General features: G+C 66.1%; 61 protein-coding genes and 1 pseudogene (1 of these 62 running past the window's edge). 31 read left to right on the forward strand and 31 right to left on the reverse strand.

What is annotated here, in order from left to right; genetic code table 11:
* Nucleotides 1-81: 81 nt before the first annotated feature.
* From pgsA to B2585_RS11830, 4 genes are read left to right on the forward strand one after another with little or no spacing between them, the layout of a single operon-like run.
* Nucleotides 82-753 carry a CDP-diacylglycerol--glycerol-3-phosphate 3-phosphatidyltransferase gene (gene pgsA, locus B2585_RS11815; RefSeq protein WP_292023285.1) on the forward strand — a complete coding sequence of 224 codons (672 nt, stop codon included), beginning with the start codon at nt 82-84 and terminating at the stop codon, nt 751-753.
* Nucleotides 746-994 carry a molybdopterin converting factor subunit 1 gene (gene moaD / locus B2585_RS11820; RefSeq protein WP_292023286.1) on the forward strand — a complete coding sequence of 83 codons (249 nt, stop codon included), beginning with the start codon at nt 746-748 and terminating at the stop codon, nt 992-994. The genes pgsA and moaD overlap by 8 nt, the downstream gene beginning before the upstream one ends.
* A gap of 1 nt (nt 995) precedes the next feature.
* A complete protein-coding gene (locus B2585_RS11825; protein ID WP_292023287.1) occupies nt 996-1,436 on the forward strand; it encodes a molybdenum cofactor biosynthesis protein MoaE in 441 nt (146 codons plus the stop codon).
* Between the two features lie 40 nt (nt 1,437-1,476).
* The gene (locus B2585_RS11830) at nt 1,477-2,337 is read left to right on the forward strand and encodes a hypothetical protein (protein ID WP_292023289.1); all 861 of its coding nucleotides are present in this window, start codon (nt 1,477-1,479) and stop codon (nt 2,335-2,337) included.
* Nucleotides 2,338-2,362: 25 nt separating this feature from the next.
* Here B2585_RS11830 and B2585_RS11835 read toward each other — a convergent pair whose 3' ends face one another.
* The 3 genes from B2585_RS11835 to ubiA form a co-directional block, all read right to left on the reverse strand.
* Nucleotides 2,363-2,689, reverse strand: coding sequence for a hypothetical protein (locus B2585_RS11835; RefSeq protein ID WP_292023291.1), 327 nt, complete (start codon nt 2,687-2,689; stop codon nt 2,363-2,365).
* Between the two features lie 6 nt (nt 2,690-2,695).
* The gene (locus tag B2585_RS11840; RefSeq protein ID WP_292023294.1) at nt 2,696-5,155 is read right to left on the reverse strand and encodes an OmpA family protein; all 2,460 of its coding nucleotides are present in this window, start codon (nt 5,153-5,155) and stop codon (nt 2,696-2,698) included.
* Between the two features lie 64 nt (nt 5,156-5,219).
* On the reverse strand, nt 5,220-6,197 hold the full coding sequence (ubiA, locus tag B2585_RS11845; protein WP_292023296.1) for a 4-hydroxybenzoate octaprenyltransferase: 978 nt from the start codon (nt 6,195-6,197) through the stop codon (nt 5,220-5,222).
* Between the two features lie 11 nt (nt 6,198-6,208).
* On the opposite strand from ubiA, the gene B2585_RS11850 reads away from it, so the two are divergent.
* The 4 genes from B2585_RS11850 to B2585_RS11865 are packed head-to-tail and all read left to right on the forward strand — an operon-like array spanning nt 6,209 to nt 9,732.
* On the forward strand, nt 6,209-6,961 hold the full coding sequence (locus B2585_RS11850) for a 16S rRNA (uracil(1498)-N(3))-methyltransferase (protein ID WP_292023298.1): 753 nt from the start codon (nt 6,209-6,211) through the stop codon (nt 6,959-6,961).
* The gene (locus B2585_RS11855) at nt 6,961-7,800 is read left to right on the forward strand and encodes a GNAT family N-acetyltransferase (RefSeq protein ID WP_292023300.1); all 840 of its coding nucleotides are present in this window, start codon (nt 6,961-6,963) and stop codon (nt 7,798-7,800) included. Before B2585_RS11850 ends, B2585_RS11855 begins: the two co-directional genes overlap by 1 nt.
* Nucleotides 7,797-8,333 carry a hypothetical protein gene (locus B2585_RS11860; RefSeq protein ID WP_292023301.1) on the forward strand — a complete coding sequence of 179 codons (537 nt, stop codon included), beginning with the start codon at nt 7,797-7,799 and terminating at the stop codon, nt 8,331-8,333. The genes B2585_RS11855 and B2585_RS11860 overlap by 4 nt, the downstream gene beginning before the upstream one ends.
* Nucleotides 8,334-8,361: 28 nt before the next feature.
* Nucleotides 8,362-9,732 (forward strand): glutamate--cysteine ligase, encoded by a 1,371-nt coding sequence (locus B2585_RS11865; RefSeq protein ID WP_292023303.1) that lies wholly within the window; start codon nt 8,362-8,364, stop codon nt 9,730-9,732.
* Here the strand turns inward: B2585_RS11865 and B2585_RS11870 are convergent.
* The 12 genes from B2585_RS11870 to B2585_RS11925 all read right to left on the reverse strand — a co-directional run bounded on the left by B2585_RS11870 (nt 9,726) and on the right by B2585_RS11925 (nt 17,774).
* A complete protein-coding gene (locus tag B2585_RS11870; RefSeq protein WP_292023305.1) occupies nt 9,726-10,181 on the reverse strand; it encodes a DUF805 domain-containing protein in 456 nt (151 codons plus the stop codon). The two genes, B2585_RS11865 and B2585_RS11870, sit on opposite strands and share 7 nt — an antisense overlap.
* A complete protein-coding gene (locus tag B2585_RS11875) occupies nt 10,178-10,567 on the reverse strand; it encodes a DUF805 domain-containing protein (RefSeq protein ID WP_292023308.1) in 390 nt (129 codons plus the stop codon). Before B2585_RS11875 ends, B2585_RS11870 begins: the two co-directional genes overlap by 4 nt.
* Before the next feature lie 88 nt (nt 10,568-10,655).
* Nucleotides 10,656-11,108, reverse strand: coding sequence for a DUF805 domain-containing protein (locus B2585_RS11880; RefSeq protein ID WP_292023310.1), 453 nt, complete (start codon nt 11,106-11,108; stop codon nt 10,656-10,658).
* A 26-nt stretch (nt 11,109-11,134) separates the two neighbouring features.
* On the reverse strand, nt 11,135-11,587 hold the full coding sequence (locus tag B2585_RS11885; RefSeq protein ID WP_292023312.1) for a DUF805 domain-containing protein: 453 nt from the start codon (nt 11,585-11,587) through the stop codon (nt 11,135-11,137).
* A gap of 121 nt (nt 11,588-11,708) precedes the next feature.
* Nucleotides 11,709-12,314 carry a glycerol-3-phosphate 1-O-acyltransferase PlsY gene (plsY, locus tag B2585_RS11890; RefSeq protein ID WP_292023314.1) on the reverse strand — a complete coding sequence of 202 codons (606 nt, stop codon included), beginning with the start codon at nt 12,312-12,314 and terminating at the stop codon, nt 11,709-11,711.
* 10 nt (nt 12,315-12,324) lie between these two features.
* Nucleotides 12,325-12,792 (reverse strand): GNAT family N-acetyltransferase, encoded by a 468-nt coding sequence (locus tag B2585_RS11895; RefSeq protein ID WP_292023316.1) that lies wholly within the window; start codon nt 12,790-12,792, stop codon nt 12,325-12,327.
* The gene (gene pyrC, locus B2585_RS11900; RefSeq protein ID WP_292023317.1) at nt 12,762-14,024 is read right to left on the reverse strand and encodes a dihydroorotase; all 1,263 of its coding nucleotides are present in this window, start codon (nt 14,022-14,024) and stop codon (nt 12,762-12,764) included. Before pyrC ends, B2585_RS11895 begins: the two co-directional genes overlap by 31 nt.
* Nucleotides 14,021-14,578 carry an aspartate carbamoyltransferase catalytic subunit gene (locus tag B2585_RS11905; RefSeq protein ID WP_292023320.1) on the reverse strand — a complete coding sequence of 186 codons (558 nt, stop codon included), beginning with the start codon at nt 14,576-14,578 and terminating at the stop codon, nt 14,021-14,023. The genes pyrC and B2585_RS11905 overlap by 4 nt, the downstream gene beginning before the upstream one ends.
* The gene (locus B2585_RS11910; RefSeq protein WP_292023323.1) at nt 14,575-14,967 is read right to left on the reverse strand and encodes a hypothetical protein; all 393 of its coding nucleotides are present in this window, start codon (nt 14,965-14,967) and stop codon (nt 14,575-14,577) included. Before B2585_RS11910 ends, B2585_RS11905 begins: the two co-directional genes overlap by 4 nt.
* Entirely contained in the window at nt 14,964-15,521 is a 558-nt protein-coding gene (locus B2585_RS11915) for a hypothetical protein (RefSeq protein ID WP_292023325.1), read from the reverse strand. Before B2585_RS11915 ends, B2585_RS11910 begins: the two co-directional genes overlap by 4 nt.
* Entirely contained in the window at nt 15,518-16,474 is a 957-nt protein-coding gene (locus tag B2585_RS11920; protein WP_292023327.1) for an aspartate carbamoyltransferase catalytic subunit, read from the reverse strand. The genes B2585_RS11915 and B2585_RS11920 overlap by 4 nt, the downstream gene beginning before the upstream one ends.
* A 67-nt stretch (nt 16,475-16,541) precedes the next feature.
* A complete protein-coding gene (locus tag B2585_RS11925; RefSeq protein ID WP_292023329.1) occupies nt 16,542-17,774 on the reverse strand; it encodes a hypothetical protein in 1,233 nt (410 codons plus the stop codon).
* Nucleotides 17,775-17,851: 77 nt separating this feature from the next.
* On the opposite strand from B2585_RS11925, the gene B2585_RS11930 reads away from it, so the two are divergent.
* From B2585_RS11930 to B2585_RS11945, 4 genes are all read left to right on the forward strand, one after another.
* Complete coding sequence (locus tag B2585_RS11930) at nt 17,852-18,652, forward strand: uracil-DNA glycosylase (protein ID WP_292023330.1); 801 nt, start codon at nt 17,852-17,854, stop codon at nt 18,650-18,652.
* Entirely contained in the window at nt 18,649-19,188 is a 540-nt protein-coding gene (gene moaB / locus B2585_RS11935; protein WP_292023332.1) for a molybdenum cofactor biosynthesis protein B, read from the forward strand. The genes B2585_RS11930 and moaB overlap by 4 nt, the downstream gene beginning before the upstream one ends.
* Before the next feature lie 104 nt (nt 19,189-19,292).
* A complete protein-coding gene (locus B2585_RS11940; protein WP_292023334.1) occupies nt 19,293-20,768 on the forward strand; it encodes an efflux RND transporter periplasmic adaptor subunit in 1,476 nt (491 codons plus the stop codon).
* A gap of 1 nt (nt 20,769) precedes the next feature.
* Nucleotides 20,770-24,126 carry an efflux RND transporter permease subunit gene (locus tag B2585_RS11945; RefSeq protein WP_292023337.1) on the forward strand — a complete coding sequence of 1,119 codons (3,357 nt, stop codon included), beginning with the start codon at nt 20,770-20,772 and terminating at the stop codon, nt 24,124-24,126.
* Here the strand turns inward: B2585_RS11945 and B2585_RS11950 are convergent.
* Nucleotides 24,118-24,909 carry a protein-disulfide reductase DsbD domain-containing protein gene (locus B2585_RS11950; RefSeq protein WP_292023338.1) on the reverse strand — a complete coding sequence of 264 codons (792 nt, stop codon included), beginning with the start codon at nt 24,907-24,909 and terminating at the stop codon, nt 24,118-24,120. The genes B2585_RS11945 and B2585_RS11950 overlap by 9 nt on opposite strands.
* A 125-nt stretch (nt 24,910-25,034) precedes the next feature.
* On the opposite strand from B2585_RS11950, the gene B2585_RS11955 reads away from it, so the two are divergent.
* The 7 genes from B2585_RS11955 (at nt 25,035) to B2585_RS11985 (ending at nt 30,804) form a co-directional block, all read left to right on the forward strand.
* Nucleotides 25,035-25,610: a YqgE/AlgH family protein gene (locus tag B2585_RS11955; RefSeq protein WP_292023339.1), complete on the forward strand. Its 576-nt coding sequence runs from the start codon at nt 25,035-25,037 to the stop codon at nt 25,608-25,610.
* Nucleotides 25,611-25,671: 61 nt separating this feature from the next.
* Nucleotides 25,672-26,502 carry an S-formylglutathione hydrolase gene (gene fghA, locus B2585_RS11960; RefSeq protein ID WP_292023342.1) on the forward strand — a complete coding sequence of 277 codons (831 nt, stop codon included), beginning with the start codon at nt 25,672-25,674 and terminating at the stop codon, nt 26,500-26,502.
* Entirely contained in the window at nt 26,499-26,957 is a 459-nt protein-coding gene (locus tag B2585_RS11965) for a YaiI/YqxD family protein (protein ID WP_292023344.1), read from the forward strand. Before fghA ends, B2585_RS11965 begins: the two co-directional genes overlap by 4 nt.
* Nucleotides 26,958-27,147: 190 nt before the next feature.
* A complete protein-coding gene (locus B2585_RS11970; RefSeq protein ID WP_292023346.1) occupies nt 27,148-27,468 on the forward strand; it encodes an ArsR/SmtB family transcription factor in 321 nt (106 codons plus the stop codon).
* A complete protein-coding gene (locus tag B2585_RS11975) occupies nt 27,465-28,499 on the forward strand; it encodes a permease (RefSeq protein ID WP_292023348.1) in 1,035 nt (344 codons plus the stop codon). The genes B2585_RS11970 and B2585_RS11975 overlap by 4 nt, the downstream gene beginning before the upstream one ends.
* 231 nt (nt 28,500-28,730) lie before the next feature.
* Nucleotides 28,731-29,588, forward strand: a complete 858-nt coding sequence (gene sseA, locus B2585_RS11980; RefSeq protein ID WP_292023349.1) for a 3-mercaptopyruvate sulfurtransferase — start codon at nt 28,731-28,733, stop codon at nt 29,586-29,588.
* A 31-nt stretch (nt 29,589-29,619) separates the two neighbouring features.
* A complete protein-coding gene (locus B2585_RS11985; RefSeq protein WP_292023351.1) occupies nt 29,620-30,804 on the forward strand; it encodes an aromatic amino acid transaminase in 1,185 nt (394 codons plus the stop codon).
* Nucleotides 30,805-31,254: 450 nt separating this feature from the next.
* On the opposite strand, the gene lpdA is transcribed toward B2585_RS11985, so the two are convergent.
* The 13 genes from lpdA to B2585_RS12050 all read right to left on the reverse strand — a co-directional run bounded on the left by lpdA (nt 31,255) and on the right by B2585_RS12050 (nt 44,040).
* The gene (gene lpdA / locus B2585_RS11990; protein WP_292023353.1) at nt 31,255-32,640 is read right to left on the reverse strand and encodes a dihydrolipoyl dehydrogenase; all 1,386 of its coding nucleotides are present in this window, start codon (nt 32,638-32,640) and stop codon (nt 31,255-31,257) included.
* Between the two features lie 86 nt (nt 32,641-32,726).
* Nucleotides 32,727-33,137: an MAPEG family protein gene (locus B2585_RS11995; protein ID WP_292023355.1), complete on the reverse strand. Its 411-nt coding sequence runs from the start codon at nt 33,135-33,137 to the stop codon at nt 32,727-32,729.
* Between the two features lie 172 nt (nt 33,138-33,309).
* Nucleotides 33,310-33,807: a hypothetical protein gene (locus B2585_RS12000; protein ID WP_292023357.1), complete on the reverse strand. Its 498-nt coding sequence runs from the start codon at nt 33,805-33,807 to the stop codon at nt 33,310-33,312.
* Nucleotides 33,808-33,871: 64 nt separating this feature from the next.
* Nucleotides 33,872-34,219, reverse strand: a complete 348-nt coding sequence (locus B2585_RS12005; protein WP_292023359.1) for a hypothetical protein — start codon at nt 34,217-34,219, stop codon at nt 33,872-33,874.
* A gap of 10 nt (nt 34,220-34,229) precedes the next feature.
* On the reverse strand, nt 34,230-34,622 hold the full coding sequence (locus tag B2585_RS12010; RefSeq protein WP_292023361.1) for an MAPEG family protein: 393 nt from the start codon (nt 34,620-34,622) through the stop codon (nt 34,230-34,232).
* Between the two features lie 50 nt (nt 34,623-34,672).
* Nucleotides 34,673-35,065 carry a hypothetical protein gene (locus tag B2585_RS12015; RefSeq protein WP_292023363.1) on the reverse strand — a complete coding sequence of 131 codons (393 nt, stop codon included), beginning with the start codon at nt 35,063-35,065 and terminating at the stop codon, nt 34,673-34,675.
* 107 nt (nt 35,066-35,172) lie between these two features.
* On the reverse strand, nt 35,173-36,711 hold the full coding sequence (gene odhB, locus B2585_RS12020) for a 2-oxoglutarate dehydrogenase complex dihydrolipoyllysine-residue succinyltransferase (protein WP_292023365.1): 1,539 nt from the start codon (nt 36,709-36,711) through the stop codon (nt 35,173-35,175).
* Between the two features lie 6 nt (nt 36,712-36,717).
* Nucleotides 36,718-39,693, reverse strand: coding sequence for a 2-oxoglutarate dehydrogenase E1 component (locus B2585_RS12025; RefSeq protein ID WP_292023367.1), 2,976 nt, complete (start codon nt 39,691-39,693; stop codon nt 36,718-36,720).
* A 54-nt stretch (nt 39,694-39,747) separates the two neighbouring features.
* Entirely contained in the window at nt 39,748-40,386 is a 639-nt protein-coding gene (locus B2585_RS12030; protein ID WP_292023369.1) for a hypothetical protein, read from the reverse strand.
* Nucleotides 40,387-40,466: 80 nt separating this feature from the next.
* A complete protein-coding gene (gene sucD / locus B2585_RS12035) occupies nt 40,467-41,351 on the reverse strand; it encodes a succinate--CoA ligase subunit alpha (RefSeq protein ID WP_292023371.1) in 885 nt (294 codons plus the stop codon).
* 2 nt (nt 41,352-41,353) lie between these two features.
* Nucleotides 41,354-42,103, reverse strand: a complete 750-nt coding sequence (locus B2585_RS12040; RefSeq protein WP_292023373.1) for a sulfotransferase family 2 domain-containing protein — start codon at nt 42,101-42,103, stop codon at nt 41,354-41,356.
* A gap of 12 nt (nt 42,104-42,115) precedes the next feature.
* Entirely contained in the window at nt 42,116-43,309 is a 1,194-nt protein-coding gene (gene sucC, locus B2585_RS12045) for an ADP-forming succinate--CoA ligase subunit beta (protein ID WP_292023375.1), read from the reverse strand.
* Between the two features lie 179 nt (nt 43,310-43,488).
* Nucleotides 43,489-44,040: a TetR/AcrR family transcriptional regulator gene (locus B2585_RS12050; RefSeq protein WP_292023377.1), complete on the reverse strand. Its 552-nt coding sequence runs from the start codon at nt 44,038-44,040 to the stop codon at nt 43,489-43,491.
* A gap of 129 nt (nt 44,041-44,169) precedes the next feature.
* On the opposite strand from B2585_RS12050, the gene B2585_RS12055 reads away from it, so the two are divergent.
* Both B2585_RS12055 and B2585_RS12060 read left to right on the forward strand, forming a co-directional pair.
* The gene (locus B2585_RS12055) at nt 44,170-45,213 is read left to right on the forward strand and encodes a glycosyltransferase family 2 protein (RefSeq protein ID WP_292023379.1); all 1,044 of its coding nucleotides are present in this window, start codon (nt 44,170-44,172) and stop codon (nt 45,211-45,213) included.
* Nucleotides 45,206-46,252, forward strand: coding sequence for a glycosyltransferase family 2 protein (locus tag B2585_RS12060; protein ID WP_292023381.1), 1,047 nt, complete (start codon nt 45,206-45,208; stop codon nt 46,250-46,252). The genes B2585_RS12055 and B2585_RS12060 overlap by 8 nt, the downstream gene beginning before the upstream one ends.
* Before the next feature lie 90 nt (nt 46,253-46,342).
* On the opposite strand, the gene mdh is transcribed toward B2585_RS12060, so the two are convergent.
* Nucleotides 46,343-47,305: a malate dehydrogenase gene (gene mdh / locus B2585_RS12065; protein ID WP_292023382.1), complete on the reverse strand. Its 963-nt coding sequence runs from the start codon at nt 47,303-47,305 to the stop codon at nt 46,343-46,345.
* Nucleotides 47,306-47,457: 152 nt separating this feature from the next.
* On the opposite strand from mdh, the gene B2585_RS12070 reads away from it, so the two are divergent.
* Complete coding sequence (locus tag B2585_RS12070; protein ID WP_292023384.1) at nt 47,458-48,210, forward strand: sulfite exporter TauE/SafE family protein; 753 nt, start codon at nt 47,458-47,460, stop codon at nt 48,208-48,210.
* A 3-nt stretch (nt 48,211-48,213) separates the two neighbouring features.
* Here B2585_RS12070 and B2585_RS12075 read toward each other — a convergent pair whose 3' ends face one another.
* The gene (locus tag B2585_RS12075; RefSeq protein ID WP_292023386.1) at nt 48,214-48,525 is read right to left on the reverse strand and encodes a hypothetical protein; all 312 of its coding nucleotides are present in this window, start codon (nt 48,523-48,525) and stop codon (nt 48,214-48,216) included.
* 278 nt (nt 48,526-48,803) lie between these two features.
* On the opposite strand from B2585_RS12075, the gene B2585_RS12080 reads away from it, so the two are divergent.
* The 9 genes and pseudogenes from B2585_RS12080 to sdhA form a co-directional block, all read left to right on the forward strand.
* On the forward strand, nt 48,804-49,658 hold the full coding sequence (locus B2585_RS12080) for an HpcH/HpaI aldolase/citrate lyase family protein (RefSeq protein ID WP_292023388.1): 855 nt from the start codon (nt 48,804-48,806) through the stop codon (nt 49,656-49,658).
* 3 nt (nt 49,659-49,661) lie between these two features.
* The gene (locus B2585_RS12085) at nt 49,662-50,210 is read left to right on the forward strand and encodes an NnrU family protein (RefSeq protein WP_292023390.1); all 549 of its coding nucleotides are present in this window, start codon (nt 49,662-49,664) and stop codon (nt 50,208-50,210) included.
* A gap of 10 nt (nt 50,211-50,220) precedes the next feature.
* Nucleotides 50,221-50,424: a DUF1737 domain-containing protein gene (locus B2585_RS12090; protein WP_292023392.1), complete on the forward strand. Its 204-nt coding sequence runs from the start codon at nt 50,221-50,223 to the stop codon at nt 50,422-50,424.
* Nucleotide 50,425: 1 nt separating this feature from the next.
* On the forward strand, nt 50,426-51,460 hold the full coding sequence (locus B2585_RS12095; RefSeq protein WP_292023393.1) for a MaoC family dehydratase: 1,035 nt from the start codon (nt 50,426-50,428) through the stop codon (nt 51,458-51,460).
* Between the two features lie 7 nt (nt 51,461-51,467).
* Nucleotides 51,468-52,742 (forward strand): annotated as a pseudogene (locus B2585_RS12100) (DUF4344 domain-containing metallopeptidase); the annotation flags it as partial.
* 93 nt (nt 52,743-52,835) lie between these two features.
* Nucleotides 52,836-53,000 (forward strand): DUF4344 domain-containing metallopeptidase, encoded by a 165-nt coding sequence (locus B2585_RS12105; RefSeq protein WP_292024035.1) that lies wholly within the window; start codon nt 52,836-52,838, stop codon nt 52,998-53,000.
* Between the two features lie 169 nt (nt 53,001-53,169).
* Complete coding sequence (gene sdhC, locus B2585_RS12110; RefSeq protein ID WP_292023395.1) at nt 53,170-53,553, forward strand: succinate dehydrogenase, cytochrome b556 subunit; 384 nt, start codon at nt 53,170-53,172, stop codon at nt 53,551-53,553.
* A gap of 10 nt (nt 53,554-53,563) precedes the next feature.
* Nucleotides 53,564-53,941: a succinate dehydrogenase, hydrophobic membrane anchor protein gene (gene sdhD / locus B2585_RS12115; RefSeq protein WP_292023397.1), complete on the forward strand. Its 378-nt coding sequence runs from the start codon at nt 53,564-53,566 to the stop codon at nt 53,939-53,941.
* 10 nt (nt 53,942-53,951) lie between these two features.
* Nucleotides 53,952-54,290, forward strand: partial view of a succinate dehydrogenase flavoprotein subunit gene (sdhA, locus tag B2585_RS12120; RefSeq protein ID WP_292023398.1) — the 5' portion only. 1,467 nt of this gene lie beyond the right edge of the window; only the first 339 of its 1,806 coding nucleotides appear in the window; it begins with the start codon at nt 53,952-53,954; the stop codon falls past the right edge of the window.

Raw genomic sequence — 54,290 nt, forward strand, 5'->3', positions numbered from 1 at the left:
CCCCGGCGGGTCGGGCCGGGCGCCAGCCCCGGCACGAAAGCTCCCTTTCCCCCGCCCCCTCCGCGCGATAGACCTTCCCCCATGAAATGGACGATCCCCAATATCCTGACCATCGGCCGGCTGGTCGCGGTGCTGCTGCTTCCGATCATGTTCCTGTTCTTCGCCCGCCCCTGGGCGGACTGGTACGCGCTGATCGTTTTCATCGTGGCCGCCGTCACCGACTACGTCGACGGCTACCTCGCCCGAGCCTGGGCCCAGGAAAGCAAGTTCGGCGCGACGATGGACCCGATCGCGGACAAGGCGCTGGTGCTGACCGCACTCCTCGTCATCGCCGCCTATTCCGGCCTCGCGCTGTGGATCGTCCTGCCTTCCGGCATCATCATTTTCCGCGAGGTTTTCGTCTCGGGCTTGCGCGAAGCGTTGGGAGACCGGGCCAAGGCGCTCAAGGTCACGAAGATCGGAAAGTGGAAGACCACGGTTCAGATGATCGCGCTCACGCTGCTTTTTGCAAAAGGCGTTTTCGAACATTATGTGGGAATGCAGAGCTTCGGCATGGATGCCGAGTTGTTCGATCAGATCATCGAGGGGGAGGTGACCGATCACCTCGGCCTCGGGTGGAAAACCACCGGCATGGTCTGGACCGGCAACGCGGGCGTCCTGCTCCTGTGGGTGGCCGCGCTGCTCACCGCGATTTCCGGCTGGGACTATTTCCGCAAGGCCTGGCCGTTCCTCAAGGAGGACGAGGATGCTTGATGTCATGTATTTCGCCTGGGTCCGCGAGCGGATCGGAGAGCCGCGCGAAACGGTGACGACCGAGGCCGCCACCGTGGCCGATCTGGTCGCCGAGCTGAAAGCGCGCGAGCCGCGCTATGAGGCGGCCTTTGCCGATCTCTCGGCCCTGCGTGTCGCCGTGGACCAGGAGCTTTCCGACTTCGACGCCCCGCTCGCAGGCGTGCGCGAGGTGGCGTTCTTCCCCCCCATGACCGGCGGCTGACATGCCCACCATCCGCGTGCAGTCCGACCCGTTCTCGCTGGGCGACGAGGCGGAGGACTTTGCCAAGGGCCGCACCGATACCGGCGCGGTCGTGACCTTCACGGGCATCGTGCGCGACACCGGCGGCATGAGCCGGATGGAGATCGAGCACTACCCCGGCATGACCGAAAAGGCGATTTCGGGCATCGTGGATCAGGCGATGGAGCGATGGTCGCTGGACGATGCGCTCGTCATCCACCGCCACGGCAGCCTCGCCCCAGGCGAGCGGATCATGATGGTCGCCACGGCGAGCCGTCATCGCATCGCGGCCTTCGAGGCGGCGGAGTTCCTGATGGACTACCTCAAGTCCCGCGCCCCGTTCTGGAAGAAGGAATACGGGCCGGACGGGGCCGAATGGGTGGCGGCGAAGGACGAGGACGAGGACGCTCTGTCGCGCTGGTGAGCTTCACCGGATCGTAAGGGGTTCGTGCCATCCTGACCCCATGACGACGCACGTGATCTTTGAAACCGATGCGCTCCGCGCCACGCTGCGGGGGCCTGCGGACGGACAGGTGATGTTCACCTTCGACCATTGGCGCGCGCATCGCGACGGGTTCGCACCGGTGCCCACGGGCGACGTCTTCACCTCGCGCGGGTTCGCGCAGATCCATGTCGCCACCGCACGCAACGACTGGTTCCTCTCACCCGACCTGCCGGACCTGCTGACGACGCTCGCGCAGGTCGCCGCGCCCTATCACGACCGCGCCGGGATCGGTTTTTCGATGGGGAGTTACGGGCTCTACCTTGTCAGCCGCGTGGTGCCGCTGTCGCGCGCCCTGTTCGTCTCTCCCCATACCACGTTCCTGCCCGACCTGCCGGGCGGTGCGCCCCAGGGTGACACGCGCTTCGCGCCGGACGTGGAGGACCCTGTCTTCGCGCGTGAGGCACATATGATCATCCGAAGGCTGCCGCCGGTCAGCGGGGATTGCGTGGTCGCCTTTGACCCCACCCTGCCGCACGACGCAGCCCATGCGCGCGAGGTGACGCAGGGCTTCGCGCGGTGCCGGCTCGTGCCGCTCGCGGGTGCCGGTCATCCCGTGTCGGACGGGTTCGCGCCGACCCGGGCCTACGGAATTTTCGCGCGCGCCGCGATGGCGCCGGGGATTGCGGACGGCGTGATCCTGCGGGCATGGGCGCGGACGCAGCGCGATCCGGCAATGCCGATCCTCGCGGCGGTGCGGGCCAAAGGGGATCGTCCCGCGAACAGCGAAGACACCCGGTCGGCACCGCGCGTTTTCCGCACGGCCGATCCGTTCGACGTGGCACGCACGGCACAGACCGGGCCGCCGCCGGATCACAGGTAAAGGTGTCGTCGGAGATGCGGGCGGGTCAGCCCTGGTTCGCGCGCTCGATATAGGCGCGAAGCTCCTCGGCCTCTTGCCGCGCGGCACGCAGCCCGTCCATCGCTGCCCGCAGCTCCGCCTCGGTCTGGTGCTGCTGGTTGGACAACTCCGCCTCGCGCTGCTGGAGGTAGGTGATGGCCTGATCCCGAGTTTCCTCGGCATCGTGGAGCGCCTGCGCCATGCGGTCCAGCTCGCCCATCTCGGCACCGGACACGCGCGTGAACTTGTGAATGAGCCAATGCGCGAACCAACCGAGCGCAAACGCGATGAAAAGAATGATCGCCGTGACGATGATGAACTCGGCTCTGTTCATTGGTCCCTATCCCTCGCGTTGCGGACGGGGCGGCGCGCGGACGCCTTCCAGTTCCGGATGCACCACGATCGGTGGTGGCAACGCTTCTTCGCTGACTGTCTCAGTCTCTGTGGTTTCGTCAACCCCTTCCCCGGGGGTTACATCCGCCGTATCCCCGGCGGTCTCCTCCAGGGCCGCATCCCCGGTGGTCTCTTCTGTGGCGACATCGTCAGGTGCCGCTTCTTCTTCGTTGGTCGCTGAGGTGGCGTCGGCCTCGTCCGAGGTCGCCGCATCTGTATCCTGCGCCGGGTCGGCCTCCGCCTCATCGGAGGCGTCCGCCGCCGTCTCAGGCTCGGTCGCATCCGCCGGGGAGTCTTCGCCCTCCTCGTCAGCGACGGTTGCAGCGGAATCTTCGTCGGGCGCTTCCGTGGGCGCATCGTTCCCGGCCGTGTCGTTGGCCGGATCGCCTTCTGGCTCGGCCGTGGCATCCGCCGATTCGCCGTCTTCAGCCGCGTTTTCCCCGGAGGTCTCTTGCCCGGCACCGTCACCGCTGCCGTCCTCGGCCAGCGCATCCGTTTCGGCGACGAGGTCAGCCGGGCGCGGGCGCGGACGGATATCGCCAAGCTCGCCATCGCTGGGCGTGCCCTCGATCTGCTCCACTTCCTCACCGGCGACTTCCGCTTCGGTCAGGAGCCGGAATTCGATCCGCCGGTTGGCTTCGCGCCCTTCCTCGGTGTCGTTGTCGCCGATCGGCCGCTCCTCGCCATAGCCATAGGCGGAGAGGTTCGAGGTCAGGATGCGCCGCGCGAGGAGCGCGTTGAGGACCGCGTTCGCCCGTTGCTGCGAAAGCGCCTTGTTCAGTTCTTCGGAACCCTGGCTGTCGGTATGCCCGCCGATCTCCATCGGCACCTCGGCACAGTCCTTGAGCAGATCCGCGATCCTGTCGACAGTGCCGCCCGCCGTCGCCTCGATCTCGACCGACCCCGGCGCAAAGGTGATCTTGGATTCGGAGATGGTTTGATTGATCGAGGCCACGCATTCCTCGGGCGATGGGAGCGAGGCGACCGGGTCGAGCGCCTCGTCATAGGTCACGTTCACCCGGAAATCCTGCGCCTCGCCCAGTTTCTCGGACAGGATGCGCGAGATTTCGGCGTTGGCATCCGGATCTCCCGTGGTCCCGCGCAGTTCGACGAGGTCGGGCTGAACGATCGCCACGCCGTTGTCGAGCAGGGCCAGCGCCTCCAGCGCGCCAAGCACGCGGATCGACCAGCCCTGCGGCAGCGAACTGTCGAGCCGGGCAGCCATGTAGACCTTTTCCATCCCGAAGCGCGCTCGCGCGACGCTCTCGGTGATCATGCGCTGCTGCTCGTCTCCGAGCCGACCGCGCAGTTGCACCAGCCCCTCGGGGCTGAGAGTCGCGGTGAACTCCGGAGCTCCCTCGGCCTCGCCCTCGACCGCTTCGGTCTTGTTCGCGTGAAGCGAGAACACATCGGGAAGGGCGGCCTCAAGCTCACCCACGACCCGGTCGAAATTCTGCTGCGCCACCTCGGCGGCGGCCACCAGCGTCACGTCGGCATCCGAGAAAGTGATCGTTCCCGCGCCGAGTTCCCGCACGGCCGCGACGCCCATCGCCACGGCATCGGGCCAATCCGGCGAAGGGACGCCAAGGCCGATGGTGCAGGTCGGGCGCCCTTTGACGCCTGCCGCGATCCCGGCCGCCACGATCTTGACCCGTCCCGGCTCGGTCCCGGCGGTGCAGGCATCGAAACGCGGCCCCTGCTCGTCGATGACGAAGCGGGCGGTAAAGGGTGTGATGACGGGACGCGGAGCCGAAATGTTCAGCGCGACGCGCAGGCCGCCGGGGGTGCGGCGGGCCAGCTCACGCTCCCACCGGGTTTTCTGTTCGGCGCTTTCCGCAATCGCCTCGATCGTCACGCGGTCCGACGACATGGATATCTTGGAACGCGGCAGCTCGGACAGCGCGAAAATGGCGAAGTCGAGGATGTTGTCCCATCCTTCCGGCACCGGATAGTCGGCGCTTTCGAGAAGGTCGGCCACCTCGAGCTCCGGCGTGATCCGCTGAACACGCGTGTTCAGCCCGTCCCGGTCGGTGCCCATCGGGATCAGCCCGATCATCGAGATACCGCCATCGTTGCGCAGAATTTCCACCGAAAAGCGGGGCGGCTCGATGCCCTCGGCGTTGGGCACTTCCATCTGGTCGATCACGCGGCTGGAATCGACCTCGCCCCCGGCGATGGACAGCGCCTCGAACCGGTCGGGTTCGGTGGGCGCGGTGCCGGACAGGACAAGCTGGAGCCCGTCCACATGAACCCGCGCCCAATCCTGCCCTTGCAGCATAAGCGCTTGTTCCACAGTGGATTTCGAGACCCGCTCGATCACTCCGACCGAGGCGACCGCCGCGAAGACCGCGATCAGCGCGGCAAGCAGGAAGACCCCGGGAATGAGGAGGACTTTGGAAAGTTTCATGTTGGTGAGACGGTTTCCACGAACTTGTTGATGGCTTCCTAAGTCGCTTTCCGGCCGGGTGCAATCAGAGCAGCAGCGCGACGGCAAGAAACGGCACAGGCAGCAGCCCCGCGTTCCGGTTCGAGCGGAAGAGCATCAGGCAGGTATCCGGGTCTTCCATGTCGAGTTTGCGCATCTGCCATGACAGGTGCCAGCCCATCGCCCAGGGGGCCGCAAGCGCGACGACGAGCGCCACCGGGCTTCGGTCGGGCAGGAACGCGAGGATGACCGCGAGGGTCATCAGCGTCACGCAGGCCACGAGGAAGACGAGCAGCCAGCGCGGCGTATTGTCGCCGAAGAGCCGGGCGGTGGACTTCACCCCGATCAGCGCGTCGTCCTCCTTGTCCTGATGGGCGTAGATCGTGTCGTAGAACAGCGTCCAAGCCATGCCCGCGGCATAAAGCACGACGGCAGGCCACGCGAGATGGCCGGTGTGGGCGGTGAAGGCCAGAAGCGCGCCCCAGTTGAAGGCGAAACCCAGAAATACCTGCGGCCACCAGGTGAACCGCTTGGCGAACGGGTAGATCGCGACCGGCAGCAGCGCGAGGATGCCCAGCGCGATGGCCGCCGTGTTGAAGGTGATGAGGATGAAAAAGGCGATGAGTGCCTGTATCACCAGCCATGCGAGCGCCTGCGCCACGCTGACTGCGCCAGAGGGGATGGGGCGCGAGCGTGTGCGGGCCACCGACCCGTCGATGTGCCGGTCGGTGATATCGTTCCATGTGCAGCCCGCGCCGCGCATGAGCGTGGCCCCGATGGCGCAGCCGACGAAAATCCACAAATCGTGCCAGCTCGCCCGGCCGTCATAGCCCATGCCCAGCAGAAGCCCCCACCAGCACGGCAGGAGGAGGAGCCATGTGCCGATCGGCCGGTCGAGGCGGCTGAGGCGGAAATAGGGGCGCAGGGGCGCGGGCGCGTAGCGGTCGACCCAGTTGCCGGTATAGGCGTCGGCCACCGTGTCCCCGGCGTTCGCTGCCTCTGGCGTCCCGTGATCTGTCGCCATAACGTGCCCCCATGATCGAGCGTGCCAAAATCCGGCTCTTTGTAGACGAGCCACTCGGTGAGGGGCAAACCATTCCTCTGGAACGGGATCAGGCCCATTACCTGTTCGGTGTCATGCGGCAGGGCCCGGGCGACCGTGTGGCCCTTTTCAACGGGCGCGACGGGGAGTGGACGGCGGAGGTTGTCGAGGCCGGGAAACGGCGCGGCACGCTGCGCTGCCTCGGTCAGGCCGCGCCACAGCTCGACCCGCCGGACCTGTGGCTTCTGTTTGCGCCTATCAAGAAGGCGCGCACGGATTTCATCGTGGAAAAGGCCGCCGAAATGGGCGCGGCACGGATCGTGCCAGTGCTGACCGAGTTCACCAATTCCGAGCGGGTGCGGGTGGACCGGTTGCAGGCCCACGCCATCGAAGCGGCCGAGCAATGCGGCGGGACGTTCGTGTCGGACGTGACGGAGCCGCAAAAGCTCGACCGGCTGCTGGACGACTGGGATGGTACCAGGCGGCTGATGTTCTGCGACGAGGCGCTGGCGGGCGGCTCATCCGGACTGCCGCCCGTCTTCGCCGCGGGCGCGGCGCCTGATAAGCGGGGAGCACCCTGGGCCATCCTGATCGGCCCGGAAGGCGGGTTCTCGGAGCCCGAGCGCAAGCGGCTGGGCGCTCTGGAGGCGGCGGTCGCGGTGAGCCTTGGCCCGCGCGTGCTGCGGGCGGACACGGCGGCGGTGGCCGCGATGACGCTCTGGCAGATCGCGTTGGGGGACTGGTGATGCGCCCTGCAAACCCCTCCGACATCGCCGGGATCGACGCCTTCCTCGCGCAACACGCCGAAAAGACGATGTTCCTGCGCGCGAACCTCGCCCGTTTCGGGTTGGACGAGCGGGAGCATACCCACGGCACCCGCTACGTCGTTGAAGGGCCGCCCGGCGCGGTTACGGGTGTCTTTGGCCTGTCCAATGGCGGCTTCGTCATGGGACAGGGGCAGGACTGGCCCGGCTTTGCCCGGTCGATTTCCGGCACCGAGGTCATCGGCATAAACGGCGCGGCGGATCAGGTGGCCGCGGCGCGCGCGGCCCTGAACCTGCCCGGGCGCACGGTGCTGGACCGGGACGAACCACATTACCGGCTGGACCTCGATGCGCTCGTCACCGACGCCTTCACCGGGGGGCGGCTGCGCCCGCCGACCCTGGCCGACGTGCCGCTGCTCACCCGCTGGAACGCGGCCTATACCATCGACACACTGGGCGCCGAGGACGGCCCGGAGAATGAAGCCGAGGCGCTCGCGCGCACCGAAAGGATGATCGCGGAGGATCACGGTCGGGTGCTTGAAATCGACGGGACGCCGGTCGCGATGACGGCCTTCAACGCCCGGCTTCCCGACATGGTCCAGATCGGGGGCGTCTATACCCCGCCGGAGCATCGCGGGCGCGGTCATGCGCGCACGGCGGTCGGGCTGCACCTGATCGAGGCCCGCGCGCGGGGCGTGAAAACCTCGATCCTGTTCGCCTCCGGCGTCCCCGCCTGCCGCGCCTACGAGGCGCTGGGTTTCCACCGGATCGGTCTCTACACCCTTGTCATATTCGCCGAAGCGATGGCGGTGGCGGCATGAGTTTTATCCGGCCTGAGGCGGCGCGGGGTCTTGCCCGCTGGCGGGAAGCGATGATCGGCGCGGCTGTGGTCGCGCTGGGGCTTTACTGGGCGATTGAGAGCCTCGGGATTATCCGCTGGGTGGGCGCCGCGCTGATCCTCGCGGGGCTCGCACTCACCTGGTCGGGCATCCAGCGCGCGCGGTTTCGGACCGGTCGCGGGGGGCTTGGCGTAGTGGAGGTGGACGAGCGGCAGATCACCTATCTCGCCCCGGTGGGCGGCGGCATCGCCTCGCTCGAAGCACTGACCCATGTGTCGGTCGTGGCGAGCCGGGCGGGCGGGGCCTATTGGCGGTTCGACATGGCGGGTGAGCGGCTTTCGATCCCTGCATCGGCCGAGGGGGCGCGCGCGATCTTTGACGTGCTGACTGCGCTGCCGGGGGCGAAAGTGGAAACCGCCATCCGCGCCCTGAACGCGCCACCGGACACGCCCGTCACGATCTGGCGAAAGGGTTCGGGGGCCGTTGACACCCCCGCGGCAATCGAACACTCGTAAACTTCCGAGACAGACAAAGGCAGCGTTCATGTCCATTCCCCAGTCCGGCGGCGGTCCGATCACCGACTTCAGCCAACTCGCCGAATACCTCGAGTCCGGCTGCAAACCACGCGACGACTGGCGCATCGGCACCGAGCACGAGAAGTTCGGTTACTGCAAGGACACGCTGCGCCCCCTGCCCTACGAAGGCGACCGGTCGATCCACGCGATGCTCGCGGGCCTGCGCGACAAGTACGGCTGGGCGCCGGTCGAGGAGGCCGGAAACCTGATCGGGCTGGAGAAGGACGGGGCCAACGTGAGCCTCGAGCCGGGCGGGCAGCTTGAGCTGTCGGGTGCGCCGCTGGAGACGATCCACCAGACCTGCGACGAGCTGAACGAACACCTGCGCGAGGTGCAGGACATCGCCGACCGGATCGGGGCCGGGTTCATCGGGCTGGGCGCCGCGCCGGTCTGGACCCATGACGACATGCCGATGATGCCCAAGGGGCGCTACAGGCTCATGACCGATTACATGGGCAAGGTCGGGACCCACGGCACGCAGATGATGTACCGGACCTGCACGGTTCAGGTGAACCTCGACTTCGGGTCCGAGGCGGACATGGTGCAGAAATTCCGCGTGGCCCTGGCGCTACAGCCGGTCGCCACCGCGCTGTTTGCCAATTCGCCCTTCTTCGAGGGCAAAGTGAACGGTCACAAAAGCTGGCGCTCGCGGGTCTGGCGCGGTCTGGACGACGCGCGCACCGGTATGCTGCCCTTTGTCTTCGAGGACGGCATGGGATTTGAGCGGTATGTCGACTACGCGCTCGATGTGCCGATGTATTTCGTCTACCGCGACGGACAGTATATTGACGCGCTGGGCCAGTCGTTCCGCGACTTCCTGAAGGGCAAGCTGCCCGCGTTGCCCGGCGAGGTGCCGACGCTGTCCGACTGGGCCGATCACCTGACGACGATCTTTCCCGAAGCGCGGATCAAGAAATTCATGGAGATGCGCGGGGCCGACGCCGGCCCGTGGCGTCGCATCTGCGCCCTGCCCGCCCTCTGGACCGGGTTGCTCTACGATCAGTCGGCCCTCGACGCGGCCTGGGATCTTGCCAAGGGTTGGGACACGGAAACGCGCGAAGCCCTGCGTGTGGCGGCGAGCGTGGACGCGCTGGACGCCACTGTCGGTTCGATCAGGATGCGGGAGCTGGCGGGTGAGGTGCTCGACATTTCGCGCGCGGGCCTCAAGGCACGGGCACGGCCCGGCTTCGGGGGCATGGTTCCCGACGAGCGTCACTTCCTCAACACGCTTGAGGACAGCGTGGAGGAGAACCGCACGCCTGCCGACGAACTGCTGGAGCATTTCCACGGCGACTGGAACGGCGATCTGAGCAAGGTCTACGGGGCGTATTCCTACTGACGGCCCGGCGGCGGTCCGAAACGGTTTTCACCGGGATCGCCGGGGCGCGTCAGCCACCACAGGAACCAGAGCACGAACGGCGCGCTGCCCAGGAAGACCGGGATTAGTGGCGCGTAGCCCTGTCCGATCACCAGCCGCTCGGCCACACTGATGAAGGTGACCGCCGCGGTCGGGATGAGTGTCCAGACGGCGGGGCGGCCCGTGTCCTGCAATCGCCGCGCGGTAACAGCGGACATGGGCAGGATCAGGGCCGCGAAAAAGACCGCCGAGATGGTCGCCACGGCGACGGCGAGTGGCCCGCTGCCGCTGGCCACGGCGAGCTTGGTAGCGTTGACCAGCACATAGTTGCCCAGCGAGAAGGCCACCAGAAAGATCAGGGCATCCCGGCGCGACGTGCGCCCGTGGAACGTCGCGTAGTGGCGCAGCGCGTCTCCGATGGCCCCTGTCACGCGGGCGCGGGTGCCCCGCCCTTGGGGTCGGGACCGAAGTCGTTGGGGCCATCCGTGCCCTTTTGCACCGCCCAGAACAGGATCACGAGGAAACCGATCACCGGAAGCAGGAACAGAAGCTGCCACCAGCCGGAGCGCCCCACATCATGCAGTCGCCGGGCCGTGACGGCGATGGCCGGAATCAGGGTGATGAGCGTGAAGATCGCCGAGAGCGGGCCGATGTCCTGCAAGACACCCTCGAACAGCGCCGCGTCGATCAGCGACAGGATCGCCGACACCACGAAGATGAACAGGACGAACCACCAGAATTCCGCCCGTTGGGCCCGTCCGTTGAACTCGACGTATTTTTCGCGCAGCACCGTTTCGACGGCGGTTTTCATATCCATCTGCCTGTCTCCCTCATGGGTTGTCGTCCCGGACCCCGTGCAAAAGGGGCAGCGCATCCGCCGCCCCTTCGCCAATCTAGCTGCCTTGTCAGACCTTGGGAATGGAGGTTTCGGCGTAATCCGCCTCGCCCGGCCCTGCGCCATCCCCGGTGATCGGGTCGGCCCCGAAACGGTTGGGGCCCGTATCGCCCGCCTTGGCGAACCACACGATCAGCAGGATCACCCCGACGAGCGGCACGAGACCGATCAATAGCCACCAGCCGCTCCGGTCGATATCGTGCAGCCGCCGCGCCCCGACCGCAAGGATCGGAAGCAGCGTGGCCAGCGCGAAGATGCCCGAGAGGATCGGCGTCTCGGTCGTGGCCGAGAAGCCCCCGTCAGTCGATGTCGTCGTACCGAAAACGAAGGAATCGACGATCCCGAGGAGCAGATAGACGATCAGGTAGAACAGGTAGAACCACCAGTATTCCGCCCGGCGCGCGCGGCCCGAAAAGGTCGCGTATTTGGAATATACGGATTTGACCGCGTCCATCATGTTCATGGCGTCTCTCCCTCAAGCCTTGTGTGTCAGACGCGTGGAACCGAGGTCGGCTCATAGGCGTCGCCGCCGCCGTCACCGCCGCTGCCGTCGATCGGGTCAGCGCCGAAACGGTTGCCGCCCTTGTCGCCGCCCGTCGCGAAGAACACGATCAGCACGATGATACCGACGAGCGGGATCAGCCCGATGAAAAGCCACCAGCCCACGCGGTTGGTGTCATGCAGGCGCCGCACGCTGACCGCGAGATAGGGGATGATCGTGGCGAGCCAGAAGATGCCCGACAGGATCGGCGTGTCCGTCGAGGCGGAAAAGCCGTTCTCGGTCGTGGTGGTGGTGCCGAACAGGAACGAGTCGATAATGCTCAGGATGATGTTGGCGATGAAGTAGAACAGGACGAACCACCAGAATTCGGCCCGGCGCGCGCGGCCCGAGAATGTCGCGTATTTCGAAAAGACGGTTTTCACCGCGTCCATCATGTTCATGTCCCTAAGTCCCCGCTCTGAAATGGCTTGATGGGATCACTCTGCCTGATGCCCCGCAAAAATCAACTTTTTGAGAGCGTGGCACGACATATTCACATTCGTAGGGCTCCATGGGCTCACCCTATTTCTTGCCGATCCGACTTTCGGTGCCGGCAAGGATGCGGCGGATGTTCTCGTGGTGCCGGATGAAGATCAACGCGCCCAGCGCGACCAGCAGGACGACCATCTGCGGAAAGCCCAGAAGCCACGCCCAGAGCGGCGTGAGCAGCGCGGCGACGAGTGCCGCGAGGGACGAGATCCGGAACACGCCGGCGGTCACAAGCCACGTTGCACCGGCGGCCAGCCCCACGGGCCAGGCGAGCGCGAACAGGGTGCCGAGCCAGGTGGCGACCCCCTTGCCGCCCCGGAAGCCGAGGTACACGGGGAAGCAATGGCCAAGGAAAGCCGCGAAGCCGGCGATCTGTGCCGCGTCGTCGCCCAGCAGCGCCCGCGCCACCAGCACCGCGATGCCGCCCTTGCCCGCGTCGAGTATGAGCGTGAGGAAAGCGGCGAGCTTGTTACCGGTCCGCAGTACGTTGGTCGCACCGATGTTGCCCGATCCGATCTTGCGCAGGTCGCCCAACCCGAAAAGCCGGGCCATGACGATCCCGAAGGGAACCGAGCCCAGCAGATAGCCAAGCAGGGCGGTCAGGGCCAGAAGCGGCAGGGCGGTGACGATCTCGGGCATTGGGACCCCCTCAGAGTGTGTAGTGCATGCGCGGCAGGAGCCGGTCGGGCCATGTCTGCGACGGAACTTCGCCCACCTGCACCATGCCCATGCGCGTGTAGAACGGCGTGGCAAACGGATCGGCGTCGAGCGCGAGGGTACTGGCACCCGCCGCCGACGCCTGCGCCAAGGCCCAGTCGAACAGCGCGCGGCCGATTCCACGGCCCATCGCCTCGGGCGCGACGAAGAGCAGGTAAAGCTCGGCCTCGGCCCCGCCGGGCACCAGATGCGCGATCGCGCGGGGGCGACCGTCGTCCCATGTGACGAGGCCGGGACCGAGGTCGGCCTCGGTCGGCGAAAGCTCCTCTTGGCAGGCGTCGAGAAAGGCTTGGTCATATCCCCAGTGCGCCTTGGAGCGCATCGCGACGTCGCCCAGGGCGGGGAGGTCTTCTCGGGTCGCCTCGCGGATCACCCGAACACCCGTTCGCCGCCCACCCATGTGCCCAGCACGCGGCCCTGCATCCGCGCCTCGTCGAACGGGGTGTTCTTGGATTTGCTTTCCAACGCGAAGCGGTCGAGCACGAAGGGCGCGTCCGGATCGAACAGCACGAGGTCGGCACGCCGCCCCTCGCCCAGCGACCCGCCCGGCAGGCCGAACCGCCGCGCCGGGTTGGTCGACAGCGCGCGCCAGAGCGTCGGCAAGTCCATCGACCCGTCGTGGATCAGGCGCATCGCGGCGGGCAGGATCGTCTGAAGCCCCACCGCGCCTGAGGCCGCCTCCTCGAACGGGAGGCGCTTGGATTCCTCGTCCTGCGGCGTGTGCATGGAGCAGACGATGTCGATCAGGCCGGTCGCCACAGCCTCCACCATCGCCTTGCGATCCTCCTCGGACCGAAGCGGGGGCTTCAGCTTGAAGAAGGTGCGGTAATCGCCCACGTCCAGCTCGTTGAGCGTCAGGTGGTGGATGTTCACCCCGGCTGTCACGTCCAGCCCCGCCGCCTTGGCCCGTTCCAGCGCGGGCAGCGCCAGTGCGGTCGACAGACCGTCGGCGTGGTAGCGCACGCCGGTCATCTCGACGAGCGCGAGGTCACGTTCCAGCCCCATCCGCTCGGCCATCGGCGACACGGCGGGCAGACCCCGGAGCGAGGCGAACTTGCCCGAGGTCACGGCGGAACCGTCGCTCAGCGTCGGGTCCTGCGGATGCGCCATGATCAGTGCGCCGACCGAGCGGGCATAGGTCATGGTGCGCGAGAACACCTTGTTGTCGGCGATGACGTGGTCACAATCGGTAAAGGCGACCGCGCCCGCATCCATGAGAAAGCCCATCTCGACCATCTCGCGCCCGGCGCGGCCCTTGGTGAGCGCGGCCATCGGGTTCACCCGGACCGGCGCGCGCTCCCGTGCCCGGCGCTTGACGAAATCGAGCGTCTCGGGCGTATCGATGGCGGGCGTCGTGTCGGGCCGGGTGACCATCGTGGTCACGCCACCCGCCGCCGCCGCGCGGCCTGCTGTGCGGAACCCCTCCTTGTGGCGCTCGCCCGGCTCGCCGATCTTCACGCCGATGTCCACGATCCCGGGCGCAAGGCACTTGCCGCCGCAGTCGATCACCTCGCCCGCCGCCCGCCCGTCGCGCGCGACGATGGCCCCGTCCTCGATGGTCAGCGACCCGATAGCATCCGTCCCCGCCTCTGGGTCGATGAGCCGCGCGTTGGTGAAGGTTCGCAGGGTCATGCGCTCTCTCCCGTATCGCCCGACGGGTCCGACACGCCGTGGATGCGTTTGCGGATGAGGCGCATGACCTCGTGCCCGTCCGGGAGCCGCTCGAAGCCCACCGGCACAGTATATCGTCGGCCCTTGTTGCCGCGCCGTTCCTCGTGGGCAAAGATGATCGTGTCCGGCGGGCCTGCACGGAATTCCACGGTCGTGCCGGCGTTGATCGGATAGCTCTTCAGGCTCTTGCCCTTCGTCAGGAAATTCGTCGCCACGATCGCGCGACGGTCGGTGAGCGTGTACCAGGTGTTGCGCCGGGAGTAGGTCGAGCCGTAGATCGACCAGAAGATCATCCCGACGCCGACCGAAAAGTGGATCAGTCCGAACATCCAGAACATGCCGCCCGCGCTGCTGGCCATGACCATCCAGAACAGTGCGAAGCCCGCAAAGACGACACCGAAGATGACCGTGAAAACCTTGCCGAGGCCCATGTGGAAGTCCTGATCCGGGCGGCCTTGCCACAGGATCTCTTCCCCGTCGTCGAGGATGCCCTCCCATCCCGCGGGAACGCTCATGCGGCTTCTCCCCGGATGGTAGCAGCGGTAGCGGCCGGGTCGGCCTGATACTTGATCATGTACTTGTCGCCAGACCGGGTGATGACCTGCGCGGCCGAAAAGATGGTGCGCACCTTCACGATGTCGGCGCGCGGGACACGCACCCCGGCGGGCGAGATCAGCTCGCTCCGGGTGAGTGTCCAATCCTGCCCGATCTGCTCGGACGCGACATAGACGCCGCGAACAGCGATGGCGGCGACCGCACCCACCACGCCGGTCCAGGCATGTTCGTTGCCCAGCGCCATGAGGAGCGCCACGGCGAGGACCGATCCGATGGCGGCGAGCATCACATGCTCCTTGATGTAGGTGGCCCGGTTGCCGGTGAAGGTCGCGACGGCGGTTTCGGTCATGCGAGCACCATGATGACGGCGGCGACGGCGATGATGACAGCGACCATTGCGACGAAGATACCCCAGGGCATCTTGCGCGGCCCTTGTCCCGGTGTGGCCCCGCCCGCAATGCTGCCCTGCGTCGAGGCGCTGGCCGGGGCGGGTGTGGAGACGGTGAGGGTCGCTTCCTCCTGATACCGGCCCACGAAACGCGCCGGATGGGCCGGGTCGAAATGCCCGGTCTGGCCCGCGACCGCCTTGCCGTGGACGAGCGCGATCACGCCACTCAGGCTCGCCAGCGTCCGGGCGTCCTCGGCCACGCTCTCGACGCTCATGCCGTTGGCGTCGGTAAGGTAGCGGGTCAGCCCGTATTCCGCGATCTGGCCCTCCGGGAAGACCTCGACATGGGCGGGGTTCAGATCCTTGAGCCCGAGCGCACCGGGCAGCGGCCAGTCGCCGGTGTCGGGGTCCGGGGCCTTCCATGTGTCGATCCGGGCCGGGTCGATATCCAGAAGGAAGACCCAGATCGTGCGCGGGCCCGTCCCGCCGGGCAGTTCAAGCTCGGTGCGGCTCATACCATCACCCCTTCGTTTTCCGTCTCGGCCCGCAAGTTGCGGGCGAGCAGGTCCATCGCCGCCATGCGCACGGCCACGCCCATTTCGACCTGTTCCTGGATCACGGAACGGTTGATGTCGTCGGCGATGGTCCCGTCGATCTCGACCCCCCGGTTCATCGGGCCGGGGTGCATGACGATGGCGTCATCCTTGGCGAGCGCGAGTTTCTCGGCGTCGAGCCCGTAGCGGTGATAATATTCGCGCTCGGACGGGATGAACCCGCCGTCCATCCGCTCCCGTTGCAGGCGGAGCATCATCACCACGTCGACCCCTTCGAGCCCCGCTTTCATGTCGTCGAACACCTCGACCCCGAAGTCGCGGATCTGGGCAGGCATGAGCGTGGGCGGACCGATCAGGCGGACGCGGTTTTCCATCTTGCCGAGCAGGATCAGGTTCGAGCGCGCCACGCGGCTGTGGGCGATATCGCCGCAGATCGCGATAGACAGCCGATGCAGCCGCCCCTTGGCCCGCCGGATCGTCAGCGCGTCGAGCAGGGCCTGCGTCGGGTGTTCGTGCCGCCCGTCGCCCGCGTTCAGGACCGCGCAGTTCACCTTCTCGGCCAGCAGGTTCACCGCGCCCGAATGGGGATGACGCACCACGATCAGGTCCGGGTGCATCGCGTTGAGCGTGAGCGCCGTGTCGATCAGCGTCTCGCCCTTTTTGATCGAAGACGCCTGCATCGCCATGTTCATGACGTCCGCGCCAAGGCGCTTGCCCGCCAGTTCGAAGCTCGCCTGCGTGCGTGTCGAGTTCTCGAAGAACATGTTGATCTGGGTAAGGCCCGCCAGCACGTCACGCCGTTTCTTGGGCTGTTTGTTCAGATCGACATAGGTGTCGGCAAGGTCCAGAAGCGTCGTGATCTCCGTGGGATGGAGCGGCTCGATCCCCAGAAGGTGACGATGGCGGAATGTCATGGCCGGGACCCCCTTGTTATCCGGCTTATAGGAAGCGGCGCGGGGACGGGCAATCCCCCGACAGGTGTCAGTCGACCCGGAACCGGGCGAAAACGTCGATCGCGCGCGTTTCCAGATCGCGCCAGTCGGGCAGATGGACGCGGTCGTATTGCAGGATGATCCGGTCGGAACGTCCCGCCCTGAAACGGTGGTTGCAGGTCGTGCCGAAGCAGTCGATCACCGTGCGGGTCAGCCCGCCCTCGCGCAGCGCGAGAAGCTCCTCTCCCCCGCCCTTGGGCAGCCAGATCAGACCGTGGGGCCCGGTCCGGGCCGTGGCGCCGGGCCGCGTCACTGCCCGCGCAACCGTTGGGGCGAGACCCGCGCCGAACCACGCGGTCGGGAACATTGCGTCCAGTGCGGCTGAGAAATCGGGATAGGTCACGGAAAGCCCCAGCGTCTCAGGGGGCGCCGGGGCCGGGCCGAAGTCGCGCGGGACGAGGAACAGAGTGCCGTTCAGGTCCACGAAGACCGCGTCGCTCTCCCCGTTCACCAACCCCGACTGCCCTTGCGGCGTGCAGTAAAGCATCGGGCGGTCCGTCTCGGTGCCGGCGAAGCGCATGAGACGAAAGGACCAATGGTGGTTCGCGCCCTGCGGCGTGACCAACATGGGGTGCGGCCCGGCGGCGGGTCCGCTCTTGTCCATCGTGAGGAAGGTGAGGTCGGCGCGCGCCATGGCCCCGCGTGCGCGCAGGGGAAGCGAAATACAGTGATCCTCCGCCGCGATACGATCTGCCGAGGCGAGAACGAGGCGCGGGTGCAGCACCCATGAGCCGACCGAGAGCGCGACGAGCGCCGCCGCGTATGCTCCAAGGCTCCAGCTCACCCGCCGCCACGGAACAAAAACCGCGATCCCCGCGACGAGCGCTGCCATGACGACCGGCAAGGCGTGCGCCAACGCGATTTGGTCCGATCCGGCGAAAACTCCGGCATATTCGGCAAAGGCGATCCCAGCCACGAGCACGGCGAGGCCGCTCAGGAGGACAGTGTCGAAGGCGGGCAGTCGGGTTTCGGCTGCCTCCCCGCGCATCTGACGGACCAGCAGGCGAACCGCCGTCACGACCGTGGCGGGTCCGGCGAAAATCAGCGCGAGCACGATCGTCAACCCGGACCTGGAGACGCCCGGAACGGGAGGCAGCAGGAACAGGTATGTCGCGGCCGCCAGCACCCCGGCGACCCACAAGCGCCACGCCCAGCGCCACGGCATCAGCGTGACGAAGGCGGTCAGCACCCCACCGACGGATATGAACAGGAGAGCGGCCATCGCCGCAGGCTACGGTGTGGTTGCTGTTCTGCCAAGCGGCATGGACGCCATTCGCGCCGGGGCGTAGCTTGTGCGTCATGGAATCGGCTCTGGACTGGCATCAGGCGAAAGCGCTGCTCGATTGGTATGTCGAGCTGGGGGTGACCGACGCGATCGCGGAGGGCCCCATCGACCGCTATGAAGCTGCCGTGCAGGCCCCTAAGCCGGTCACGCAGCTCGTCCCGTCCTCGGGTCCCGCCGCTGCGCCGGAACCGGATGCCCCGCAGACGACCGACTGGGTCGCCGTGGCCAAGGAACGCGCGGGCGCGGCGGCGAGCCTCGAAGCGCTGGCAGACGCGATGCAGGGATTCGAAGGCTCCCCCCTGAAACGCGGCGCACGTTCGTTCGTTTTTGCTGACGGCAATCCTGCGGCGCGGATCATGGTCGTGGGCGAAGGCCCCGGCGCCGAAGAAGACCGTGAAGGGCGGCCCTTCGTCGGTCCCGCCGGGCGGCTCCTGGACCAGATGTTCGCGGCCATCGGGCGCAGCCGGACCACGCCGGACACCGAGAACGTGCTCTATATCACCAACGTGGTGCCGTGGCGTCCGCCCGGAAACCGCAACCCGACGCCTGAGGAAATCGCCATGTTCACGCCGTTCCTCATGCGCCATATCGAGCTGGCCGACCCGGATATCGTGGTGCCGATGGGCAATATCGCCCTCACCGCACTCATGGGCCTGACCGGCATCACACGCCAGCGCGGCCAATGGGGCGAGGTGGCCGGACGCCCGGCGCTTCCCACGTTCCACCCGTCTTTTCTGCTGCGCAATCCGATCTCCAAGCGCGAGGCATGGTCCGACCTCCTCGCGCTTCAGGCGAAGTTGAGAGAGGGACCATGAGCATCGACACGTCCAAGGACTTCATCCCCGTCCGCATCGCCGTGATGACGGTCTCTGACACCCGCACGGTGGAGGATGACCGCTCCGGCGAAACGCTCGTGGGCCGGATCGAAGCGGCGGGGCATGTGTTGGCCGACCGCACGATCGTCAGGGACGAACGTGAGGTGATCGCGGCCAAGCTCGCCGACTGGTGTGCGAACCCGGAGATCGACGTGGTCATCTCGACCGGCGGTACGGGCCTCACGGGCCGGGACGTGACCGTGGAAGCGCACCGCGACGTCTACGAGAAAGAGATCGAGGCCTTTGCCACCGTCTTCACCCTCGTGTCGATGCAGAAGATCGGCACCTCGGCGGTGCAAAGCCGCGCGACGGGCGGCGTGGCCAATGGCACCTATCTTTTCGCCCTGCCCGGCTCCACCGGGGCCTGCAAGGACGCCTGGGACGAAATCCTCGCCTATCAGCTCGACTACCGCCACGCCCCCTGCAACTTCGTGGAAATCCTGCCCCGTCTCGACGAACACAAGCGACGGAAATAGGACCGAGCGCCGTTTAAGCTCGTAACACCCTTGTCACCCCTGCTTGATTGCCAGCGTCGCCGGGTGCGGGCAGGGTTGTCGTGCAGTTTGAAACGGATCGCTCCATGCGCTTTCTTCGCCGCTCCCTCACCGGGTTGTTCCTCGCCGCGCTGACCGTCACGGCACTGGGGTTCGCCGCCTATGTCGTGCGCGACGCGGTCGAAACCCGGATGAGCCGCGAAAGCGGTTCGATGCCCGCGCGTGAGCGGGTCTATTCGGTCAACGTCGTGACCGTGACTGGCGGGACCGTCGCCCCGGTGCTCGAGGCATTCGGCGAGGTGCAGTCGCGCCGCACGCTGGAAATCCGCGCGCGCACCGGCGGGACCGTGGTGGAGCTTGGCGACAATTTCATCGAGGGGGGGCGGGTCGAGCAGGGCCAGATGCTCGTGACCATCGACCCCACGGACCTTGAAGACGCCGTCTCGCTCGCCCGCGCGGACCTTGCCGAGGCAGAGGCGGAAGTGTCGGATGCCGAGGCGGCGCTGATCCTCGAACAGGATGACCTTGCCAGTGCGCGGCGACAGTACGAACTGCGCCAGACCGCCGTGTCGCGCCAGCAGGACCTTCTGGACCGGGGCGTGGGGCTGGCCGCCGAGCTGGAGAATGCGCGCCTGTCCGAAAGTTCCGCGGAACAGGCCGTCCTCGCTGCGCGATCAAACGTCAACGCCGCACGCGCCCGCGTCTCTTCCTCCGAGATCGCGCTGGAGCGCGCCCGGATCGCGCTGAACGAGGCCGAGCGCCGACTGGCCGAGGCGACGATCACCGCCGAATTCACGGGGGCGCTGGCCGATGTCGCAGCACTGCAGGGGCGGCTCGTGACAGCCAACGAACAGCTCGCAACGCTGGTGGACCCGGACGCGCTCGAGGTGAGCTTCCGACTGTCCACCGCCCAATACGCGCGGCTTCTGGACGGCGACGGCGACCTCGTTCCCGCCGACGTGACGGCAAGCCTCGATCTGTCCGGCTTCAACCTCGTGGCCACGGGCACCATCGCGCGCGAAAGCGCCGCGGTCGGCGACGGGCAGACCGGGCGGCTGATCTTCGCGACCCTGTCGTCCGCGCCGGGTTTTCGCCCCGGCGATTTCGTGACCGTGACCATCCGCGAACCCGAGATCACGGGCGTCGCCGAGTTGCCTGCAAGCGCCGTGTCCTCCTCCGGTACCGTTCTGGTGCTGGGCGACGAAGACCGGCTTGAAGAAGTCACTGTCACTGTCGCGCGGCGGCAGGGCGACACGGTGCTGATCGAGGCCGCCCAGCTCGAAGGCCGCGAAGTGGTCGAGGAACGCACGCCCACGCTCGGCGCCGGTATCCGTGTCCGCCCCCAGCGCACCGACCCGCAGGCAGGCGAAGCGGCGGCAGAAGCGGCCGACGCCCCGTCGATGATCGCTCTGGACGACGACCGGCGCACGCGCCTCATCTCTTTCGTCGAGGGCAATCAAATGCTGCCCACCGACGCCCGCGAACGCATCCTGACCCAATTGCGCAAGCCCGAGGTTCCGGCCCGGATGGTCGAACGCATCGAAAGCCGGATGGGGGGCTGAGATGGCGACGCGGTTCAACGCGGGCGGGGTCCTGTCCTATTTCACGCGCCACGCGACGGTCGCGAACCTCCTGTTCGTCCTCCTGATCGTGGCGGGGAGCATGGCGCTCCCAAACATGCGGGCGCAGTTCTTCCCGGACGTGGTGGTGGACGACATCCGCGTCAGCGTCACATGGAGCGGTGCGGGGGCCGAGGACGTGGACGCAGGCATCGTGCAGGTGCTCGAACCCACCCTGCTCTCGGTCGACGGCGTCGAGGAAAGCTCATCGCGCGCCCGCGAGGGCAGCGCCAGCATCCGGCTGGAGTTCGAGCCGGGCTGGGACATGTCGCAGGCGCTGGATGACGTCACGACGGCGGTAAACGGGGTGAACACCCTGCCCGACGCGGCGGAAGACCCCCGCATCACGCGCGGCGGCTGGCGTGACCGGGTGACGGACGTGGTCATCACCGGCCCCGTGGGCATCGACCAGCTCGCCCGGTTCTCGGACGAGATGGTCGCGCGGCTGTTTCAGGAGGGCGTGACGCGCACCTCGATCAACGGTGTCGTCGCGCCCCAGACCGTCGTGGAGGTGCGCACCGCCGACCTCGTGCGCTACGATGTCACGATGCCCGAGATCGCGCAGGCTATCGCGAGCGAAGCGGATGCGAGCCCGGCGGGCAGCGTGGCCTCGGGCGCGGCACGGGTGCGTGCGGGGGTCGAAAAGCGCAGCGCCGAGGACATATCGGGGATCGTCCTGCGCTCGGAACTCGACGGCTCCAAGCTCACCATCGGCGACGTGGCCGAGATCCGGGTGGAGGGCGTGGACCGCGCCCGCACGTTCTTCGTGGGCGAAAACCCGGCGGTCACCGTCAGCGTCGTGCGCAACGCGGCCGGCGACGCCATCGGCATCCAGCGCACGGTCGAGGAAGTTGCGGCCGAGATGATGACGACCCTGCCCGAAGGCGTCTCGATCGACCTGATCCGCACGCGCGCTGAGCTTATCACCGGGCGTCTCAACATCCTTATGGAGAACGGGGCGATGGGCCTCGTCCTCGTGCTCATCACGCTGTTTCTGTTCCTCAATGCGCGCACGGCGCTGTGGGTCGCGGCGGGGATTCCGGTATCGATGCTCGCGGCCATCGCGATCATGTATGCGCTCGGTCTGACCATCAACATGATCTCGCTCTTCGCGCTCATCATCACGCTGGGCATCGTGGTGGACGATGCCATCGTCGTGGGCGAACACGCGGATTTCCGGGCGCGACGACGGGGCGAAGGCCCGGTGGAGGCCGCCGAGAACGCCGCGCGGCGCATGTTCGCACCGGTGTTTTCCTCGACCCTCACCACCATCATCGCTTTCTTCGGCCTCACGCTTATCGGCGGGCGGTTCGGTGACTTCATCGCGGATGTGCCCTTCACGGTGATCGCCGTGCTCGCCGCGTCGCTGGTCGAGTGCTTCCTGATCCTGCCCAATCACATGTCCCATGCGCTGGCCCACGCGGCCAAGGAGCACTGGTACGACTGGCCCTCGCGGCAGGTGAACAAGGGATTCCGGTGGTTCCGTGAGCGGGTCTTCCGGCCCATCATGTCCCTCGTCGTGACGGGGCGTTACGCGGTCTTTGCCGGGGCCGTCCTGCTCCTGGCGACGCAGGCCGCGCTGTTCATTCGCGGCGACGTGCCCTTCCGCTTCTTCAACGCACCCGAACAAGGCACGGTAACGGGCAACTTCGCGATGGTGAACGGTGCCACGCGGGCCGATACGCTCGACTTCCTGAGCGACCTTCAGGCGTCGGTCGATGCCACGGGCGCCGCGCTGGAGGAGGAACACGGGCGCAACCCGGTCACCTACGTTCTGGCCGAGATCGGCGGCTCGTCCGGACGCGGCCTTGCCAGCGCCGAGGACAAGGACGCGGACCTTCTGGGCTCCATCACCATCGAGCTGATCGACGCGGACCTGCGGCCCTATTCCTCGTTCGAATTCGTCTCGATCGCGCAGGACAACGTGCCCGATCACCCGCTGCTCGAGGAGTTCACGTTCCGCGGCGGCCGTTTCGGCCCCGGCGGCGATGCGCTCGACATCGAGCTTACGGGGGCGGACAGCGATACGCTCAAATCCGCCGCCGAAGCCCTCAAGACCGCACTGGGCGAGTTTCCGGAGGTCTCCGCGCTTGAAGACAGCCTCGCCTATGACAAGGAAGAGCTGGTGCTGGAACTGACGCCGCAGGGTCAGGCGCTCGGCTTCACCATCGACGAGATCGGGCAGGTCCTGCGCAACCGGCTGTCGGGGATCGAGGCCGCGACCTATCCCGACGGGATGCGTTCGGCGGCGATCCGGGTCGAACTGCCGGAAAGCGAGCTGTCGCTGGCCTTTCTGCAACGCTCGCAGTTGCGCACGGATCAGGGGAACTATGTGAACCTCGCCGATCTGGTCTCGATCACCTCACGCACCGGGTTCGCCAGTGTGAACCGTGAAAACGGGCTGCGCGTGGTCGAAGTCACGGGCGACATGGACGAGGGCGACGGGGAGCGTGCGGCGGAGATCCAGCGCGCGGTCGAAGAGACGATCCTGCCGACCATCGCCGAGGACTGGGGCGTCGAATACCGCTTTGCCGGGTTGAGCGAGCAGGAGGACCGGTTCCTGTCTGACGCGCTCCTCGGTCTCATCATCTGCCTCATCGGCATCTACATCGTGCTGGCTTGGATTTTCTCGAGCTGGACCCGGCCCCTCGTCGTCATGGCAATCATCCCCTTCGGCTTGATCGGCGCGATCTACGGCCACAATGCCTGGGGCGTTCCCTTGTCGATGTTCTCGGTCGTCGGGTTGATCGGCATGGTCGGGATCATCATCAACGATTCCATCGTGCTGGTGTCGACGGTGGATGAATACGCGGCCGACCGTGGCATCCGCCATGCGGTCATCGACGCGACAGCGGACCGCCTGCGGCCCGTGTTCCTGACCACCGCGACAACCGTTCTCGGACTCCTGCCGCTCCTGTTCGAAGGGTCGCAACAGGCGCAGTTCCTCAAGCCCACGGTCATCACGCTGGTCTACGGGCTTGGCTTCGGCTTCATCCTCGTGCTGCTGGTCGTGCCCGCGATCCTCGCCATGCAGGAGGATCTGCGCCGTCAGATGGGCGCCCTGCGCCACGCGCTCGCCATCGGGCGGCGCGCGCCCTGGGTGGCGCGGATCATGAGCGTGTCCGTGGTGCTTCTGGCCGCGCTCTTTGCCGTAACGATGGGCTGGGTTCTGGTGACCGGCGCACTGCCGGGCGGAAGCGGGTCAATCGGGCTGGCGGGCGGGCTGTTCCTGCTGGGATCACTCGTGATCTCGGTCGGGGCCTATCTCGCAGCCCTCGCGCTGCGCCCGCGCTCAGTCTGAGAGATCGCACCCGTCGATATCCACGGCCCGACCCGCCGCAATCACGGTAAGGCGCAGGTCGTCGCTTGTCATCTCGAACGGGCGGGCGTTGGGCGGCACGAAATCGGCATGGGCCACGAGGTGCCCGGCGCCGTCGCGAACGGACACGGCCTCCGACACCCAGATCGTCGGATTGTCGGCCTCCATCACCACAATCTCGTCGGCGCCGATGGCGGGCATGTCGAGGCGCGCGGTCACACGCACGCCGTCCGACAAATCCTCGCGCGTGCAGGAGGCCGTAACGACCCCCGCCTCGCCGGCCGTGTCGGGACGGGCGGCCAACGCGCGTTCGATCACCGGGTCCGGGTCGCGGTCGGTGTCGTTCAGAACGGCATCAACCTGCGCCTCGAGCGGCACGCAGATTTCCTCGCAGATCCCGACGAGGATATCAGCGTCGATATGGATCGGATCGCCTGCCTGCGCCGGCGTCAGTTCCAGCGGCAGGATCAGCTCATGCTTGTAGCCGATGGTGGTCATATCGTCGCGGCTGATGACCTCCGGCACGGGCCAGTGATAGGTCACGCCCGCCACGTTCACCGACTGGGACCAGTCGACCTCCGGGGGAATGCCCCCCTCGCCCGGCGCGCGCCAGTAAGTCTTCCACCCGTCATCCAGGGTCACCCGCAGGGCGGCCATATGGTGCCCGTTGTCCATACGCCAGCCGGGCAGGAGCGTGACCTGCGCCGGGGCCGGCTCGGCGACGACGGGCGCGGCCGAGACGAGCAGCGCGGCGAAAAGAGGCAAGGGTGCAAACTTCATGCACCCGATATAGCCAGCATCGGCTGAAGCAAAAGTCACATTCCTGCCAGCCGCGCGCGATCCCGGGTCGGGTCTTGCAAACGCGCCACCGCCGTGCCCATCTTTGGGCGATGGACAAAACGCCTGAACTCAGTGATCTGGCCGGCAAGCTCCTGATCGCCATGCCCGGTATGGGCGACCCGCGCTTTGAAAACAGCGTGGTCTTTCTCTGCGCCTATTCGGATGAAGGCGCGATGGGGCTGATCGTGAACAAGACCGTGCCGGACATCAAACTCGACGATGTGCTGGAACAGCTCGACATCGTGCGCGGCACGGGGAGCGAAGGAATCGGCGTGCACTTCGGTGGCCCGGTCGAAGGCGGGCGCGGATTCGTCCTCCATTCCGGCGACTACGAGGGCGGCGGCGGCACGCTTGCCGTGGATACCACCTTCGCCATGACCGCCACGAAAGACATCCTTGTGGACATCGCCAAGGGCGCGGGCCCGCGACAGGCGATCACGGCACTGGGTTATGCAGGCTGGGGGCCGGGGCAGCTCGAAGACGAATTGCAGCAGAACGCATGGCTCATGGCGGATGCGGACGAGGCGATCGTCTTTGACGCGGACAACGGCTCCAAATGGGCGCGTGCGCTCAAGACGCTCGGGATCGACCCCTCGGTCCTCGCCTCAGACGGCGGACGCGCCTGACTCCTTGCCCTGACGCGCGGCCCGTGGTCAGGTCGGCGCGACGCACAGCAAGGGGAACCCGATGGAACTCAAATCCGAAAACGCCTGCTTCGGCGGCACACAGGGCGTATTTTCCCACGCCTCCCGCGCCACCGGGACCGACATGACCTTCGGCCTGTTCCTCCCCGCCGAGGCGCGCGATGGGCCGGTGCCGGTGCTGTGGTATCTCTCGGGCCTCACCTGCACCCATGAGAACGCCATGACCAAGGCCGGGGCGCAGGCATGGGCCGCCGAACAGGGCCTCGCCCTCGTGTTTCCCGACACGTCCCCGCGCGGCCCCGGCGTCGCGGATGACGAGGCTTTCGACCTCGGACAGGGCGCGGGCTTTTACGTCAACGCGACCGAACAGCCGTGGTCGCAGCATTTCCGCATGTGGGACTATGTCACCGAGGATTTGCCGGAGCTTCTGTTCAACACCTTCGCGCTGGACCCCGAGCGGCAGGCGATCACCGGGCATTCGATGGGCGGTCACGGCGCGCTCACCATTGCCATGACGCTGCCGGAACGGTTTTGCAGCGTCTCGGCCTTTTCCCCGATCTGCCACCCGACCGCCTCGGACTGGGGCCAGAAACAGCTCACCGCCTATCTCGGCGACGATCAGGACGCGTGGGAGGCGCATGATTCCGTGCTTCTGATGCGCGAACGGGGGTTCGACGGGCCGATGCTTATCGACACCGGAACCAAGGACCAGTTCATCGACCTGCTCATGCCCGAAACCCTGATGCGCGAGATCGGGCAGCGCCGCCAGCAGTCCGTCGTGCGGCTCCAGCCCGGGTACGATCACAGCTATTTCTTCGTGTCGAGCTTCATGGAAGAGCACGTCGCGTTCCACGCCGAGGCGCTCTACGCGTGATCTACGTCGATGCCGACGCCTGCCCGGTCAAGGCCGAGGCGGAAGCGGTCGCGACGCGCCACCGCGTGCCGCTGGCGATGGTGTGCAATGGCGGCCTGCGCCCGTCAGCCAACCCGCTTGTCGAGATGGTCTATGTCCCGGACGGCCCGGATGAGGCCGACAAGTGGATCGCCGAACGCGCCGGGCCCGGCGACGTCGTGGTGACCGGGGACATCCCGCTCGCCGCGAAATGCGTCGAGGCCGGGGCACGGGTTGTGAAGCATGATGGCGAGCCGCTGACGGTCGCGAACGTGGGTCAGGCGCTGGCAACGCGCGACCTGATGACCGACCTGCGGGCTGCCAATCCGTTCCGGCAGGGCGGGGGCAAGGCGTTCTCGAAAGCGGACAGGTCGCGGTTTCGCGACGGGCTCGACCGGGCGCTGCGCATGGCGCTTGGCGATGCGGCGAAAGGCTGAATCCATGTGAAGGTGGCCGGCGACGATCTGGCATGTCACTGAAACAAAACAGTATTCATCTCTACTTCTCTAAAATTCCGGAAAAAACGTAGAGTGGTGGGGCGGCACGCAGGACCCCGAAGAAAGACGGGTTGCTTTGTGGGTCGAATCAACTATAAAACTAGTTATATCGTTTGATACGGAGTCCCGCATGACCCCCGCCCTCGCAGCCGCAGGTTTCGCCGCCATCGGATCGGAGCACCGCCTCGACGTCCTCAAGACGCTCGTGCGCGCCGGAGAAGACGGCCTGAACATCGCCGCCATTCAGGAGCGGACGGGCATCGCCCAGTCCACCCTCGCCCACCACCTCAAATCGCTCGTGGGCGGCGGACTCGTCAGCCAGGAGAAACGCGGGCGCGAAACGATCAACCGCGCCGAATACGAACAACTGCGGCTTCTGGCCGCCTACATCCTCGAAGCGTGCTGTGCCGATGCCCCCCTCGCCACCCGGAACGCCGAGGACGCCGCATGACCGACAGCACAGCCCCCCGCAGCCCTTCTTTCGGCGACATCCTCAAACGGGCGAAGTCGCCCTGGACCGTGTCCGCCCTTTGCCTGCTCGCCGTCGCCATCCTGGACCCGGCCCGCCTGGGCCACATCACCGGCGACGCGGCGCGGGCGTTCGGGGGCACGCTGCCCTTCATCCTCTTCGCGGTCGCGCTCGTGGCGTATCTCAAGGCCTCGGGCGCCGAGACTCTCATCGGGCGCGCTTTCGAGGGGCGCGAGGCGACGGCCATCGTCCTCGCCGCCCTGTTCGGCGGACTCGCGCCCTTCTGCTCCTGCGAGGTGATCCCCTTCGTCGCCGGACTCATCGCCCTCGGCGCGCCGATTGCGGCGATCATGGCCTTCTGGCTCGCCTCCCCCCTGATCGACCCCGGCTCGCTCCTCATCACCGCCGCAGCGCTCGACTGGCCCTTCGCCATCGGCAAGGCAACGGCAGCGGTCGGGCTGGGCCTGTTCGGCGGGTTCGTGACGATGGCCATCGCCCGCACCGGCGTGCTCGCCAACGTCGCCAAGCCCCGCCCGAAACAAGGCTGCGGCTGTGGCGCGAACCCCGCCACGGGCCGCCCGCACTGGAAGATCTGGACCGAGGCCGACCGGCGTGAGAGCTTCCGCACCGAGGGTTGGGAGAACCTCGTCTTCCTCGTCAAGTGGTTGGTGCTGGCCTATGTCCTCGAGGCCCTGCTCATCGCCTACATGCCTGCCGAGCTCATCGCCTCGGTCGTCGGCGGCGAAGGTGTCGGGACAATCGCGCTCTCGGCCCTCGTCGGGATGCCTGCCTACCTCAACTCCTATGTCGCCCCGGCCCTGCTTGCGGGTCTCATGGAACAGGGGATGAGCGCGGGGGCCGCGATGGCGTTCATGGTGGCCGGGGCCGTGAGCAGCATTCCGGCAATGGCCGCGATCTGGGCGCTGGTGAAACCCCGCGTCTTCGCGCTCTACCTCACCCTCGGCGTGACCGGCGCGGTGATCGCGGGGATCGTGTTTCAGGCTGTGGTCTGACCGACCGCCGCCTATCTGTAATGTCCTCGCCGGGCAGCACGTCCCGCACCTTCTCCAGCCTCAAGCGGTGGCCGCATAGATGAAGAAGCGCCTCCCTGCGCGCGCCGCTCAGGCCACCGCGCCCATCGCCACCCCGGGTGACGCGGTTCCGCCGCGTCGCGGCCGCCCCGCCCCTTGCCAGCACGGCGCCCCGGCGGTAGGCAAGGTCGGACCCGAAAACGAGGGAAAACGATGTCCAAGGACGATCCGAAGACGCTGGTTTCGACCGAATGGCTCGCCCGGCACCTGAACGACCCGGACCTGCGCCTGATCGACGCCTCCTGGCACATGCCGGACGCAGGCCGAGACGGGCGTGCGGAATACGACGCGGGCCATATCCCCGGCGCGCGCTATTTCGACATCGACGAGGTCTCCGACGCCCGCTCGGACCTGCCGCACATGGCGCCGCCGGTCGAAAAGTTCATGTCGCGGATGCGCGCGATGGGCATCGGGGACGGCCATCAGGTCGTGGTCTACGATTCCACCGGCATCTTCTCGGCCCCCCGCGTCTGGTGGACCTTCCGCCTGATGGGCAAGACCGATGTCGCCGTGCTCGACGGGGGCCTTCCGAAATGGCAGGCCGAGGGACGCGAGTTGGAGGATATGCCCCCCGTCATCCGCGACCGCCACATGACCGTGAGCCGGCAGGCCGATATGGTGAAGGACGTGACGCAGGTGGCCGCCGCCGCCAAGCTGGGCGACTGGCAGATCGTCGATGCCCGCGCCGCCGACCGCTTTCGTGGCGAGGCGCCGGAACCGCGCGACGGGCTGCGCTCGGGCCATATCCCGAATTCGCGCAACCTGCCCTTCCGTGACCTCCTGAACCCGGACGGCACGATGAAGGACGAGGGCGGGTTGCGCGCGGCCTTCGACGCGGCGGGCATCGACCTCGCCAAACCGGTGATCTCCTCCTGCGGTTCCGGCGTGACCGCGGCGATCATCGACCTCGCCCTCGCGCGTATCGGCCACCCGCGCCACGCGATCTACGACGGGTCCTGGGCGGAATGGGGCATGTACAACGATCTGAAGGTCGCCACCGGCGACGCATGAGAGGCCCGCGGGCCGCAATCGGAGAGATGAAATGTTCGAACACCTGAACGCACAGGCGCAGGACAAGATCATGGCGCTCATGGTCGAATACCGCGAAGATCCGCGCGACACCAAGGTCGACCTCGGCGTCGGGGTCTACAAGGACCCGACCGGGAACACCCCTGTCATGCGCGCGGTCAAGGCAGCCGAAAAACAGCTCTGGGAGGCTGAAACCACCAAGAGCTACACGGCGCTTGGCGGTGATCCGGCCTTCGTGAAGGCGCTGTCGGGTCTCGTCCTCGGCGGTGCGGTAGAGGAAGACCTGCTCGCTGGCGCGGCCCAGCCCGGCGGCACCGGCGCGATCCACCAGGCGCTGGAACTCGTGAAGATGGCGAACCCCGACGCGACCGTCTGGGTCTCGGACCCCACCTGGCCCAACCACCTGTCGATCATCAAGCACCTCAAGATGACAATGAAACCCTACCGTTACTTCGACGACGAGACGCGGGCGGTGGATTTCTCCGGCATGATGGCCGACCTCGACGGCGTGCGCCCGGGCGACGTCGTGATCCTGCACGGCTGCTGCCACAACCCGACCGGCGCGAACATCAACCTCGAACAATGGCGCGAGGTGACCGAGCTTCTGTCCAAGAAGGGCGTGCTGCCGCTCATCGACATCGCCTACCAGGGCTTCGGCGACGGGCTGGAGGCAGATGCCGCCGGCGTGCGCCACGTCGCCTCGACCCTGCCCGAAACGCTGATCGCGGCGAGCTGCTCCAAGAACTTCGGGGTCTACCGCGAACGGACGGGCCTGCTAATGGCCGTGTCGCCGGACGACAAGATGACCGCTGTGACCCAGCAGAACCTCACACATCTGAACCGTCAGAACTTCTCATTCCCGCCGGATCACGGGGCAAGGGTCGTTCAGATGATCCTCGACGATCCGGCGCTGCGCACGGAGTGGGAAACCGAACTTGAGGACGTCCGCCTGACCATGCTCGGCCTTCGCACCCAGCTGGCCGAAGCGTTGCAGGCGCGCACGGGGTCGGATCGCTTCGGCTTCATCGCCGAGCACCGCGGCATGTTCTCCCGCCTCGGCGCAACGCCTGAACAAGTGGCGGATATGAAAGAGCGGCACGGAATCTACATGGTCGGCGACAGCCGTATGAACATTGCTGGTCTGAACAAAGACACCGTCGACATCCTCGCAGATGCGATCGTGGACGCGGGCGTCTGACGGAATTTGCGCCGGCTTCGCCGTCGCGACGCGCCGCGCCCTTCGGGCGCGGCGTTTGCATTTCAAGCCCCCTGAACCTGCGCGGGCGTGACGGTCCGAGGGGGCGCTGCCCCCACGCCGGCCAGCAAGCTGGCCGACGCCCCCCGAGGTTTTCGGAAACAGAGAAGGGACACGTTAACGCGCCATTAAGGTTAAGGCGCTATGCCTGCGATGCGGCACCAGCTGAGGAGCCAGGGCCGTAAACGGAGAAGCCCCCTGCACCCAGATGCAGGGGGTGGACCGTTCATCTTCTCTGTTTGAGGAAACCTTCGGGGGGTGAGCCCGAAGGGCGAGGGGGGCAGACAGCCCCCCTACCCGATCACAGCCCCGCGCTTCGGCCTGGGGGTCGCCCCGGCCGAGCGCAGCGAGGCCCCGCCGCGACGCGGGCGAAGCCCGCGGCGCAACACCCCGTCACATATGGATCGGCCCGTCGCCACAGGCGAGCGCCGCTTCGCGCACCGCTTCGGAAAAGGTCGGGTGGGCATGACAGGTCCGGGCGAGGTCTTCGGCTGCCGCACCGAATTCCATGGCCACACAGGCCTCGTGGATCAGGTCACCAGCCGACGGTCCGATGATGTGCACGCCAAGGATACGGTCGGTTTCCTTGTCCGACAGGACCTTCACGAACCCGTCGCCCTGGAAGACCGCCTTGGCACGGGCGTTGCCCATGAACGAGAATTTGCCGACCTTGTAGGCCCGCCCTTCCTCTTTCAACGCTTCCTCGGTCTTTCCGACCGCTGCCACCTCAGGCACCGTGTAGATCACGCCGGGGATCACGTCATAGTTCACATGGCCCGCATGGCCCGCGATGGATTCGGCGACCGCCATCCCCTCGTCCTCGGCCTTGTGGGCGAGCATCAGGCCGGGGGTGACGTCGCCGATGGCCCAGATGCCGTCGACGTTGGTTTTCCAGTGATCGGTTTCGATCACGCCGCGGTCGTTGGTCTTCACGCCGACCTCTTCGAGGCCGACCCCGTCGGTGAACGCTTTGCGGCCCGTGGCGACGAGGACGACGTCGGCGTCGAGCACCTCTTCGCTGTCGTCCTTCTTGAGCTTGTAGGTCACTTTCGCCTTGGTCTTGGTCGCGTCGACCTTTTGCACCGCAGCACCAAGGATGAACTCAAGCCCTTGTTTTTTCAAAAGCTTCTGGAACTGCTTGGACACTTCGCCATCCATGCCCGGCGTGATGTGGTCGAGGTATTCGACCACCGTCACCTCGGTCCCCAGCCGCGCGTAGACCGAGCCCATCTCGAGCCCGATGACGCCCGCGCCGATCACGACCATCTTCTTGGGCACCTTGCCCAGCTCGAGCGCGCCGGTGGAGGTCACGACGACCTTTTCGTCGATCTCGACACCCGGCAGGCTGGATGGCTCGGATCCGGTCGCGACCACGATATTCTTGGCCTTGTGAGTCTCGTCGCCGACCTGAACCTCGCCCTTGCCGGTGATCTTGCCCCAGCCTTTGAGCCAGTCCACCTTGTTCTTTTTAAAGAGGAATTCGATGCCCTTGGTGTTCTGGGCGACCACGTCGTCCTTGTAGGCCTTCATCTGGTTCCAGTCGACCGAGGGCGACTTGCCCTTGAGGCCCATGGACGCAAAATTGTGCTCGGCCTCGTGCAGCGAATGGGTCGCGTGGAGCAGGGCCTTGGACGGGATGCAGCCGATGTTGAGGCAGGTGCCGCCCAGCGTATCGCGCCCTTCGACGCAGGCCGTCTTGAGCCCGAGTTGCGCACACCGAATGGCGCAGACATAGCCGCCCGGGCCGCTTCCGATCACGATCACATCATAGTCTGCCATAGGTCCCTCCTTGGCCGTTTTCTGTCATGCACAGCGCGTACACATGGTGTGCACACCGCGTACATACGATTATGTGCACACCCCGGTCAGAACAGCGCCGCCAGGATCATTGCGAAGGTGGCGAGAAACGCCACGAAGAAGATGAGCGAGCGCCACGGCGCCCACCCGAAATAGTAGGCCGGGATGTAGAGAATCCTCGCGCCCAGATAGACCCATGCGCAGGTCGTGGTGAAAAGGGTCGATTGATCCGAAATGGACACGACGACCACCGCAATGGTGAAAAGGATCAGCGCTTCGAAGTGGTTGTTGAAGGCGCGGTAGAGCCGCCCGGTCTTGTCCGAAACCTGATCCATCAGCGGGGTCTTGAGGCGCGAGGTGTCGCGGGGCGAGGTCGTCTTGCCCGGCCCCAGCTCGAGGTTGGCGGGCACCGACATGAGGCCGAATTGCACCGCCTGAAGCAGGGCTGCGAGGGCGAGGACGGTGAGTTCGGGTGTCATTGCGTTGCTCCGCAGATTTGAGGTCCGGTGAATGGCGCCCGTGTCCGTGACAGGCGCGCCGAGTTCCGGCAGGTGTCGGTGTCCCAACCCGGGCGATCCTCACCGGTGCGGCGCGCATTGTCCACCGCGCGCGACCGGGCGGCGGATGCGGGGATATGCAGCGCGCAGAGCATCAGTCGAACGTGATCGAGACGTCGGGGTAGCCCCAGACGTCCGCCTCCTTGTCGCGGGTGACGGTCTGGGCGGCGGCCACGGCCCCGCCGACGAGCACACCGACGACACCGGCGTTCGCGCCGGCCGAGACGGTGCCGGCGATCTGCCCGATGGTCTGGTTCACCGGGGTGAGCGAGCGGGTCTTGGTGCGGCCATCGTAGCTGCATTTGACCGAGGCGGGCGGTGTGCGCGGCCCCATGTTGGGGGCGGTGACGACGGCGGGCGCGGTGAAGGTCGAGACGAATCCATCCCCGCCGAAGGTGCAGGGGATGCCCGACATCTCGCGCGCGCGCCCGCTTTCCTCGTTGAAGGCGCGCACGGTGAAGGACGACCGCCCGACTTCGTTCAGCGGTTTCAGCGTGATGTAGGGGACGGGCGGCTGGTCGACTTCGATCGGCATCGCACAGGCGGCGAGCGAGAGGACGGCGACGAGCGGGACGGCGCGGCGGAGGGGCATGGTCGGACCTTTCGTGACGCTCCGGACCGGAGCGCGGCCATATCGCGCGCGGGGTGGCTCGTGGTCAATCATCGCGTCGGTCCAGTTCACGATCGAGCGAGTCCGATGCGGCGGTGATCCGCGCACGGGTCTTGTCGATGCTGTTCCGGTGCAGGTGGCGCATCAGGAAGGCGAGGGCGAGCGAGAAGGCGCCATAGATCGCAATGGCCGGAATCACCCAGTCACGTCCGCTGCCGGTCACGCGCGCGACGATGATGACGATGATCGCGAAGACGAAAACACGGATGGCCCATGTGTTGACGAGCCGACGCAACGGGATGACCCCGGCCTCGAGCGCGTCCAGCTCGGTCTGCGCCGTGTCGGTGATCCGCTCGCGTTCCGCGCGGGCCTGGTCGTCGATCTCGTCGCTCATCCCCTCCCCCTTACCCGGCAATCACGCCGATCAGCAAGAGGACGATCCCGACCATGGACAGCTGCCAGAAGCCGGTGCGCACCCACGGCAGACCCGAGAGATAGGCCGGAAGATAGGAGATGCGGCCCGCGAGGTAGAGGCCGACGCCCCATGTGATCCAGCCGCCGCCCCGGTCGGCAAGCTCGGCGACCAGCACGAGAGCGATGAAGGCGGGGGCGGTTTCCAGAAGGTTCCACAGCGCCCGGTGCGCCCGGCCCGCAACGGGGCCGATCTGCGGCGGCGTGTCGCGCGCGCCGACTGTCCAGGCGTTGCCGACGCTGCCCTTCAGGAGGAAACTGTCCACGCTGACATGGACGAGGATCAAGAGCGCCAGTCCGATGAGGCCCCAGAGAGCGACGGTCATTCATTGCGCCTCCCTGTTGGGGTGGCGGGCAAAGCGTGTTTCGACCTGGGTCACCTAAGCTTTCCTGCCCGAGCATTATTGCAGAACTCGTCCAGCTTTCTTGTCTGATTCAGATAAGACACGATCTCCGCATGTCGGCGATCAGTGAGCACAGCCGCGGCTTCAATGCCAATGCTCATTTCGGACGCTGCCAGCATTACATGGTGAAGTAGACGGTCACCAAAATTGATGTCGCAAAGGTTCTCTGCGACATTGATGATCGCTGCCGTCTCGACATGGTCACTAATGGCAATCTGTGCATTTGCCGGGCCAGCATAGCCGGCAGTGGCAATAGCGAGGCCAGATACAATGGCCTTGATTGACGTCCCCATTCGTTCCGCATTGGTGTGTGCGCTACTTTTGGGCGAGTAGGGCACCTTGGAGATGATGTGCGTCGTATCCATGGCGGTCGAGCTTCCAGAGTAAAGCGCCGACCACCAGCACATCGGACGCGCCCACACTGGATGGCGCGCGCCCCTTTGCGCGATATGGTCGGCCTCACCCACCGATCTTACAGATCCATCAGCAGGCGGCGCGGATCCTCGAGCGCTTCTTTCACACGGACGAGGAAGGTCACGGCGCCTTTGCCGTCGACGATGCGGTGGTCGTAGCTGAGGGCGAGGTACATCATCGGGCGGATCACGATCTCGCCGTTCACGACCATCGGCCGCTCCTGGATCTTGTGCATGCCGAGGATGCCCGACTGCGGCGGGTTCAGGATCGGCGAGGACATGAGCGAGCCGTAGACGCCGCCGTTCGAGATGGTGAACGAGCCGCCCTGCATGTCGGCCATCGACAGCTTGCCGTCGCGGGCCTTGGTGCCAAGCTCGTTGATCGTCGCCTCGATGCCGTGGAAGCTCATCTGGTCGGCGTCACGCACGACCGGCACCACGAGACCCGTGGGCGTGCCCACCGCCACGCCCATGTGGACGTAGTTCTTGTAGATCACGTCGGTCCCGTCGATCTCGGCGTTGACGTCCGGCACCTCTTTCAGCGCGTGGCAGCAGGCTTTAACGAAGAAGGACATGAAGCCGAGCTTGATGCCGTGCTTCTTGAAGAACAGGTCCTTGTATTCGTTGCGCAGTTCCATGACCGCGGTCATGTCCACCTCGTTGTAGGTGGTGAGCATGGCGGCGGTGTTCTGGGCTTCCTTGAGGCGGCGCGCGATGGTCTGGCGCAGGCGGGTCATCTTGACGCGTTCTTCGCGGGCCTCGTCCTGGGCCGACACCGGGGCGCGGGGCGCCTGGGCCGGGGCGGCGGCAGGTGCCGACGACTTGGGCGCGGACTTGGAGGCCGAGATGGCGGCCTGCACGTCTTCCTTCATCACGCGGCCATCACGACCGCTGCCCTTGACGTCCTCGGGCTTGAGCCCGGCTTCGGCCATCATCTTCTTGGCGGACGGTGCGTCTTCGACATCCTTGTCGGACCCGGCGGCAGGGGCCTCATCGCCCTTCGGCTCTTCGGCCTTGGCGGACGGTGCCGGCGCATCGCCGGAGGCGGAGATGACGCCGAGCTTGGCGCCGGCCGCGACGGTGTCGCCCTCGTCCGCGAGGATTTCGGCGATGGTCCCGGCGGAGGGTGCCGGCACTTCGACCGAGACCTTGTCGGTCTCCAGCTCGCACAGCATCTCGTCGGCCGAAACGGTGTCGCCGACCTTCTTGAACCAGGTGGAGATCGTCGCCTCGCTCACGCTCTCGCCCAGTGCGGGGACCATGATGTCGACGCTGTCGCCACCGCCGGAGGACTTGGCCGGAGCCGCTTCCTTGGCGGGTTCTTCCTTGGCCTCGGATTTCTTCGCGGGCTTGGCGCCGGAGCCTTCCTCGATATTTGCGAGGAGCGCGTCGACACCCACGGTGTCGCCCTCGTTCGCCACGATGTCGCCCAGCGTGCCAGCGGCGGGGGCCGGAACCTCGACCGTGACCTTGTCGGTCTCCAGCTCGCAGAGCATTTCATCGGCTTCGACCGCATCGCCCGGTTTCTTGAACCAGGTCGCAACGGTGGCCTCGGTCACGCTTTCGCCCAGCGTGGGAACACGAACTTCGGTGCTCATAATCTCTTATCCTTCGATGGTCAGCGCGTCGAGAACGAGCGCGGCTTGCTGTGCTTTGTGCTGGCTGGCCAGGCCCGTCGCGGGCGAGGCAGCGGCGGCGCGACCGGCATAGACGGGGCGCACCTTGTCCGAACGGATGCGCGAGAGCACCCATTCGATGTTGGGTTCCATGAACGTCCAGGCACCCTGGTTTTTGGGTTCTTCCTGGCACCACACGACATCGGCGTTCGGGAAGCGCTCCATCTCTTTGACCAGCGAGAGCGCCGGGAAGGGATAGAACTGCTCCACCCGCATGATGTAGACGTCGTCGATCCCCTCGGCGTCGCGCTTTTCGAGCAGGTCGTAGTAGACCTTGCCGGAGCACATCACGACGCGGCGGATCTTGTCGTCGGTCTTGAGTTCGATCGTCGATTTGCCGGTGTTCTTCTGCGCGTCCGCATCGTCCCACAGCACGCGGTGGAAGGACGAGCCCGTGGTGAAATCGGCTGCGTCCGACACAGCGAGCTTGTGGCGCAGGAGCGACTTCGGCGTCATCAGGATGAGCGGCTTGCGGTAGGAGCGGTGAAGCTGCCGGCGCAGGATGTGGAAGTAGTTGGCCGGCGTCGTGCAGTTGGCCACGATCCAGTTGTCCCCGCCGCACATCTGCAGGAACCGCTCAAGCCGGGCCGAGGAGTGCTCTGGCCCCTGCCCTTCATAGCCATGCGGCAGGAGGCAAACGAGGCCGGACATGCGCAGCCACTTGGATTCGCCCGACGAGATGAACTGGTCGAACATGATCTGCGCGCCGTTGGCGAAGTCGCCGAACTGCGCCTCCCACAACGTGAGCGCGTTGGGTTCGGCCATCGAGTAGCCGTATTCGAAGCCCAGCACCGCGTATTCCGAGAGCATCGAGTCGATGACCTCGTAGCGCGCCTGCCCCTTCTTGATGTTGTTGAGCGGGTAATACCGTTCCTCGGTGTCCTGACTGACGAGGCCCGAGTGGCGCTGCGAGAAGGTGCCGCGCGTGGAGTCCTGCCCGGACAGCCGCACCGGGTAGCCCTCGGTCAGGAGCGAGCCGAAAGCCAGCGCCTCGGCGGTCGCCCAGTCGAACCCCTTGCCGGAGTTGAACATTTCGGCCTTGGCTTCGAGCAGCCGCCCAACCGTCTTGTGCAGCGTGAAATCCTCGGGCGCGGTCGAGAGCGCGCGCCCCACCTCCTGAAAGGTCTCTTCGGGGATGGCGGTTTCGCCGCGCTGGTAATCCTCGCCCTGCTTGTCGAGGTGGGACCAGCGGCCGTCGAGCCAGTCGGCCTTGTTCGGCTTGTAGTCCTTGCCGACCTCGAATTCCTCGTTCAGATGCGACTGGAACGCGGCCTTCATATCCTCGATCTCGCCCTCGGGGATCAGCCCGTCCTTGACCAGACGATCCGTGTAGAGCTGGAGCGTCGTCTTGTGGGTCTTGATCTCTTTGTACATGAGGGGGTTGGTGAACATGGGTTCATCCCCCTCGTTGTGGCCGAAGCGGCGGTAGCAGAAGATGTCGAGCACCACGTCGCGGTGGAACTTCTGCCGGAACTCGGTCGCGACCTTGGCAGCGTGGACCACGGCCTCGGGATCATCCCCGTTGACGTGGAAGATCGGCGCTTCGACCATCAGCGCGATATCCGTGGGATAGGGCGACGTCCGCGAGAAGTGCGGCGCGGTGGTAAAGCCGATCTGGTTGTTCACGACGATATGGATGGTGCCGCCCGTGCGGTGGCCACGGATGCCCGAAAGCTGGAGGCACTCGGCCACGACACCCTGACCGGCAAAGGCCGCGTCGCCGTGGAGCAGGACCGGGATGACCTTGTGGTGATCCGGGTCGCCCATCTGGTCGCCCTTGGCCCGGGCCTTGCCCAGCACGACCGGGTTCACCGCTTCGAGGTGCGAGGGGTTGGCGGTCAGCGACAGGTGAACGGTGTTGCCGTCGAACTCCCGGTCGTTCGACGCGCCCAAGTGGTATTTCACGTCGCCGGACCCGTCGACATCCTCGGGCTTGTAGCTGCCGCCCTGAAATTCGTTGAAGATCGCGCGGTAGGGTTTGCTCATCACGTTGGCCAGCACCGAGAGGCGGCCGCGGTGGGGCATACCGATCACGACCTCTTTCGCGCCGAGGTTGCCGCCCCGCTTGATGATCTGCTCCATCGCCGGGATCACCGCTTCGCCGCCATCGAGGCCGAAACGCTTGGTGCCCATGTATTTGACGTGCAGGAATTTCTCGAAGCCCTCGGCCTCGACCAGCTTGTTCAGGATCGCGCGGCGCCCTTCGCGGGTGAAGCGGATTTCCTTGCCGTAGCCTTCGATCCGTTCCTTGAGCCAGCCGGCCTCTTCGGGGTTCGAGATGTGCATGTATTGCAGCGCGAAGGTGCCGCAATACGTCGCCTGCACGATGTCGATGATCTGGCGCATGGTGGCGACTTCGAGCCCGAGCACGTTGTCGAGGAAGATCGGCCGATCCATGTCCTTGTCCTGGAACCCGTAGGATTTCGGGTCCAGCTCGGCATGGCCCGAAGTGTCGCGCATCCCCAGCGGGTCGATGTCGGCGGCGAGGTGGCCGCGAATCCGGTAGGCCCGGATGATCATCAGGGCGCGCACCGAGTCGAGCACGGCGCGTTTGATCGCGTCCTCGGTGATCTCGATCTCACGGTTCTTGGCCGTGTCCGCGATTTTCTTGGCGAGGTCCTTGGGCGCCTTTTCCACCTCGGCCGGCCATTGGCCGTCAAGCGCGTGTGTCAGGTCATCATTGGGTTGCGGCGGCCAGTCGGCGCGGGTCCAGGACGGCCCCTGCGCCTCGGCCTTCACCGAAAGCTCGTCGTCGCCTAGTTCGCGGAAGAACGCCTGCCACGCCTCGTCGACCGCGTTCGGGTCGTTGGCGTAGAGCGCGTAGAGGTGTTCGAGATACTCGGCATTGTGCCCCTGCATGAAGCTGGAGGCGTGGAACTGGTCGTTGGAGCTTTGGTCGGTCATGGGATCACCGTTGGATCTCTGGGGTTATCGGCACAGGGTGTGGGTCATGTGACCTCACCTTGTATCCGTCAGGATGTTCGAGAAGTTAAGCACCGCCGCTTCCCGTTTGTTGTCGTCGGTCATCAAGATCGCGAGACTGCGCCGGCTTTCGCGCGACTGGCCTTGCCATTCCAGCACGTCGCGCGCCTGCCAGAAAAAGCCGGCCTCGTCGGACTGGCGCGGAAAGACCACGAAGCGGTCGACGAGGTCGTCGGTCAGCGTCTGGTCGGGTCCGCGCAGGAGCAGGTAGCAGCCGTGGACCTTCACCCGCTCGGACTGGTTCGACATGCGGGCGAGCGCGAGGAAGCCGTTTTCCTCATGCACATAGATGCGGCCCTGAGCGCGGGTCGGGTCGGTTTCAGCAAGCCAGGCGTCCGAGCGCGCGCGCAGGTCGGCGGTGAGCTGGCCCCGCTCCACCTCGCGCATCTGGCCGCGGGCGTGGAAGGCGCGGGCCTCCAGATCGGCGAGGAAACCGGAGATGAAGTCGGTTTCGGTGGCGTCGGCGATACGCCAGCCCGACATCGCCGCCTCGGCCTGGGCCAGCGTCTGGGTCGGGTCGGTGCAGCGCTCGGTCATCCAGTCGATGAAGCGGCTGGCCGAATCCTCGGCCAGCACGGGGGTCGCGAGCGTGAGGGTTGCCGTGAGGGCGAGCACCGGGCGGCACGCGGCACGCCAGAGGCGGCGGGCCGTGATTGGCCCCCCGCCCCGCGTCCGCCTATGCCGCCCGGCCAAGGTCACTTGCCGATGGCTTTCAGCACGGCTTCGCCAAGGCCCGCCGGGCTTTCGGCCACGACGATCCCGGCGGCCTTCATCGCCTCGATCTTGTCGTCGGCACCGCCCTTGCCGCCGGCGACGATGGCGCCTGCGTGGCCCATGCGGCGGCCCGGAGGGGCCGTGCGGCCGGCAATGAAGCCAGCGACGGGTTTCTTGCGGCCCTTCTTGGCCTCGTCGGCGAGGAACTGCGCGGCTTCTTCTTCGGCCGAGCCACCGATTTCGCCGATCATGATGATCGACTCGGTCTCGTCATCGGCGAGGAACCATTCCAGCACGTCGATATGCTCGGTGCCCTTGATCGGGTCGCCGCCGATGCCGACGCAGGAGGACTGGCCCAGCCCCACGTCGGTGGTCTGCTTCACGGCCTCGTAGGTGAGCGTGCCGGAACGGGAGACGACGCCGACGGTGCCGCGCTTGTGGATGTGGCCCGGCATGATGCCGATCTTGCAGGCATCGGGCGTGATGACACCCGGGCAGTTTGGGCCGATGAGGACCGACTTGGACCCTTCCAGCGCGCGCTTGACCTTCATCATGTCCATGACCGGGATGCCCTCGGTGATGCAGACGATCAGCTCCATCTCGGCGTCGATGGCTTCGAGGATCGAGTCGGCGGCGAAGGGCGGCGGGACATAGATGACGGAGGCGTTCGCCTCGGTCTCGTGCTTGGCCTCGTGGACCGAGTTGAACACGGGCAGGTCGAGATGCGTCTGGCCGCCTTTGCCGGGGGTCACGCCGCCGACCATCTTGGTGCCGTAGGCGATCGCCTTTTCCGAGTGGAAAGTCCCCTGCGAGCCGGTGAAGCCCTGGCAGATGACCTTGGTGTTTTCATCAACGAGTACGGCCATTGTTATATGGTTCCTGTCTGTTGCGTGTTGAGTTGGTCGCGGCGGGGCGGCGTGAACCACTGGGACAGCAGTTCGTATTCCGGCTCCAGCCACGTCATGAGTTTGTCGAAGGCCGCATCGCTGAGGTCGGCGATGCCTGCCCGGTATTCAGGCGGAGAGACGTTGGTGCGTGGCACGGCGAAGGTATCCAGTCCGGTGCGGTCCCGGATGTCAGCTTCCAGCGCGGGCATATCCTGAACCCGGTAGAGCCGGTTGTAGACCGACAGATCGGGGCCGAGGAAATCCGCGACCGAGCGCGTATGATGGCGCACCGCCGCAGAAGACCGGCTGTAGGCTTCGATGTTCAGAACGAAGTCGTTCAGGTCCGGACGCGGGTTCAGCAGGCTTGGCGCTTGACCGCCGAGCCCGAACCGTTGCCCCAACCGCCGCCAGCGGCCGGCGAAGAGACGATCCAGCTTGCGCTGGTTCTCGACCTCGAGCCGCCCGCGCTGCATCACCCGGTTGGACCAGGTGGACAGCACCCGCTCCGCCGGATCGCGCAGCACCGCGAAGGTGAACGGGTCTTTCAGACCCTCCAGCGCGGCGGGGGTGAACGGACGTGTCGGATAGGCACGTTGAATACCCACTTTCCGCCCGTTCCTCATCTCGCCCGCAAAGTCCTTGCCATGCTCAAGCCTGTACATGGCCCGTTTCAACGACGTGCAGGCGGCCTTGGGAACAGGCACATATGCGACGTTGTATCTGCGGACCACGACGACCAAGGCTCAGCCTTTCACCGCTTTCACGATCTTCTGCGCGCCGTCCTTGAGGTCGTCGGCGGCGATCACGTCGAGGCCGGAGTTGTTGATGATCTCCTTGCCCTTCTCGACGTTGGTGCCTTCGAGACGGACAACCAGCGGCACCTTGAGGCCCACTTCCTTGACCGCGGCAACCACGCCCTCGGCGATCACGTCGCAGCGCATGATGCCGCCGAAGATGTTGACGAGGATGCCTTTGACGTTGTCGTCGGAGGTGATGATCTTGAACGCCTCGGTCACCTTCTCCTTGGTCGCGCCGCCGCCCACGTCGAGGAAGTTGGCAGGCTCGGCCCCGTAGAGCTTGATGATGTCCATCGTCGCCATGGCAAGGCCCGCGCCGTTGACCATGCAGCCGATCTCACCGTCGAGCGCGATGTAGTTGAGGTCGTACTTGGAGGCTTCCAGTTCCTTGGAATCCTCTTCCGTCTCGTCGCGCAAGTTGGCGATGTCGGGCTGGCGGTAGAGCGCGTTGCCGTCGAAGCCGAACTTGGCGTCGAGCACCTTGAGGTCGCCGCCGTCGGTGACGATCAGCGGGTTGATCTCGAGCATCTCCATGTCGCGCTCGGTGAACACCTTGTAGAGCGTGCCCATCAGAGAGACGCACTGTTTGACCTGCGGGCCGGCGAGGCCGAGGGCAAACGCGATGCGGCGGCCGTGGAACGGCTGGTAGCCGGTGGCCGGGTCGACGGAGAAGGACAGGATCTTTTCGGGGGTCGAAGAGGCGACCTCCTCGATGTCCATGCCGCCCTCGGTCGAGCAGACGAAGGAGATGCGGCTCGTCACGCGGTCCACGAGGAGCGCGAGGTAAAGCTCGGTTTCGATGCCCGAGCCGGCCTCGATGTAGATCCGGTTGACCTGCTTGCCCGCCGGGCCGGTCTGGTGCGTGACCAGCGTGCGGCCAAGCATCTTCTTGGCTTCTTCGGCGGCTTCCTCGACCGATTTGGTCAGGCGCACGCCGCCCTTTTCGCCGGCGCTCTCTTCCTTGAAGTGGCCCTTGCCGCGGCCGCCGGCGTGAATCTGCGCCTTCACGACCCAGAGCGGGCCGTCCAGTTCGCTCGCCTTCGTCTTGGCCTCCTCGGCCTTCAGCACCACGCGGCCGTCGGAGACCGGTGCGCCATAGTCGCGAAGGAGCGCCTTCGCCTGATATTCATGGATGTTCATGAACTCGTCCCATCTGGTTTGCGTTCGCGACCTACATGCACCCCGTAACACCGCCGATAAACGACTTTTTCGGTGTTACCGCAAAAATGGCGTAGATTCGCGAACTCTGTGATCACACCCCGTAAAGTCGTGATCACAAATCAAACATGCGGCACCCCGACGCAGGGTGGATTCGCATATCAGCCCTGGTTGTGGAGCCCGCGCAGCATCAGGTCATAGGCGGCGCGCCGCCCTTCGGGACCGATATTCGGGGTGGTCGCGGCGGCGGCGAGCATGACCGCGAAGATCACGATATCCGCTTCCCGCAGGTCAGAACGCACCACTTTCGCCTCCAGCGCGCGCACGAGATGCGGACGCAGAAGCGCGTGGAAACGGTCGATCGCCTGAAGCAGCACCGGGTCTTCCCGGCTTTGCGCCCGCAGGAAATCGGCGATGGGGGCGTAATGGATCATCTCATCGTAAAGCTGTCCGGTGATGTCGAAAATCGACCGGTCGGTGACGGCGAGCGTCGCGCTCGCCTCCTCCAGCTTGACGAGGAAAAGCTCGAGCATCTCGTTGATGAGGGCGCGGCGATCCGGGAAGTGGCGAAAGAAGGTCGCGCGCCCGACGCCGGCGCGTTGCGCGATGGAGTCCAGCGGTGCGCCGACCCCGCGTTCGACGAATATCTCATCCGCAGCGGAGAGGATCCGCAGGCGGTTTTCGGCAAAATCGGCGCGTCTTTTAACTGCCATGTCCATCTTTCGTCTTTTCTCTTTTCTGACGGGTCAGGGCGCAAAACGAAAGGGTAATCTGGACAGGGACTCCGCAATAACCCAAGGTTGGGCCGTTCCGCCCCTCGAAACGGACCGTATGTGACACCCATGGTATCGACTGCACAGGCAAATCCGCCGCGCTGGGGCGTGGTGGCGACCGTGCGCGAACCCTCGGTGCTGATCGTCGGGTTTGCCTGCCATCACCTGAGTATAGGGGCCGAGACCGTCCACCTGTTTTTCGACGTCCCGACCGATCCGGCGGCGAAGCTGGCCGCGCGCATTCCCGGTGTGCAGGTCACGCTCTGCGATGCGGCCTATTGGGAGGCGGCGGGGTTTTCCCCCCCTCCCGCGCTTCAGACCAAGCGGCAGACGGTGAACGCGAACCGGGTGATGGCGCAAAGCGACCTTGACTGGCTGCTCCATACGGATGCGGATGAGCTGCTGTGGCTGCCCGGGGCGTTGGGCGACGAGGTGGCCGGGGTGCCGGAGGGGTCCTGGCTGCATATCCCGAACGTGGAGCGGTGCTGGACCGGCCCGCCGGGGGGCGACATTTATGGCGGGGTCTTTCGCGGCCCGCTGCACGACCATTCGGGGCTGTCCGAACTGGTCTATGGCAAGCGCGCGGCGGCGCTGTCGGGCGGCATGGGCGGCTATTCCGCGGGCAAGGCGATGGCGCGTCCCGGCGAGGGGTTCCTCGCCATCCACAAGGTGCGCGATGCCGAAGGCGGCGCGGCACGGCCCGCGGTCGAGGCCCCCGGCGCCCGTATCCTGCATTTCGACGGGATCACGCCCGCGCACTGGGCACTCAAGAACCTGCGTTACGCGACACAGGGCACGGCGATGAACCAGCTTCTGAACAAGCAGCGCATGGCCTCGATCGGGGCGATCCTTCAGGCGCAGAACCCGGAACGAGCGGGATCGCGGGTCTACGAGGCGCTTTACCGGCTGTCCGAGGGCGAGGCGGACGCGCTGACCGAGGTGGGGGCGCTTGCCACCTATCCCGTCGACGTGGCGGGCGCTGTCGCGGCGGTCGCGCCGGAGCTTGCGCCGGATTTCTCGATGGCGGCGTTCGACCGTCTCCACGCGGCGGAACTTGCCGCCCACTCCCGGTCCATCGTGCGACAGAAACGGCGGGCGCGCCGCAATGGGTGAGCGGCGCTGGGCCGTGGTGGCCACGGTGCGCGAGCCGCTCGACCTCGTGCTTGCCTTTGCCTGTCACCACCTGTCGCTCGGGGCCGAGGTCACGCTGTTCTTTGATGACCCCGACGATCCCGCCGCCGGGGTGCTGGAGGGCATTCCCGGCGTGCGGGTCATCCGCTGCGATGCGGCGCATTGGCGCGCGATGGGCTGGGACAAACGCCCTGCGATCCAGACGCCCCGGCAAAACACCAACTTTCGCTGGGCGGTGGCCGAAGGGCTGGCCGACTGGCTGATCCACCTCGACGCCGACGAGTTTCTCTGGGCGCCAGAGGGTGTTTGGGCCGAGATCGACGCGATGGGACCGGGCGAGGACTGGCTCGCCGTTGCGCCGTGGGAGCGTGTGCTGGGTCCGGGCGACGAGGGGCTGTTCGCCGGTGCGTTCCGGGGGCCGGTGCCGGGCGATCTGCGCGGGGTCTATGGCGACGAGGCGCCGTTCCTCGGCCCGCGCGGACTCGCCGGATATGCCTCGGCCAAGCCGATGGTGCCCGCCCGCACGCCGCATCATGTCGTGACGCATCGGGTCACGGGGTCGGACGGTCCGCGCCCGAAGCGACGGGCCGAGACCGCGCGCATCCTGCATTTCGAGGGGCTGACCCCGGTTCACTGGGCGCTCAAGCAGCTCAGGTACGCCGCGCAGAGCGAGACGCGCGTGCTGATGCGGGCCGAGCGCTACGCAGCGCTGCGGGAGATCATCGCGGCACCGGATGTGAGGGCGGCGGCATTGGAGCGGTTCGCGCGGACCTGTCGGCTGGACGCCGGTGTCCTGGCGACATTGGAGGCGCGCGGTGCGTTGCATCGCCCCACGGTCGACATCACGGGCGCGGTCGCGCGGTTCGCGCCGGAGCGGGACATCGACGAGACGGGTGCGCGGATCGACGCGGCGCTGGCGGGGGCGCTGGATTCTGTCGCGACGGAGGTGCAATCGCGGCGGCGCGACTTGCTGGCCGTGAAAGGGCCTGCGGCGCGGCGCTCTACTCCTTTGGAATCCTGATTTGGTTCGGGCGCCTTGCGCAGGTGGCCCCGCAAAGCAAAAGGGCCGGGAATGCCCCGGCCCTTTCGTCGCATTAACCGATCGGAACGATCAGCCGAGGTTCGAGTCGATGCCCTTGCAGGCTTCGACAAGGCCCTTCACGGCCTCGACCGAGCTGTCGAACATCGCCTGCTCGTCCTTGGTCATCTTGATGTCCACGATCCGCTCGATGCCCTTGTCGCCGATGATTGTGGGCACGCCCACATACATCCCATTCAGGCCCAGCGCGCCGTCGACCCATGCTGCGCAGGGCAGGAGGCGCTTCTGATCCTTGAGATAGGCTTCGGCCATCTCGATGGCCGAGGCGGCGGGCGCGTAGAACGCCGAGCCGGTCTTGAGCAGGCCGACGATCTCGGCGCCGCCGTCGCGGGTGCGCTGCACGATCGCGTCGAGCTTGTCCTGCGTGGTCCAGCCCATCTCCACCAGATCGGGGAGCGGGATGCCGGCGACGGTGGAATAGCGGGTCAGCGGCACCATCGTGTCGCCGTGGCCGCCGAGGACGAAGGCGGTGACGTCCTTCATCGACACGTCGAATTCGACCGACAGGAAGTGACGGAAGCGTGCGCTGTCCAGAACGCCGGCCATGCCGACGACTTTCTCGGCCGGAAGGCCCGAGTATTGCTGGAGCGCCCAGACCATCGCATCGAGCGGGTTGGTGATGCAGATCACGAACGCGTCCGGCGCGTTGTCGCGGATGCCTTCGCCCACGGCCTTCATCACCTTGAGGTTGATGCCGAGCAGGTCGTCACGCGACATGCCGGGCTTGCGCGGCACACCGGCGGTCACGATGCAGACGTCGGCGCCCGCGATGTCGGCATAGTCGTTCGTGCCCTTGAGCGCGGCGTCGAAGCCCTCGACCGGGCCGCTTTCCGCGATATCGAGGGCCTTGCCCTGCGGGGTGCCTTCGGCGATGTCGAACATAACGACGTCTCCGAGTTCCTTCAGCGCGGCGAGGTGAGCGAGCGTGCCGCCGATCTGGCCTGCACCGATAAGCGCGATCTTGGGTCGAGCCATGTGTTTGATCTCCGATCAGGTTATCTGTCCTTGCGCTGCCTAGCCCCGTTCACCTGAACGCGCAAGACCGCTGCAACGCGGCGCACCGGGTTGCGGGCGCGGCTGATAACGCTAAAGGTGAGAGGTGTCAGGCACTTCCGGAGCGGCCCCCCGTGGAAATCGACTTCCTGTTCTTCGTCGTCGCCATTCCGGCAGTCATCTTCGCCGGGATATCCAAGGGCGGCTTCGGGTCCGGTGCGGCCTTTGCCGCCACGCCGCTTCTGGCGCTGATTCTGGAGCCGGGACAGGCGGTCGGTCTGATGCTGCCCCTGCTCATGCTGATGGATGTGACGGCCCTGAAACCCTATTGGCGCAAATGGGATGGCCGGATCGCCCGGCTTCTGATCCTGTCGGCCATCCCCGGCGTGGCGGTCGGGGCGCTGGTGTACAAGGTCGCGAACCCGGATGTGTTCCGTCTGTTGATCGGGGCGGTCGCGCTTGGCTTCGTGGCGTTTCAGCTCGGGCGCAAGTCCGGGGTGATCGGTGTCGCGCCCCGCCCGCTGGGGCCGGTCGCCGGCGCCGTGGCCGGGGCCGTTGGCGGGTTCACGTCCTTCATCAGCCACGCGGGCGGGCCGCCTTTCGCCGTCTATCTGCTCAGCCAGAAGATCGACAAGACGACCTATCAGGCGACGACCGTGCTGTCGTTCTGGGCGATCAACCTCATGAAGTTCATCCCCTACCTCTTCCTCGGCATCTTCACCTGGCAATCCGCACTGGTCGACCTGATGCTGGTGCCCGCGGCGATCGTCGGGGTCTGGCTGGGGGTCAAGGCGCACAACGTCATGCCTGAGCGGCTGTATTTCGCAGTGACCTATGTCCTGCTCACCTTGACGGGCGCCAAGCTTGTCTGGGATGCGCTGACGTGACGCTCAGGCGGGCTGGCCCGCCGGCGTGACCTCTTCGTCCAGACGTTCCCAGGCCTGTCCCGCACCGATGATGCAGCTGCGCCCGTCGGGTGTCGTCATCACGAGGGTCCAGGTGCCGGTTTCGGGGGAGGCGAACATCTCGACCACCCGGTTGCCGGTCGCCAGCCCGATGGATTGGCGGGCTTCGCCGAACCGGTCCGACAGGTGTTCGACGACCCGGTCGCGCGCGGCACAGGTATTGGATTGGGCGGCAGCGGCCTGCGGCAGGGCCAAAAGCGCGGCGGCGGTGAGGCTGGTAAGAAGGGTCCGGTGCATCTGGGCGTCCTTTCGGTCTGGGCCCGCCGGACCGATCCTGTCGGTGACACGCCCGTTTGCTGTCGCCGGACCCGCCCCTCGGGAACGGTTGCGGGCAAGCGATGCCCGTGCTGTCCGGCCTGTACACAAACCTTGGGCCGCGAGCGCCGAATTAATGGTTAACTCAAAGGGCGTTGCGCCCGGCGCGCCGGAGAATTCTGCGATGCGGCAAAAACGTTCTTGCCAATTCGTGCGCCCCATGTTGGTTTCGCGCAACAAAATTGCTTTGAGGTAGAATCATGACCCAGTCGATGCGCCCCGTCCGCTCTGTCCTCTATATTCCCGGCTCGAAAGAGCGGGCGCTGGAGAAGGCGCGCGGGCTTGCGGCCGACGCGATCATCTTCGACCTCGAAGATGCCGTCACCCCCGATGCCAAGGCCGAGGCCCGCACCACCCTGCGCGCCGAGCTCGACAAGGGCGGCTACGGCCAGCGGATGAAGATCGTGCGGATCAACGGGTTCGAGACGGTCTGGGGCCGGCAGGACGTGGAAGCGATGCAGGGTGCCGACATCGACGCGCTGCTTCTGCCCAAGGTGAATTCGGCCTACGACCTCGCCACGTTGGCCGAGATGATCCCCGACGTGCCGCTCTGGGCGATGATGGAAACGCCCGAGGGCATCCTGAACGCGCGTGAGATTGCCGCGCATCCCCGCCTTGCGGGCATCGTCATGGGCACAAACGATCTGGTCAAGGAACTGGGCTGCCGCGTCACGCCCGACCGGATGACCGTGATGACCAGCCTTCAGATCAGCCTGATCGCCGCACGCGCGGCGGGCGCCTTGATCGTCGATGGCGTCTATAACGCGTTCAAGGATGACGACGGGCTGCGCGCCGAATGTGAACAGGGCCGCGACCTGGGGTTCGACGGCAAGACGCTGATCCACCCGGCCCAGATCGACATAGCGAACGAGCTGTTCGCACCGTCCGAGGCCGACATCGAACTTGCCCGCCGCCAGATCGCGGCCTTCGAGGAAACCGAGGCCTCGGGTCAGGGCGTGGCGGTCGTTGATGGAAAGATCGTGGAGAATCTGCATATCGTGACCGCGAAGGCCCTGCTGGCGAAAGCAGAGGCCATAGCCAGTCTCGAAGGATAAGCCATGCTCGTGTTGATTATCGGTGTTCTGCTGTGGGTCGCCGCCCATTCGTTCAAACGCTATGCCCCCGCCGCTCGGGCGAAAATGGGCGACAAGGCCAAGGGTCCGGTCGCGCTCGTCTCGATCCTCGCCATCGTCGTGATGGTCATCGGCTACCGCATGGCTCCGGCCGAGCCGTTCTGGTGGGGCCGCCATCCGGCCACCGTCGGCATCAACAACCTGCTGATGGTCTTTTCCGTCTATCTCTTCGCTGCCTCGGGCATGAAGACCTGGATCACCTCCAAGATCCGCCACCCGCAACTGACCGCGGTCAAGGCCTGGGCCATCGCGCACCTGCTGGTGAATGGGGATGGGCCGTCGTTCATCCTGTTCGGCGGCCTGCTCGCCTGGGCAGTCTACGAGGTCATCGCGATCAATCGTCAGGACAAGCCCGCCAAGAACACCGGCCCGTTCCCGGTCGGCAAGGAAATCGGCGCGGCCGTGGGCACGGTCGTCGTCTTCGGCGTGATCGCCGCGATCCACTATTGGCTCGGCTACCCGGTCTTCGGCTGAGGAGGACGACATGCAGCTTTACCGCTTTCTCTCCGCCGACGACACGTCCGCCTTCTGTCACAAGGTGACGGCGGCGCTGAACAAGGGCTGGGCGCTGCACGGCAGCCCCACCTATGCCTTCGACGCAGCCAATGGCGTGATGCGCTGCGGGCAGGCCGTCACCAAGGACGTGCCGGGCGACTACCACCCAGACCTGAAGCTGGGAGAGCAGTAGCGTGGCAAAGACCAATCCGGGCCGGTTTTTCGAGGATTATCGCATCGGCGAGGTCATCACCCACGCCGTGCCGCGCACGGTTTCTGGGGGTGAGCGCGCGCTCTATCACGCACTCTACCCGGCGCGCCATGCGCTCTATTCCTCGGACGAATTCGCGCGGGACTGCGGGTTGGAGGTGTCGCCCATCGACGACCTTGCGGCCTTTCACGTCGTGTTCGGCAAGACCGTCCCGGATGTGTCGCTGAACGCCGTCGCGAACCTCGGCTATGCCGAGGGGCGCTGGCTGAAACCGGTCTGGCCGGGCGATACGCTTCGGTCCGAGTCCAAGGTCATCGGGCTAAAGCAGAATTCGAACGGCAAGTCGGGCGTCGTTTACGTCCAGACGACGGGCTACAACCAGCATGACGAGGCGGTGCTCGACTACATCCGCTGGGTCATGGTGCGGAAGAAGAACCTCGACGCCGATGCGCCCGACACGCTGATCCCCGAGTTGAAGCCGGTGGTTCCCGCCGAGGATCTGGTGATCCCCGAGGGTCTCGACTTCTCGCGCTACGAGTTCAAGCTGGCGGGCGAACGGCACAGGATGGGCGATTACGAGATCGGCGAGAAGATCGACCATGTGGACGGCGTCACCGTCGAGGAAGCCGAGCACATGATCGCCACCCGCCTGTGGCAGAACACCGCCAAGGTTCATTTCGACGCGACGAACCGCGAGGATGGCAAGCGGCTCATCTATGGCGGCCACATCATCTCGATGGCCCGCACCCTGTCGTTCAACGGTCTCGCCAATGCCCAGATGATCGTCGGGCTGAACGCGGGCGCGCATGCCAACCCGTGCTTCACCGGCGACACCGTGCGCGCGTGGTCCGAGGTGCTGGACAAGGCCGAGACCCCGGCACCGGGCGTTGGCGCGGTGCGTCTCAGGCTCGTGGCGACCAAGGGCGACCATCAAGACTTCGCACTCAAGGGCGAGGACGGAAAATACCTGCCGCATGTGCTGCTCGATCTTGACTACTGGGCGCTGATGCCGACCTGATGCGCCCATGCGCATCGCGGCTGCCATCGCCCTCGCCCTGACCCTTTCCCCGGCCCATGCCGAGGGGAACAAGGACACGTACACCTTTCAACGCACCGTGGGCGAGCCGCTTCAGGCCGCGCCTGCCCGGCGCGATCCGGTGCAGCTTTATGTCGAAGCGAACGTCACCGAGACGCTGTATCACGAACTCGCCCACGCGCTGATCGACGTGCTCGACCTGCCCGTCTACGGGCCCGAGGAGTTTGCCGCCGACACCTTCGCCATTGTCCTGATGAACCGCTTGCACGACGACGCGACGGTCCAGCGCATGGCGGGCGACGTGGCGCGCAACTACTGGCTCTTTGCCGAGGGTGCGGGTCGGCACCGCGACGACCTCGCGCTCTGGGACGTCCACGCCCCCGACCTGCAACGCTATTACAACTTCGCCTGCCTTATGTACGGCGCCGATACCGAGGAACGGGCCGAACTTGTCGACCTCTTCGACCTGCCCGAACCGCGCGCCCGCACCTGCGACGACGAATACGAACTGGCCGCCCGGTCGTGGAACGCGGTGATCGACGGGCTGTCCACCGACGCCCCCGGCAACACGATCCGTCTCGACTGGGTGCTCGACGAGGACGACCACCTGACCACCTTCGTGCGCAGCGAAGTCGCCCGGCTCAACACCGAGATGGTCCTGCCGCGCACGGTGAATGTCAGCGTCATTCCCTGCGGCGAGTCCAATGCGTTCTACGATCCGGACATGCTCGAAATTCAGATCTGCACGGAACTTGGGGAAGAACTGGCCAGAACGGCCCGTTAGAGGGACACCGACATGATGAAAGCCTATGCCACGGCAGCCCTGCTGGGACTGCCATCTCTTGCGCTCGCACAGGACACCGAAGCCTTTGTCGAGTCCAACATCCTCGCGACGCTCTACCACGAACTTGGCCATGCCCTGATCGACATTCAGGAGGTGCCGATCTTCGGACAGGAAGAGGACGCGGCAGACGTCCTCTCGATCCTGCTGGTCGATGCGTTCTGGGACGAAGAGGACGCGGTCGGCATCGCCTATGACGCGGCCTTCGGATTCCTGACCGAGGCCGACATGGCCCGCGATCAGGGCGAGGAGCCGGCGTTCTGGGACGTGCACGGCCCGGACGAGCAGCGCTATTACAACCTCGTCTGTATCTTCTACGGCGCCAACCCGGACGAACGCGAAGACGTGGCCGAGGAACTGGGCCTGCCCGAAGAACGCGCCGCATGGTGCGAGGATGAATTCGAACAGGCCAACGGATCGTGGGGCGTCATTCTCGACGAGATGGCCGAGGCCGGGCCGGGCGACACTTTCGTTATCGGCGACGTCGAACGCGATGACGGCATCGCCGCGCTGCTCATGGACGAGATCGACGCGTTGAACGGCGAATTCAGCCTGTCAGGCGATCTGCTGATCTCCTACGCAGCCTGTAGCGAGGCCAACGCCTTTTACGATCCGGAGTATCGCGAGATCACCATCTGCACCGAATATGTGGATTTCCTTGCGGAAATGGCAGACTGGTAATTTGTGATCACACACACTTTGACCGTGATCACAAATGTCACAAAATATTCACGTTAGCGCCCGACAGCAGAGATTTCCGGGAATCCACACGTGACTCTCGGTCAATTTTGTCTATGGATGGGGCCGAATTGCAAACAGCTCGTCGCCAACTGCATCGAAAGGTCGCTTCATGGCTGATGTGAACCCGGGCAACCGCCCGCTTTCCCCCCACCTTCAGGTCTATCGCTGGCCGCTCAACATGGCCCTGTCGATCCTTCACCGGATCACCGGCACCGCGATGGGCGTTACCGGCGTCCTGATCGTCTGGTACTTCCTCGCCCTCGCCACCGGGCCGGATTACTTTGAGACGGCCAGCGCGGTCCTGACCTCATGGTTCGGGGACATCGTGCTGTTCCTGTCGGTCTGCGCGCTCTGGCTGCACTTTGCCAACGGGGTGCGTCACCTGATCTGGGATACCGGCTCCCACTTCGGGCTCAAGACCTCGAAACGCTCGGCCTATATCGGCATCGGCTTTGCCGTCGTCATGGTCATCGTCACGATCATCGTCGGATAAGGGGGACATCATGGGTTATCTGACCGACCGCGCCCGCGTCGAAGGCCTTGGCTCTGCCAAACTCGGCACCGGCCACTTCTGGGAACAGCGCATCAGCGCCATCGCGCTCCTGTTCCTCGTGCCGCTCTTCGTCTTTCCCTTCGCCTCGAACCTTGGCGGCGGCTACGACGAGGTAAAGGCCGCTTACGCGCATCCGGTGAACGCCGTGATCGCGATCGCCTTTTTCCTGACCGGCTTCCTGCACCTGTTCCAGGGCCTGCAGGTGGTCATCGAAGATTACGTGCACAGCCGCATGGGGATGGTGCTCATCATCGCCATGCGCCTTTTGTGCACGCTGTTCGCGCTCGTCGGCGTCTATGCCGTCATCCGCATCTCGCTGGGCGCCTGAGGGACACGACATGGCTGAATACGAATACGAAACACACGAATATGACGTCGTCGTCGTCGGCGCCGGTGGCGCCGGTCTGCGCGCGACGCTGGGCATGGCCGAGCAGGGCCTGAAAACCGCCTGCGTGACCAAGGTCTTTCCGACCCGCTCGCACACGGTTGCCGCACAGGGCGGCATCGCCGCCTCGCTGTCGAACATGGGGCCGGACAACTGGCAGTGGCACATGTACGACACCGTCAAGGGCTCCGACTGGCTCGGCGACACGGATGCGATGGAATACCTCGCCCGCGAAGCGCCCGCCGCCGTTTACGAGCTTGAGCACTACGGCGTGCCGTTCTCGCGCACCGAC

Source organism: Maritimibacter sp. UBA3975 (genome assembly GCF_002384975.1).
Classification (GTDB): Bacteria; Pseudomonadota; Alphaproteobacteria; order Rhodobacterales; family Rhodobacteraceae; genus Maritimibacter.

What these genes read in the sequence shown, in the direction of transcription:
- pgsA (WP_292023285.1), top strand. Translation starts at nt 82, where the DNA reads ATGAAATGGACGATCCCCAATATCCTGACCATCGGCCGGCTGGTCGCG.
- moaD (WP_292023286.1), top strand. Translation starts at nt 746, where the DNA reads ATGCTTGATGTCATGTATTTCGCCTGGGTCCGCGAGCGGATCGGAGAG.
- B2585_RS11825 (WP_292023287.1), top strand. Translation starts at nt 996, where the DNA reads ATGCCCACCATCCGCGTGCAGTCCGACCCGTTCTCGCTGGGCGACGAG.
- B2585_RS11830 (WP_292023289.1), top strand. Translation starts at nt 1,477, where the DNA reads ATGACGACGCACGTGATCTTTGAAACCGATGCGCTCCGCGCCACGCTG.
- B2585_RS11835 (WP_292023291.1), bottom strand. Translation starts at nt 2,689, where the DNA reads ATGAACAGAGCCGAGTTCATCATCGTCACGGCGATCATTCTTTTCATC.
- B2585_RS11840 (WP_292023294.1), bottom strand. Translation starts at nt 5,155, where the DNA reads ATGAAACTTTCCAAAGTCCTCCTCATTCCCGGGGTCTTCCTGCTTGCC.
- ubiA (WP_292023296.1), bottom strand. Translation starts at nt 6,197, where the DNA reads ATGGCGACAGATCACGGGACGCCAGAGGCAGCGAACGCCGGGGACACG.
- B2585_RS11850 (WP_292023298.1), top strand. Translation starts at nt 6,209, where the DNA reads ATGATCGAGCGTGCCAAAATCCGGCTCTTTGTAGACGAGCCACTCGGT.
- B2585_RS11855 (WP_292023300.1), top strand. Translation starts at nt 6,961, where the DNA reads ATGCGCCCTGCAAACCCCTCCGACATCGCCGGGATCGACGCCTTCCTC.
- B2585_RS11860 (WP_292023301.1), top strand. Translation starts at nt 7,797, where the DNA reads ATGAGTTTTATCCGGCCTGAGGCGGCGCGGGGTCTTGCCCGCTGGCGG.
- B2585_RS11865 (WP_292023303.1), top strand. Translation starts at nt 8,362, where the DNA reads ATGTCCATTCCCCAGTCCGGCGGCGGTCCGATCACCGACTTCAGCCAA.
- B2585_RS11875 (WP_292023308.1), bottom strand. Translation starts at nt 10,567, where the DNA reads ATGGATATGAAAACCGCCGTCGAAACGGTGCTGCGCGAAAAATACGTC.
- B2585_RS11880 (WP_292023310.1), bottom strand. Translation starts at nt 11,108, where the DNA reads ATGAACATGATGGACGCGGTCAAATCCGTATATTCCAAATACGCGACC.
- B2585_RS11885 (WP_292023312.1), bottom strand. Translation starts at nt 11,587, where the DNA reads ATGAACATGATGGACGCGGTGAAAACCGTCTTTTCGAAATACGCGACA.
- plsY (WP_292023314.1), bottom strand. Translation starts at nt 12,314, where the DNA reads ATGCCCGAGATCGTCACCGCCCTGCCGCTTCTGGCCCTGACCGCCCTG.
- B2585_RS11895 (WP_292023316.1), bottom strand. Translation starts at nt 12,792, where the DNA reads ATGGGTGGGCGGCGAACGGGTGTTCGGGTGATCCGCGAGGCGACCCGA.
- pyrC (WP_292023317.1), bottom strand. Translation starts at nt 14,024, where the DNA reads ATGACCCTGCGAACCTTCACCAACGCGCGGCTCATCGACCCAGAGGCG.
- B2585_RS11905 (WP_292023320.1), bottom strand. Translation starts at nt 14,578, where the DNA reads ATGAGCGTTCCCGCGGGATGGGAGGGCATCCTCGACGACGGGGAAGAG.
- B2585_RS11910 (WP_292023323.1), bottom strand. Translation starts at nt 14,967, where the DNA reads ATGACCGAAACCGCCGTCGCGACCTTCACCGGCAACCGGGCCACCTAC.
- B2585_RS11915 (WP_292023325.1), bottom strand. Translation starts at nt 15,521, where the DNA reads ATGAGCCGCACCGAGCTTGAACTGCCCGGCGGGACGGGCCCGCGCACG.
- B2585_RS11920 (WP_292023327.1), bottom strand. Translation starts at nt 16,474, where the DNA reads ATGACATTCCGCCATCGTCACCTTCTGGGGATCGAGCCGCTCCATCCC.
- B2585_RS11925 (WP_292023329.1), bottom strand. Translation starts at nt 17,774, where the DNA reads ATGGCCGCTCTCCTGTTCATATCCGTCGGTGGGGTGCTGACCGCCTTC.
- B2585_RS11930 (WP_292023330.1), top strand. Translation starts at nt 17,852, where the DNA reads ATGGAATCGGCTCTGGACTGGCATCAGGCGAAAGCGCTGCTCGATTGG.
- moaB (WP_292023332.1), top strand. Translation starts at nt 18,649, where the DNA reads ATGAGCATCGACACGTCCAAGGACTTCATCCCCGTCCGCATCGCCGTG.
- B2585_RS11940 (WP_292023334.1), top strand. Translation starts at nt 19,293, where the DNA reads ATGCGCTTTCTTCGCCGCTCCCTCACCGGGTTGTTCCTCGCCGCGCTG.
- B2585_RS11945 (WP_292023337.1), top strand. Translation starts at nt 20,770, where the DNA reads ATGGCGACGCGGTTCAACGCGGGCGGGGTCCTGTCCTATTTCACGCGC.
- B2585_RS11955 (WP_292023339.1), top strand. Translation starts at nt 25,035, where the DNA reads ATGGACAAAACGCCTGAACTCAGTGATCTGGCCGGCAAGCTCCTGATC.
- fghA (WP_292023342.1), top strand. Translation starts at nt 25,672, where the DNA reads ATGGAACTCAAATCCGAAAACGCCTGCTTCGGCGGCACACAGGGCGTA.
- B2585_RS11970 (WP_292023346.1), top strand. Translation starts at nt 27,148, where the DNA reads ATGACCCCCGCCCTCGCAGCCGCAGGTTTCGCCGCCATCGGATCGGAG.
- B2585_RS11975 (WP_292023348.1), top strand. Translation starts at nt 27,465, where the DNA reads ATGACCGACAGCACAGCCCCCCGCAGCCCTTCTTTCGGCGACATCCTC.
- sseA (WP_292023349.1), top strand. Translation starts at nt 28,731, where the DNA reads ATGTCCAAGGACGATCCGAAGACGCTGGTTTCGACCGAATGGCTCGCC.
- B2585_RS11985 (WP_292023351.1), top strand. Translation starts at nt 29,620, where the DNA reads ATGTTCGAACACCTGAACGCACAGGCGCAGGACAAGATCATGGCGCTC.
- lpdA (WP_292023353.1), bottom strand. Translation starts at nt 32,640, where the DNA reads ATGGCAGACTATGATGTGATCGTGATCGGAAGCGGCCCGGGCGGCTAT.
- B2585_RS11995 (WP_292023355.1), bottom strand. Translation starts at nt 33,137, where the DNA reads ATGACACCCGAACTCACCGTCCTCGCCCTCGCAGCCCTGCTTCAGGCG.
- B2585_RS12000 (WP_292023357.1), bottom strand. Translation starts at nt 33,807, where the DNA reads ATGCCCCTCCGCCGCGCCGTCCCGCTCGTCGCCGTCCTCTCGCTCGCC.
- B2585_RS12005 (WP_292023359.1), bottom strand. Translation starts at nt 34,219, where the DNA reads ATGAGCGACGAGATCGACGACCAGGCCCGCGCGGAACGCGAGCGGATC.
- B2585_RS12010 (WP_292023361.1), bottom strand. Translation starts at nt 34,622, where the DNA reads ATGACCGTCGCTCTCTGGGGCCTCATCGGACTGGCGCTCTTGATCCTC.
- B2585_RS12015 (WP_292023363.1), bottom strand. Translation starts at nt 35,065, where the DNA reads ATGGATACGACGCACATCATCTCCAAGGTGCCCTACTCGCCCAAAAGT.
- odhB (WP_292023365.1), bottom strand. Translation starts at nt 36,711, where the DNA reads ATGAGCACCGAAGTTCGTGTTCCCACGCTGGGCGAAAGCGTGACCGAG.
- B2585_RS12025 (WP_292023367.1), bottom strand. Translation starts at nt 39,693, where the DNA reads ATGACCGACCAAAGCTCCAACGACCAGTTCCACGCCTCCAGCTTCATG.
- sucD (WP_292023371.1), bottom strand. Translation starts at nt 41,351, where the DNA reads ATGGCCGTACTCGTTGATGAAAACACCAAGGTCATCTGCCAGGGCTTC.
- sucC (WP_292023375.1), bottom strand. Translation starts at nt 43,309, where the DNA reads ATGAACATCCATGAATATCAGGCGAAGGCGCTCCTTCGCGACTATGGC.
- B2585_RS12050 (WP_292023377.1), bottom strand. Translation starts at nt 44,040, where the DNA reads ATGGCAGTTAAAAGACGCGCCGATTTTGCCGAAAACCGCCTGCGGATC.
- B2585_RS12055 (WP_292023379.1), top strand. Translation starts at nt 44,170, where the DNA reads ATGGTATCGACTGCACAGGCAAATCCGCCGCGCTGGGGCGTGGTGGCG.
- B2585_RS12060 (WP_292023381.1), top strand. Translation starts at nt 45,206, where the DNA reads ATGGGTGAGCGGCGCTGGGCCGTGGTGGCCACGGTGCGCGAGCCGCTC.
- mdh (WP_292023382.1), bottom strand. Translation starts at nt 47,305, where the DNA reads ATGGCTCGACCCAAGATCGCGCTTATCGGTGCAGGCCAGATCGGCGGC.
- B2585_RS12075 (WP_292023386.1), bottom strand. Translation starts at nt 48,525, where the DNA reads ATGCACCGGACCCTTCTTACCAGCCTCACCGCCGCCGCGCTTTTGGCC.
- B2585_RS12080 (WP_292023388.1), top strand. Translation starts at nt 48,804, where the DNA reads ATGACCCAGTCGATGCGCCCCGTCCGCTCTGTCCTCTATATTCCCGGC.
- B2585_RS12085 (WP_292023390.1), top strand. Translation starts at nt 49,662, where the DNA reads ATGCTCGTGTTGATTATCGGTGTTCTGCTGTGGGTCGCCGCCCATTCG.
- B2585_RS12090 (WP_292023392.1), top strand. Translation starts at nt 50,221, where the DNA reads ATGCAGCTTTACCGCTTTCTCTCCGCCGACGACACGTCCGCCTTCTGT.
- B2585_RS12105 (WP_292024035.1), top strand. Translation starts at nt 52,836, where the DNA reads ATGGACGAGATCGACGCGTTGAACGGCGAATTCAGCCTGTCAGGCGAT.
- sdhC (WP_292023395.1), top strand. Translation starts at nt 53,170, where the DNA reads ATGGCTGATGTGAACCCGGGCAACCGCCCGCTTTCCCCCCACCTTCAG.
- sdhD (WP_292023397.1), top strand. Translation starts at nt 53,564, where the DNA reads ATGGGTTATCTGACCGACCGCGCCCGCGTCGAAGGCCTTGGCTCTGCC.